The following is a 54250-nucleotide window of genomic DNA, read 5'->3' on the forward strand; positions in this document are numbered from 1 at the left end:
GGAGAACCGGCCCTCCCGGCGGCCGGACCGCCGGCGGCCACGCCGGCGGCGGGGTGATCACGAAGCCGGTCTCACAGTCCCTTGTAGGTGAACTCGACCGCCGGGCCGGTCGGGGACGAGTAGCCGTTCGACAGCACGGTGACGTCGATGGTGCTGGGCTTGCCGATGCCGATGGTCGGGGCGGGCACGGTGGCGACGAGCTCGCTGGGCGCGCCGGTGCGCATGACCTGGACGGACGGGGAGGGGTTCGTACCGAAGAAGACCTTCGCGTCGGAGCCGAAGTTGACGCCGGTGATGGTGACGGAGTCGCCCTTGCGGCCGCTGTCCGCGCTCAGGCCGGTGACGATCACCGGGGCGGGGCCGCCGTAGGCGAACTGGCCGAAGGGGACGGCCGGCGAGGTCCCGAGGTCGTTGGTGACCCGGACGTCGACCACGCCGACACCGGGAGGTGCGGGGACGCTGACCGCGGTGCCGTCGCTGCTGACGACCGGGTCCTGGCACGGGACCGTGCCGAAGTCGACCGCCGTGCCCGGGCCGAACCCGGTACCGGCGACGACGACCGCGCTGCCGCCCTCGCCGACATTGGCGGAGATGGCCCGCACCACCGGGCCCGGCAGCACGTCGGGGGCACCGAGCAGACCCAGGTAGGTGGAGTTGGCGTGCTGGAAGGCGACCTGGCCCATGAAGTCCTGGAGCGACTTCTTGACCATGACCGGGTCGTAGTCGCTCTGGTAGTCCGGGTGCAGCGGGTTGGCGTTGCCCGGCTGGGCGTAGCCGTGGGGGCCGGGCAGGGAGGCGATCGCCGTGATGACGGCGTCGACGTCGTCGTTCGCCGCCGGGCCGGGCGGATCCGGGTACCACTTCTTGGCGGCGTCAAGGTTCGTCCAGGCCTGCGGCACCAGGTCCCAGGTGTTGTAGTAGCGCTCGTTGGCGACCCAGCTCAGGGAGTCGACGTACGTCGCGAAGTCGGAACCCCCGGCGGTCGGGGCGGCGAAGGTGTAGAGACCGAACCGCGGGGTGACGTTCTGCCAGGTCTGCGCCTGCAGGTAGGGCGCGACCATGGTGGCGATGCAGCCGCCCAGACTGTGGCCGATCACGTAGACGGAGGGGGTCTGTGCGGCCGCCGCGATGGCCTCGGCGAGCGCCTCCACCAGGGTGTTGCCCGCCGAGGTCATGGTGACGACCTGGTTGAACGCCTCCATCGCGCCCTTGGAGACGGACACCGGGGAGTGTGGCGAGCCGACGGCGGTGAACGGCACCACCGTGCCCACGTCGAGGTCCTCCAGCAGGTCGGTGACGTTGGCGACCGTGCCGCGCAGCACCACGGCGAACGCATTGGCGGAACGGCTCGCGGCCAGGTACGCCATGTTCGCGTTGTCCGGGCTCAGTGCCAGCCACTGCAGGCTCCAGTCGCCCCCCGTCGCGAGCGAAGGCTCGGCCAACTGCCGGCCGACGCCCTGGAAGGCCCTGCTCTGCTGCTCCGCCGTCGTCTCGCCCGACGGACGCGGGGTGGCCGCGGTCGCCGCGATCGCCGCCAGTGTCATGGCCACTTGGGGCATGGTTGCCGTGCTCTGTTCCGTCGGCATGCGTACTCCCTGGGAATGGAATGCCCCACCGGTCGGGGAGGCTCCATCTGGTTTCCGCCGCGAGCGCCTGACGATGTGCCCGGACACGGGACGTCATTCCACCGGGCGCGCAGCGTCGCCCGGATCGAGGCGCGGGAGCGCACGCCGATCACCACCCGATCACCAGCCGCGACATCCGGATGCCGCACCGCGCCCCTCGGGCTCGCAGGCCGGGCACCGGGGTCGTGTCAGTCCGTGGTCGGCCAGTCCCAGCCGAGCTGGATGAACATGCCGAGGCGGTCGCTCACGGCGCGGATCTCGACGATCCGGCCGGCGCGCACGGTGAAGATCCAGATCTGCTCGACGTCGCAGCGGCGGTGGGTCGGCTCGGGCATCCGGGCGTGGTGGCCCGTGTGCACACCGGCCACCCGCAGCCGGGCGACGACCTCGTCGTCCTCGGCGATGAGCTGCTCGATGTGGAAGCCGTCGCCCTCGGCCTCGGTGCTGAAGGCGGCCAGCTGGAGGCGGAAGCCCTCGATGGCGGCGCCGGGGGCGTCCTCCTCACCAAAGATGATCTTGTTGTGGTCGATGACCGACGGGGAGAGCAGCTGCACCCAGCCCTCGCCGGAGCGGTCGTTGAGCGCGGCGACGAAGTCGCGGATGACCTGCTTGTTGGTGGTGGTAGTGGTGGTCGACATCGTGGTTCCCCCTGCGGCAGCTTGTTTCTTACGTCGTAAGTTTCGGTGGGGACGAGTGTTCTCTTATGCTGTAAGAAAGTCAAGCCCGTGCGGGGAGGCGGAGGAGCGGATGACGGAGACGGCGGAGATGGCAGAGATCGCGGAACGTCAGACGCCCAGGCGCGGCCGGGGCGAGCGGGTCGGGCTGAGCAGGCAGCAGATCCTCGACGCGGCGCTCGGCCTGGTCGACCGGGACGGGCTCAAGGGCCTGACGATGCGTTCGCTCGGCCAGGAGCTGGGCGTGGAGGCGATGACCCTCTACCACTACGTGCCCAACAAGGACGCCCTGCTGGACGGCCTGGTGGAGCAGGTGTTCACGGCGGCGACCCCCGCCCTGGACGGCTCGGCCGACTGGCGCACGGCGCTGCACGCGTACGCCACCGCCCTGCGCGAGGGCCTGCTACGGCACCCGGCCGTGCTCCCGCTGGCCACCTCCCGGCCCGCCGTCACCCCGGCCACCCTCGACGACCTCGAAGCCCTTCTACACCTGCTCACGGCCGGCGGCTTCCCGCTCGGCCGCGCCCTGCACGCTCTCAACTCCCTTGCCGTGTTCGTGATCGGCCACGCGACAGCGGAGGCCCGGATCGTGGTCGGAGCCGACGAGGCCGGTGGCGCCGACTGGCTGGCCGCGCTCGACGCGGAGCGGTACCCGCTGCTGATCCGCGCCGCGACCGAGGGGACCGGCACGGACGACGCCGAACGGTTCGCCTTCGCACTCGACGCCCTGCTGCTCGGCTTCGACGCGCTGCGCTCGGACTGAGGCTCGGGCTGAGGCACGGCCGGCGCCACCGGAGCGCCGCCCGGGCCGTCCATTCCTCCGGGCGGGTCGGGGACACCAGGGGCCGGTGCGGGTCATCGGCCGGGGCGCAGCTCCCGTTCGGCGACCTGCCGGAAGCCGTGCGGCGGGCGGCCGGTGACGCGTCGGACGGTGTCGGTGGTCCGGTCCTCGGCCCCCTCCGCGATGGCCCGGTCCATGTCGGCGAGCAACCCGGCGAACTCCGCCGGCATCAGGGCGGCGAGGCGGTCGCGCAGTTCCTCGTGCGTCAGGCTGCGGTGGACCACCGGACGGCCGGTGACCTCCGCGGCGATCGCGGCGATGTCGTCGTGGGTGAGTGCGTCCGGGCCCGTCAGGATGAGGTCCGCGTTGGGCGCGGGGTCGCCGGTGAGGGCGTGCACGGCGACGGCGGCGATGTCGTCGGCATCGACGAAGCCGATCCGGCCGGCCCCGGCCGCGGTGAGGATCGTGCCGTCCTCGCGGATGCTGCGGGCGTGCAGGTGCTCGCCGGTGAAGTTCTGCATGAACCAGGAGGGGCGCAGCACCGCCCACTCGTCGAACAGCCCCGGCAGGGCCCGGTGGACGACGCCCACGGCCGGCCCGCCCTCGGGCACGGCCGAGGAGCTGAGGAGCACTGCGCGGCGCACCCCGGCGGTGCGGGCGCGGCGCAGGAAGGGCAGCATGACCGCGGCCGGGTCGGGCTCGCCGACGGGCGGGACGAGGTACACGCGCTCGGCTCCGGCCAGGGCCTCGTCGAAGGTGACGGGGTCGTACCAGTCGAAGCGCACCGGCTCCGCACCGGCGGGTTCGGTCGCGGACGCCCCGGAGGGTTCAGCGACCCGCCGGCTGGCCGCCCTGACGCGGTGTCCGGCGGCGAGCAGCCGCGCGGCCGTCCGGCTGCCGGTCGTGCCGGTGGCGCCGGTGACCAGGACGGTCCCGACGGCCGGGGCTGCGCCGGTGGTGCCGGTGGCCGGGGCGGTCGTGGTGTCCGTCATCAGGCGGCGCTCCCGGTGAAGTCCAGGCCCGGCTGCCGGACGGCGAGGGGGTTCCAGTAGTCGCGGTAGGAGGTGAACCGCCCGTCCCGGACGGTCACGACGGCGATGTAGGACATGTCGAAGGGGTCTCCGGTCCGGACGAGCCGACCCACCCCGCGCATCTCCACGACGACGGTCGCGGGGTCGGTCGTCCGGTGGACCTGCACCTCCGGGAAGTCGTGCAGTTCGATGTGGTCGGGGTAGTCGCGCATGTAGGCGGCGACGGCCTCCCGCCCGTCCAACCGCCGCGGCCACCCGGGCGGGGCGAACGGGAACTCCATGACGCCGTCCTCGGCCCACAGGCCGACCCAGCCGGGGGCGTCCCCGGCCAACAGCAGCCGAAGGCCGTGGCGGAACAACTGTACGGGCGAGGGATTCTCGGGCATGGGCGCCTCGGGCGAGGGATTCTCCGGCATGGGTGTCTCGGGCATACGTGTCTCCGTCCCGTACGATACGGACCAGTGGTCCGCTTCAATGAAAGATACGGACCGCCGGTCCGTATTGCAATCGGAGGTAGCCCGCCCATGCCCGAATCCGCGCCTGCACCTGCGTCCGCACCGGATCCCGCCGCGCCCGAAGCCGCGGGTGCACCCGGCACTCCGGGCGAACGGAAGCCCCGGAAGGACGCGGTCCGCAACCGGGCAGCCGCCCTCGCGGCCGCCGACAGGCTCTTCACCGCCTCCCGCAGCCCCGAGGAGGTCACCATGTCCGACATCGCCGCCGAGGCCGGCGTCGGAAAGGGCACGCTCTTCCGCGCCTTCGGCGACCGCACGGGCCTGATCCGGGCGCTCTACGGGACGCGCCTGGCGCCGCTCATGGAGGCCGTCGAGCACGGCCCGCCGCCGCTGGGGCCCGCCGCCCCGCCCCTGGAGCGCGTCCCGGCCCTGCTCGACGCCCTCCTGTGCTTCAAGTTCGACAACCGCCACCTCGCGCTGGCACTGGAGGGCACCGGAGCCGACAGCCCCTACCGGACGGAGCACTACGACCGGTGGCACGCCATGCTCCGGGACCTGCTGCTGCGGACCCCCGCCGCGGCCGGGAGCGACTTCACCGCCCACGCCCTCCTGGCGGCCACCCGCGCCGACCTGGTCGAGCACCTGGCCGGCGAGAAGCACACCTCCCGGGACGAACTCCGCTCCCGGCTCGCGGAGTTCACCGGCCGCCTGCTCGGCACCGGCTCGCAGCCGGGGTACGGGCCGGTGGGTGAGTGAGTGAGTGAGTGAGTGGCTCATCCGTGCCAAGCGCGTGACAGCGAAACCCGTCGTTCAGGCGTCCGCGTCAGTGGTCCTGATCGCTCGTCGGCCCGATGCCCTTGGTCCCCGCCGGAGTTCCGTCCGGGGCGAACGGGTGGTGGAAGGTGAAGGCGTGCGGCGCGGGGCTGTGGTCGTGGAGGTGCTCCAGCCTGGAAACCCCGTCCCGCCAGGTGGGTATCGCGCCGTCGGAGACCCACCAGAAGACGTATTTCGGGTGCCCCGACCGCTCGAACCAGTCGTAACGCCTGTTCAGCGCCTCGCGGTGCAGGCCGGTGTAGACGGCGTCGAGGGCGGAGCGCAGGTCGGTCCAGACCGAGAGGGTCGTGGCCAGGGCGGTGGTGTCCGCCGTACGGCCCTTGTCGTACCAGGCCGGTACGGCAAACTCTCCCCAGGCACCCCAGTCCGCCTCGAAGAACTCTCCCGGGGCGCCGTCCGTCGCTTCGGCGTGCCCGAGGTATCCGGGGTGCTGGGCGATCTTCCGGTAGACGACCCCGCCGATGTCGTAGAACTCGCGCGTGAGAGGTGCGGGATCGGCAAGGGGTGACTTCAGGACGCCGAACGTGTACAGAGCAAGACGGGACATGCATCTCTCCTTGGTTGGGGCTGCCTGGTGCGGACCCGATTCGGTGGCTTCTGCACGGAGCGAGGGTTCGTGGAGGCAGGCATGACGAACTCCGCCCGTCGCGGGCGACCCGGCCTGGAGGAACCCCCTGTGCGCCGTGGGCGGCCACCGACGGAGAGGCGAAGGTAGCCGCCCCGGCGGCTTCCTGTCGAAGTTGCGTTTTCCTTGCCCGAGTGGCTTCTTGCGCAGGCCCATGACGGGAACCGACACGGTGGCGCCGCCCCTCGCCCCGGGGCCCCGGGAACCACCGTGAACATCCGTCAGGTGCCACCGGTCGCCGGGGATCGACCATGTAATTGATAATCGATTATCCATCTGATCATCTATCATGCAGCCATGACCCAGACGACCCACAGCTCGCCCCCGGCGGGCAAGCAGATGCTCTCCGAGCAGGTCTACGCACACCTGCGGGACGCGATCATGCGCGGGGACCACGCCCCCGGTGACGCCCTCAGACCCCAGGAGCTCGCCAAGGAGCAGGGCGTGAGCCTGGCCGTCGTACGTGAGGCGCTCGTGCGGGTGGTCGGCGAGGGCCTCGCCGACCGGCTGCCCAACCGCGGCTTCGCCGTCCCGGCCTTCTCCGACCGCCGCTGGCAGGAGATCACGGAAGCCCGCCGGGCCATCGAACCGGTCATGCTGCGCATGTCCGTCGAACGCGGCGACGTGGACTGGGAAGCCCGCGTACGGGCCGCCCACCACCGCCTGGCCCGCACCCCGGCGTACGTGCCGGAGGAGGGCAAGCACTACAGCAGCGCCTGGGCCGAGGCCCACCGCCTCTTCCACCGCACCCTGCTGGAAGGGTGCGGCAACCTCGTCCTGCTGGAGACCTTCGACCGGCTGTGGACCGCGAGCGAACTGGCCCGCCGCTGGTCGGCGCACCGCAACCCCGACCGGGACGGCCTCCTGGAACACCGCCGCCTGGAGGAGGCCGCCCTCGCCCGAGACGCCGACACCGCAGCCGAGGTCCTGACCCGGCACCTCACCCGGACCGCGGCCGGACTGACCGACTGCCCCCACCACGAGCCCGCGGACGAAGCCTGATGCGCCTCGCCCACCCGGCCGCACCACCGCACCCGATCCACCGACACCGGAGCCACCGCATGACTTCCTTCGAGGCGGGCACGGGCCGCCGCTGCCACAACGCCGTCAACCCCCTGCACGCATCGGTCTACTTCGCACCCGAGCCGCAGGACGAACTCGCCGCACTCGGGCTGGAACGCGGAGCCATGGTCTACCTCGCGAGCCGTGCGGCACCGCTCGGGGCCGTCGACGCGGGCACCGTCACCGCGACGTTCTACAACTTCAACCACGAGCACGTGCAGCGGCACATCCCCGCTGCGTGGACGGTGACCACACCGGCGGAGGTGCTCGCGGCACGGCTGCGCGGCGCGGGCCGGACGCTGCAGCGGTTACTCGGGAAGGACGCCCTCACGTCCGCGGAGATGACCGAGACGGCCGAACTGGCGCTGCACGCCACCGAAGCCTGCCGCCGGGAGGCCAGGCCGCTGTACGCCGCCAACGCCGGCCTCCCCGTACCCGAGGAGCCGCACCTGGCCCTGTGGCACGCCGCGACGCTGCTGCGCGAGCACCGGGGTGACGGTCACCTCGCCGCCCTGGCGGTCGCCGGCCTGTCCGGCATCGAGGCGCTGGTGCTGCACAACGCCACCGGCACGGCGCCGACTTCGGCACTGTTCATGCGGACCCGCGGGTGGTCCGCGCAGCAGTGGGACGCCGCCCGGGACCGGTTGCGCGAGCGCGGCCTGCTGGACGAGGAAGGCGACCTCACGCGGGCCGGCGCGGCCCTGCGCGAGGAGACCGAGGCACTCACCGACCGCCTCGACGCCGCCCCGTACGACCACCTCGGCCCGGCCGCCACGGCACGCCTCACCGAACTGGCCGGTGGATTCTCCGGGGCCCTCAGGGCAGCGGGCGCCTTCCCCGCGGTGCACTTCGGCAGGGGCTGAGAACGGGGGCCGGGAGCCGGGGGCCCTCGCGCCAGCCACGGCCCCCGGCCCGGCCCGGCCCCGGTTGCGTCGTGAGCGGTCGGGGCGAGGTGGCAGTCCCGGCTACTCGCTCGGGCGCTTTCCGTCGTAGGCGCTCACGGTCCTGGCCAGTTTCCGTTGGACCGTCCTGAGAGCCTTGAGGGTGTCCTCGTCGCTGAGCCCGTTGGTCGTTCGCCACTCGACGCCCGAGCCGACGAGGTCGCTGACGAAGACGAGTCGAGCAGGTCCCGAGCGTCCGCGAAGCCCATGCCGAAGGCGAGTTGGTCGTACCTTCACTTCGAGCGCCCGGTCCAGCGACAACGCGGCACCGTGGCGGCGCGCGCCGAGGGACGGCTCAGGCGGGTGTGCGTTCCGCGAGCACGTTCCACAGTTCCTGCGTCGAGGCCCGGAGCACGCCCGGCAGGGCCGACTGGTCCGGCCCGTCGATCCAGCGCGCGAAGGCGACCTTGAACAGGGCGATCCCGGTCTCGGCGGCCAGGCGCGCGGCCGGCTCGGGGGTGCCGCGCTCGCGCAGTGCGTCGGTCATCGCGTCGGCGAGACCGGCAAGCTTGATCAGTTCGCGTTCCCTCAGTTCCGCGTTGGCCGACACGATCGCGTCCCGCAGCCTGACCTGCTCGGAGTTCTCCTGGAGCCGGGCCGCCAGGGCTTCGAGCGCGGCGCCCACCGCATCCATCGCGGTCGCCTCGGCCGGCGCGTCGGCGACGGACCGGGCGAGGAGCTCCTTCACCGTCTCCGTGCCGAAGAACAGCACTTCGCGCTTGTCCGTGTAGTGCCGGTAGAAGGTGCGCTCGGTCAGTCCGGCCCGTGCGGTGATCTCCCCGACGGTGGTCCGCTCGTATCCCTGCTCGGCGTAGAGCTCCAGTGCTGCCTGTGCCAGCCGGCCTCGCGCGTTCGGCTCCCATCGACCCATGCCGCGATCCTACGTGATGACAGGCCCTGTCATCACATGTAGGGTGATGACAGAACCTGTCATCACACATCTGGAGGCACCGCCATGCGGGTTTTCGTCACGGGCGCGTCAGGCTGGATCGGCTCGGCCGTCGTCCCCGAACTCATCGGCGCAGGCCATGAGGTCCTCGGGCTCGCCAGGTCCGACAGGTCCGCCGCCGCCATCACCGCCGCCGGAGCCGAGGTGCTCCGCGGTGACCTGGAGGACCTGGACGCCCTCAAGGCCGGGGCGACCGACTGCGACGCAGTCATCCACCTCGCGTTCATCCACGACTTCAGCCGGTTCGACGCCTCCGTGCAGACCGACGCCCGCGCCATCGAGACGCTGGCCGCCGCGCTGGAAGGCTCCGGCAAGCCCCTGGTCGTCACCGGCGGCACCACCGCGGTGCCCGGACGGGTCGCGACCGAGCACGACACCTCCGCCCCGGGCTCACCCGGCGCCGGCCGGGACGCGAACGCCAAGGCCGCCCTCGACTCGGCGACCCGCGGCGTCCGCCCGTCCGTCGTGCGACTGCCGCGGACCGTGCACGGCGAGGGCGACGGCGGTTTCATCGCCCAACTGGTCACGGCGGCCCGGGAGAAGGGCGTCTCCGGCTACGTCGGCGACGGGACCAGCCGCTGGCCTGCCGTGCACGTACGGGACGCCGCCCGCCTGTACCGGCTCGCACTGGAGCAGGCCCCGGCCGGCTCGGTGCTGCACGCCGTCGCCGACGAGGGCGTACCGGTCCGGGAGATCGCCGAGACGATCGGCCGACACCTGGGCCTGCCGACGGCCTCCGTCCCCGCCGAGGACTTCGGCTTCCTGGGCCGGATCCTGGCCGTCGACCAGCCCGCCTCCAGCGCCCTCACCCGCGAACTGCTCGACTGGCGCCCGTCCGGGCCGGGCCTCGTCGAGGACCTCGGCAAGGGCCACTACTTCCGCTGACCACGGCCGCCCCGCGCCGGGAACTCGGCGGCGCGGGGCCGACGAGCCCCTGCAGTACGTCGTGTGGCTCGACAAGGACAACAAGCCCTCCGCCCGGAAGGCCAGTTGACCCGGCCCCGGGCGGATCCTGATCAGCAGTACTCAGCCGATGGTCGAGTACATCCGCCCATGAGTCCGTGCCGGCTGCTTCCTATCGTCACCTGCATGGACACGGACACGAACTCGACCGCCACGACTCCTCCGGCCACGGCAGAGCAGCGGTGGGCGACCGGCTGCGGGATCGCGGCGGTCGTCCTCACCGCCCTCGCCGTCCTGGGAGCCGTGGCAGTGGGCCGGTTGGAGAAGAGCCTGACCGGCTACGGGCACCTCGAAGGCACTTCCGGAAGCGCGGCCGAGCCCCTCCGCCCCGGTGAGACCGTCCGCTACGACGACGACCTGACGGTCACCGTGAGCCCGGCGCACCGGGAACCCGACGACGCCTACAGCTTCACCATCACCTACGACAACGACACGGACGGGGAGCTGCGCCCGGGCGGTACGCCCCCGGACACCGGCATCGGCACCGGCAAGAGCAGCTACGCCCCCGTCGTGGTCCACGGGGGGACGCCCCTATCCCCCGACATCCCCGGCTGGGGCGTGACCGTGCTGGACCAGGCCGGCACCGCGGCCGTCCTGATGCCTCCCGTTCCCCCGGACGGCAAGCGCACCGTGCCGGTGCGGGTCAAGCCCGACAAGGCGGGGAGCTTCGTCACGGTGCAGGTCAACCCGGAACCCGGCGGGAACCGCGACACCGCGTACTGGCAGTTCACCCTGGGCTGACCGCAGGGGCAGAGGCGCCGGCACCGCCCCCGGCACTGGCACTGGCACTGGCACAGACGGGACGGGTGCGGGCGGCGTAGGAGCGGGCGGCCACGACGAGGCCGATGCCCAGACCGCCGAAGGCCAGGCCGCCGAACTCGACGAACCAGGTGACCCCCGAGCTGGAGGTGAACGGCGGGGACGGCTTGATCGCGGGCAGTGCGCCGACGGCGATGAGCGGGGCCGTGATCGTGAGGAAGACCCCGTACATCGCCAGTGGGACACCGGTCAGCCAGGCCGGAATCAGGGGCAGCAGGCGCGGCACCCGTCGTCCGGCCAGGAACAGCGTCCAGCGGGGGAACACCTGCCCCCACACGTACAGCAGCCCCAGCAGCAGGAAGATCCCGACCATCGCGGCCAGCACGGTCACGTCGATCCCCGCCGACGCGGTGGCCTTCGCCGGGCCCGAGGCGTCGGCGCTCGTCGTCCTCCGCCAGTCCTCGCCCGCGATGCCGAGCGCGTTGCCGCCCAGCGTCCAGACGGTCTTGGTTCCCGCCCACGGCAGGAGCCCGCACATGAGCAGGTACACCGTGACGCGGGTCCGCCTCGGGGCTCGGGAGGCGGCCGGACGGGCGAGCGGGCCGTCGGCTGCGCCGGTGTGCGGCCGCCCGCACCGCGGGCAGTCCCCACGCAGCCGTCGGCGGTACGACAGGCCGACGAGGAGCAGGAGGGCGGCGCCGGCCGTGTTCAGCAGCACCTGGGCCAGCCCGGTCGCGCTCTCGACGCCCGAGAGCGTCACGAGCGTCACGAAGTAGATCGGCAGCCCGTTCGTCCCCACGACGAACACCGGTAGCGCGATGCCCAGCGCCGTCGCCACCACGACCCGGCCGGACCTGGCGAGGGTTCGGGTGCCGGCCAGGCAGGCGGCGCCGGCCAGCAGCGCGAGGGCGGCCAGGAAGAGCTGGACCGCCGGCGCGTACGCGGAGTGCTCCTTCCACTGCACGGTGGTGCCCGCCGCCGCCCAGGTGACCTCGACGGCGGCGTACGACACGCCCCACACCGCGGCGGCCGCGGGCACCCACGCGGGCCACCGCCGCCACCACGACCTCCGCCCCGAGCCCGTGGTCGGCGGGGCGGGAACGCCGATCGCCTTCGAGTGCGCAGGAACAGCCACGGTGACCCCCGTACGTCCGGATTGCTGACTCTCCGAGACTCGCCGTCGCCCGCGCCGGTCACATCCGCCCCACGGATCATCCGACTCCCCCGCGCGGGGGAAGGCCGCCGGGTCGCCGCCCGGTCGGGCCGGTCGGGCCGGTCGACGATGTGACCCGGATAACTTGTGTCGCGACACATGTGTCGCGTAACGTAATTGCTGTGAACGCGAACGATGCAGAGAAGAATCCGACCCTCGTCTTCATCCCCTGCTTCTCCGGCGCTCCGTGGAGCGCCGAGCAGCTCGCCCCCTACGGCGAGGCGCCCACGCGCACGCTGCGCCTGCCCGAGGGCGTCAACGACATCGAGCGCTACGCCGACCACGTCGAGAACGCGATCGCGGACCTGGACGACTACGTGCTGGTCGGCGACTCGTTCGGCGCGAACATCGCGCTCGCACTCGCCACCCGCCGCCCGCGGGGCCTGCGTGCCCTGGTCGTGTCCGGCGGATTCGCGTCCAACCCGGTCGAGTCGAAGCCGTGGAAGGCGCTGATGCGGACGATCGGCAAGGCCCGCGGCCCGGTCTACCGGCAGCTGACGCTGCGGGCCCACGCCCACCGCCTCGCCTCCCCGTTCGACGGCGAAGGGCAGGTGCCCTGGAGCGAGGCGCGCAGCCGCGACCTGTTCGTCGCCAACACCCCGGCCGCCTCCTTCGACGCCCGCCTGCAGGCCGTGCTCACCGCCGACTACGTCGACGTGCTCGGCCGGGTCGAGGTCCCCACCTTGATCCTGACCCCCTCGCACGACGTGCTGATCGGCGAGAACGCCTCCAAGACCATGCTCGCGGGCATCCCCGACGCCCGGGAGGTCGTGCTGCCGGGCACCGGCCACATGTTCCGCTTCTCCCACCCGGCCACCTACGCCGCCGCGGTCAAGGACTTCCTCGCCACCCAGCCGACCACCCGACAGGACGCCGATGCGTAAGGCCGAACACCTGCGGTTCGCGATCCTGGCAGCCCAACGCGAAGGCAACCGGCTGCTGATCCAGGCCCTCAAGCCCCACGGCATCACCCCGTCGCAGGCCGAGGTGCTGCGCCTGCTCCAGCAACGCGGCACCCTGACCCTCAACGGGCTCGGGCAGCTCCTGGTGTGCGAGAGCGGCACCAACCCCAGCCGGCTGGTCGAACGCGTCGTCGCGGCCGGGCTGGTCGAGCGCCGCACCGACGCCGCGGACCGCCGATACCTCCGGCTCAGCCTCACCCCCGAGGGCGAACGGCTGGCCACGGCGGTCGCCGAGATCGAGGACTACCTCTACAGCGCGATGGACGCCGCCTGCGAGGGCCTGGACACCGACGACATGCTCCGGTTCCTGCACAACTTCATCGACACCCTGCCCTCGGGCGAGGCCCTCAACAAGCGCCTCACTCTCGACTGACGCCACGCCCCGCACGGACTTGCGGACGGCGACTTCGGCCCGCTCACCGGAACGACCAGCTGCCGGCTGACCCCTCTCGACCAGCGCACCACCGAAGCCCGATGAGACCGGGACCGGGGGCTCACTGCCCCTGCCCGGTGGCCAGCCAGACGGTCACGGCCGCGGTCACGGTGAGCCCGGCGTTCAGGGCGATCCGGCGGTCCCCGCCCGTCAGGTGGACGGCGATCGCCCCGGCCTGCAGGAGGACGAAGCCGATGGCCGCGGCCGGCGCCAGCGGGACGGCGATGCCCGTCAGCGGAGGCAGGATCAGACCGGCCGCGCCGAGTATCTCGACCGTCCCGAGCGCCCTGACGGCGGGCGGGGGCACGCGGTCGACCCAGGCCATCATCGGCCGGAGGTCGTCGCGGCTGCGGATCACCTTCAGCGAGCCCGAGTACAGGTAGAAGAGCGCGAGCAGTCCCGCGACGACCCAATAGGCGAGGTTCATGGTTTCCGTTTCACGGGCTGCGTAGATGTGGTCGATGCCGTCGAGGACCGGGCCGGGCCGCACCGTCGGCTTCAGGCGGAGCCGGTGTCGGGGTCGGTGGCGGGCTCGGCGGCGGGCTCGGTCGCGTAGCGGCTCATCGCGTCGACATTGGCCTGCGGCGTCAGCGGCCGGCCGGCGGCGAGCACGTCCTGGAGGTCCCGGAAGTACTGGACGTACAGGTCGGGGGTGAAGGTGCTGAGCATGACGGCGGGTTGGTCGGTCGGGTTGGCGAAGGTGTGCGGAGTGCCGGGCGGCACCATCACCAGCGTGCCCGCGACGGCGTCGTGGTCCTCGTCGCCGACGGTGAACCGCACGGTGCCGGAGAGGATGTAGAAGCCCTCGTCGTGCCGGGCGTGGCGGTGCTGCGGCGGCCCCTGGGTGTGCGGCGCGAGGACGGACTCGGCGATCGCGAGGCGGTGCCCGGTGTGGCTGCCGTCCTCCAGGACGCGCATGCGCGTGGTGCCCAGGGCGATCGTCTCGCCGTCGCCGGGCCCCACGACCGACACGGCGGGGACGGTCTGCGGCTCGCCGGGCTTCGGTTCGCCGGGCTTCGGTTCGCTGGACTTCAGTTCTTCGGTCATGCGCACCAGTGCACCGCCGGGGTCCTGCCGGCGTCCAAGACCCGTTCCGGGGAGCCGATACCCCGTGGGTATCGTTGCAGCGTGGAGCTACGCACCTTGCGCTACTTCGTGGCGGTCGCCGAGGAACTCCACTTCGGCCGGGCCGCCACCCGACTGCACATGAGCCAACCGCCGCTGAGCCGGGCCATCAAGCAGTTGGAGGCCGATGTCGGGGCCCTGCTGTTCACCCGCTCGCCCACCGGGGTCACGCTCACCGCGGTGGGTTCGGTACTGCTCGACGAGGCGCGGGCCCTGCTCGACCACGCCGACCGCGTCCGGGTGCGCGTGAGCGCGGCGGCCGGCGCCGCGACCCTCACCGTCGGCATCCTCGGCGACGGCACCGACCCGGGAGTGGCCCGGCTGGCCGCCGCCTACCGTCGAAGCCACCCCGGCATCGACATCCGCGTCCGCGACACCGACCTGACCGATCCCACCTGCGGGCTGCGCGCCGGGCTGGTCGACGTCGCGCTGACCCGGGCGCCGTTCGACGAGACAGCCCTGACGGTCCGTCAACTACGGTCCGACCCGGTCGGCGTGGTCCTGCGCGCCGACGACCCGCTGGCCCGCCGCGAACGGCTGCGCCTGGCCGAGCTGGACGACCGCCGCTGGTTCCAGTTCCCGCAGGGCACCGACCCCGCCTGGCAGTCGTACTGGAACGGCGGCAGGCCCCGCCGGGGCCCCGTGGTGCGCGCCGTCCAGGAATGCCTGCAGGCCGTGCTGTGGAACGGTACGGTCGGCCTGGCCCCGCTCGGACACGACCTGCCCGCGGAGCTGGCCGTCGTGCCGCTGATCGACATGCCGCCGAGCCGAGTGGTGGCGGTGTGGAACGAGAGCGACACCAACCCGTTGATCCGGTCCTTCATCGAGACCGCGACCGCCGCGTACCGCCGCTGAGCACCGTCGCGGACCGCCGCCGAACACCGCCGAACACCGCCGCGTACCGCCGCTGAGCACCGCCGAACACCGCCGCGTACCGCCGCTGAGCACCGCCGCGCACCCGTGACGCGGCTCACACGGAACTCCGCACGGCCGGCGGACAGGGAAGGACATGGAACTGTCACAACGGGCGCGCCTGCGCGCCGGGGACCAGGAAGCACTCGGCGAGGTCTTCGACGCGCACGCCCAGGCCGTGTACGCGTACGCGATGCGCTCCCTGGGGGACTGGGCGGCCGCCGAGGACGTGGTGTCGCTGACCTTCCTGGAGGCCTGGCGCCTGCGCGCCAAACTGCACGAGGGCGACGACGACCTGCGCCCCTGGGTCTTCGGGATCGCCACCAACGTGCTGCGCAACACCGCGCGGGCGGCCCGGCGCCACCGGGCGGCGATGTCGCGCCTGGACGAGCGCGAGGCCGTACCGGACTTCGCCGACGAGCTGGTCTCCCGGATCGACGACAGCGCCCGACTGGCCGCCGCGCGCCGCGCACTGTCCGCGCTGCGCCGTTCCGAGCGCGAGGTGTTCCGGCTCTGCGTGTGGGTGGGGCTCGACTACGCGTCGGCGGCGGAGGCGCTCGGCGTCCCGGTGGGCACGGTGCGCTCGCGCCTGTCCCGGGCACGGGCCCGGCTGCGCGCGCTCGCCGAGAACGAGCTGCACGAACCCGCGAAACGCCGGGAACCCGCTCCCACCACCGGACAGGTACGGGGTGGCGGCTTCGAAGCCGCCCGGTCGTTGCAGGAGGAGACCCGATGAACAACTCGCCCGAGATGCTCCCCGCCGGCCGCCAACGGTTCCTGAAGGAGCACCTGATGAGTGAGATCGCCGCCGAGACGAACGCAGCGCGCCCGCGGCGCAGGCGGGTGTGGCTGGTCGCCGCCCCGCTGGCGGTCGGCGCGCTGGCGGCCGTCACCGTGGTGGCCGTCCCGGACCGCCACCCCGGCGACGCCACCCCGGCGGCGCCGACCCTGTCGGCCTCGCCCGCCACCCCCACCCCGTCCGCGTCGACCGCTCCGTCGTCGACCCCGTCGACCTCGTCCACCCCGTCGACCACGCCCGCGCCCGGGCCGACCGACGCCGCCGACGTGCTCGCCCGCGCCGCGAAGGCCGCCGCGAGCAGCCCCGACCCCGGGGCCAGGGCCGCCCAGTTCGTCTACCGGAAGGAGATCCAGGACGGCGCCCGCGAGACCAAGCACGAACGCAGGTCGTGGTTCCCGGTCGACGGCAAGTCCGGCGGCCTGATCCTGGACCCGACCATGGGCAACGGTCGCAGCCCGTGGCCCGCCAGGCTGTCGGACACCGTCCCCGGCGCCCCGCGGACGGCGAGCTTCGACGCCCCGACCTACGAGTTCGTGGCCTCCCTGCCCACCGAGCCGCAGCAACTCCTGCAGCAGCTGCTCTCCTTCGACCGCGCCAAGCGGGTGTCGGGGATGACGATGACGCCGAAGCTGTACAACCAGTTCGCCTTCGCGGACGTCCAGATGATCTTCCAGAACATCGCGGCGCCGCCCGCCGTCGCGGGAGCGCTCATGGAGGCGGCCGCGAAGATCCCGGGCACGGCCGTCGTCGCCGACGAGACGGACGCGGCCGGCCGGCACGGCGTCGCGGTGGTCGGCACCAACGGCACCATGCGCGTGGCCCTGATCTTCGACAGGACCACCGGCGCCTTCCTCGGCGTGCGCGAGGTCCTCCTCTCCGACCTCCCGGCCGCCGGCCCCGACGGCCTCCCGCCCGCGGGCAACCCGTCCCCGGGCGTCGGCAACGGCAAGGGCTACGAGTACGCCACGGCCATCCTCACCTCGACCGTCGTCGACAAACTGGAGGCGGAACCCGCCAACTGACCGACCACGGGCGGCAGGAGACCCGGGGCGCCGAAGCCCCCGACGAACTCCCGTCCCGCCCGACAAGCCGGCGAGGCTCGGAGGCAGCCACGGGGGTGTTGCCTCCGAGCCTCGCCGAACCACCAGCCCCTCCCCGCTGCCCACGCGTCCAGGGGCACTACATTGCCGACATGTGCATCTCGACCAGTGAGGCCGCGTTCTCCGGCACGATCGTCTACTGCGGCCGGCAGCACCACCCCGTGCACGGCCTCATCCACGTCCTGGGCTACCAGAACACCGCCGTCAACCTCGCGGGCGGTCCGAACGCCATGCTGCTGCACGTACCCACCAGCCGGCTCGGCCCCGGGCAGTTCCTCCCCGTCGGACGCAGCGGCGACGTCCTTGAGCGCATGGTTTCCGCCGTTCGCCCCGTCCCCGTGGCGACCGACCGGATCGACTGGATGTGCGGTGACCCGGAGGCCGTCCAGGTCTTCGAGCACGACGTCTACACGGTGCTCCTGGCCGACGACCCCACCGCGATCCCGGCCGCACTGCAGCAGGTGCCGTCACACCGGCGGCCGGACCTCGACCCGGACCTCCTGGGCTTCTACGCCGACCACTTCCCCGACCACACCATCGTCCTCTGCTGCTTCGACAACGCCGACGCGCAGCGCGCCAAGCCGCTGCTGCTGTGGTACCAGCCGCTCGACCCCGACCGGCTGACCGTGCCCGCGCTGGACAGCCACACCGGGGCGGTCCCGGACCTCGACTCCGTTGTCCCGGTGGACCATTGGGTCCTGCTGTCCACCGACCAGGCTCCCCTCGGCTGGGGCGAACCCGTCGACCACCCCAGGAGCATGCGCCACAGCCTGCGGTCCTTTCTTCCCGACGCCGTCGTGGGCCGGTACTACGGCGGAGGAGAAGCCCTGCCCAACGGAGACTTCGGCATCAGCCACAGCGACCTCCTCACCGGCGACCTCGACCTCGTCGAGCGCCGTCAGCCCACTCGCCGCTGATCCCCCTGCGCGGCTCAGCCGAAGTCCTGGATCACGACGCTGCAGGCCAGGCCGCACATCACGCTCACGGCGGAGGCGACGAAGCGCCACAGGGCCCACCGGATCCGTGGCGGCAGGACCGAGGCAGCCACCACGAGCACCAGCTGTGCGCCCATCAGGCCGTGGGCGACGTCGTACTGCAAGCCCCAGTCCCGCCCGCAGGCGCCCCGGGGCGTGCACTGGTCGACCGCGACCGCGCGGACCAGTGCGAAGTAGCAGTAGAGGATCTGGCAGAGCGGCAGCAGTAGCGCCGCGACGAGCGGGTACTTCCACGCGTCGCGGTCGTGGCGGTCCGGCGCGGATCCGGCGGGGATGTCGTCCATGGACCGATTCCACCGGGCCGCGCCGGACCGCACATGAGCTCCACTACCCGGTCGGAACGGTCCGGGTACTCAGGCTCCCCTGTCAGAACGGGGGCTCGTCGTGCCAGGTGCCGGTCCGTCGGGCGGGCGGCCGGGGGTCGTGCTGGCGGAGGAGGGCCACGGCGTCGTCGATGCGGCCGAGGTCGATGAGGTGGCCAGCCAGGTCGCGGCGGTGGGCCGGCTCGTTCCGGTCGAGGACGGCGACGGCCTCCTCGGTGCGCCCCGAGCCGGCCAGGAGCCAGGCGACGTGCGAGACCGCGTACCAGGTGCCGCCCTCGGGATGGGCCCGGGCCTGCGCGACCGCTTCGTCGACCCCTGCGTCGGCGGCGATCAGCGCCAGCCGCATCCAGAACAGTTCCCACTCCTCCTCGCCGCCACGGCGGGCCTTGAGGTCGTCGAGGTGGGCCAGGCCGTCCTGCGCGCGGCCCTGCTCCCGGCACAGCTCGGCGAAGGTGTGGAGGATCCAGTCCTCGCCGGGGCGGGCGTCGGCCTGGGCACGCATCACCTCGATCGCCTCGTCGCCCCGGCCGTGCCGGACCAGGAACTGCGCGAGCGCGTACGCCGCGTTCGGGTCCTCGGCTGCCGGATCGGCGGCCTGCCGGTACACCGCGACCGCGCCCTCGACGTCGCCGCGCTCCTCCAACAGCTCCGCCAGCCGCTGCGTCGCGTGCCCGTGGTGGTCGGTCACCGCGTACGCGCGCAGTTCCTCGATCCGACCGTGCCGGGCCAGCAGGTCGGCCAGCAGGTCGCGGTTGTTGACCGAGGTGCTCTCCCGGGTACGGAGCAGGGCCACCGCGTCGTCGACCCGGCCCTGGCGTTCGCGGATCGTCGCGAGCAGGCCGACGGCGTTGAACGGCTCGACCCTGCGTCGGCCGTCGCACGACGGGGAGTCACAGCAGCGTGGGGCGTCCTCGATCCGGCGGACCAGCAGCTCCGCGGCCTCCTCGTCACGGCCGGTGTTCCCGGCGATGTCGACGAACGGCTCCGCGAGGCACCAGTCCTCGATGTGCGGGCGCAGCAGCGTGAACGCCTCCTCCGCGCGGCCGTGCCGGGAGAGCAGACGCGCGAGGAATCCCAGGGCGGGCCGTTCGCCGTCCTGCGCGTGCGGCCGCACCACCGCGATCGCCTCGTCGGAGCGGCCGCTCGCTTCCAGCAGCTCGGCCGTGGCCTCGGCGGCCGGCCACCAGCCCGCCGTCGGGTACGGGGCGAGGGCCGCCAGCGCCTCCGCGTGCCGGCCGTCGCCAGCGAGCAGCCACGCCCACTCCCGCGCGCAGAACCACTCCCCACGCCCGGCCCAGGACTCCACCACGTCGGAGCGCCCGAGTTCCAGGAGCCGGGCGACCAGCTGAGGGGGGATGCAACCGGACTGGGCCCGGACCCGGTAGTCGAGATCGTCGATGTCCACGGCGCAGCACCGTAGGCCGTGCCTCTGACACCACCGCGTCCCGGCAGCGACCCGGGGCGCGCCGACGGCTACGGCCGACGCTCCGGTGGCGTCATCCCCGGCGTCATGCGTCCGTCGCACCGGGGCCGACGGACAGGATGATCTTCCCGCGGGTGTGGCCCGACTCGCTGTCGCGGTGGGCCTCGGCGGCCTGCTCCAGGGGAAGGGTGCGGGCCACGGAGGCCCGCAGCAGGGATCGGTCGACGAGGGAGGCGAGGGAGGCCAGGTCCGCGCCGGACGGGGTGAAGGCCAACTCGACCAGTCCGCGGCCGTCGTGGGCGGCGCGGGCGCGCAGGGCGGTGCGGTCCGGGCCGGTGCCGCGCACGTCGACCAGGACGCCGCCGGGCCGGAGCACTTCCAGTGACCGCAGGCCGTGGTCGCCGCCGATCGGATCGATCACGGCGTCCACCCGGCGGTCCGCGGCGGTGAGCGCGGCGGCGAAGTCGGTGGTGGTGTAGTCCAGGACCTCGTCGGCACCGAGTGCGCGCAGGAACGCGTGGTTGGCGCTGCGGGCGGTGGCGGTGACGTGGGCACCGCGCGCCTTGGCCAGTTGGACGGCCAGGTGGCCGACGCCGCCCGCCGCCGCGTGGATCAGCACCCGGCCGCCCTCCCGCTCCACCCCGGCCCGCTCCAGTGCCTGCCACGCCGTCAGGCCGGCCACCGGGAGGGCCGCGGCGTGCCCCAGGCCGCCGAGCCGAGGGGCGGCGGCCAGCTGGGACTCGGGGACGGCCGCGTAGCGGGCGTAGGAGCCCCGGGGCGGGATCGTCACCCCGAACACCCGGTCGCCGGGGCGGAACCGGTCGGCACCCTGGCCGATCGCCTCGACGGTGCCGGCGAGGTCGAGGCCGATCGTGAACGGCGGGGTCCCGAACCGGCGCACCTCTCCCGAGCGGATCCGCCAGTCGGCGGGATTGACGCCGGCGTACGCGATCCGGACCAGGACCTCGCCGACGGCCGGCTCCGGCACCGGCAGCCGGGTCGGACGGAGTACCCGGGGGCCTCCGTACTCGCGGACGACGACCGCACGCATACCGCTGTCCATGGGGACCTCCCGGGGTCTGTGGCGGCGGGCGCCGGGCCGGTCCCGGCACCTCGCGGCGTGTCCATCCTGGCCACCGGCGGTATCTGTTGTGAAGTAGGTACCTGAATGGTATTCAGGTACCTCATGGATACCGTCTCGCGCCGCGACCCGGCCGACCTCCTCGCGACGTACCGCCGCGACTGCCCCTCGCGCACCGTCGTGGAGGTGCTGGCCAACAAGTGGTCCCTGTACGTCCTCGCCGCGCTGCGCCGCTCCGGCGCTCCGCTGCGGTTCGGCCGACTGCGCCGCCAACTCGACGGGGTGACGCAGAAGATGCTCACCCAGACCCTGCGGTCCCTGGAGCGGGACGGCCTGGTCGAGCGGACCGTCTACCCCACCGTCCCCCCACGGGTCGAGTACTCCCTCACCGGGATGGGGCACGCGATCGGTCGGCTGACCACCGCCGTCGCCGACTGGGCCGTCGACCACGCCGCCCTCATCCACAGCGCCCGCGCCGCGTTCGACGCCCGCCCCGAACAGCCCGAGCCCGCACGCTGAGCCGCATCGGGGGCTGGGCCGGTGCGGAGCAGGTACGGGCCGGGGTCGGACAGGCGGGTTCAGCGGTTCAGCGGTTCACCGCCCGCATCCCGTCCTCGTCGTAGCGCTCGCCCGCCACCTCGGGCAGCTCGGCCTCGATGCGGGCCAGGTCCTCGTCGGTCAGCTCGACGTCGACCGCGCCCGCGTTCTGCTCCAGGTAGGTGCGGCGCTTGGTGCCCGGGATCGGCACGAGGTCCTCGCCGCGGGCCAGGACCCAGGCGATCGCCAGCTGGGCCGGGGTGACCTCCTTCTCCGCGGCGATCTGCTTGACCTTCTCCGCGAGCCGGAGGTTGGCCGCCAGATTGGCGTCGGTGAAGCGCGGGTTGGTGCGGCGGAAGTCGTCCCGGTCGAGCTCGTCCGGGGAGCTGAAGCGGCCCGCGAGGAAGCCGCGGCCGAGCGGAGAGTACGGCACGAAGCCGATCCCGAGCTCCCGGCACGTCGGGAGCACCTCGGCTTCCACGTCCCGCGTCCAGAGCGAGTACTCGCTCTGGACGGCGGTGACCGGGTGGACGGCGTGGGCGCGACGGATGGTCTCCGCGCTCGCCTCGCTCAGCCCGATGTGCCGCACCTTGCCCTCGGCGACGAGTTCGCCGAGCGCGCCCACGGTCTCCTCGATGGGCACGGCCGGGTCGACCCGGTGCTGGTAGTACAGGTCGATGCGGTCGGTGCCGAGCCGTGCGAGCGAACCGTGGACGGAGCTGCGGACGTGCGCGGCGGAACCGTCCTGGGGGCCCACCGTGGACATGTCGCCCGGAACGGCGCCGTCCATCCGGTAGTTGAACTTCGTGGCGATCACGTACTCGTCGCGGTGCCCCCGGACGGCCTCGCCGACCAGGGACTCGTTGGTGAGCGGTCCGTAGACCTGCGCGGTGTCGAGGAAGTCGACGCCGAGCTCCAGGGCGCGCCGGATGGTCGCGATGCCCTCGTCCTGGTCGGCCGTGCCGTAGAAGGCGGACATCCCCATGCAGCCGAGGCCGATGGCCGACACCCGGAGGTCCCGCAGACTGCGCTGTTTCATGTGACGTCCCTGCCCTTCTCTCGTCCTTCCCCGGCCGGCCGGGGCTTCTCCGACGACGCCTGCTCCGCGACACGTGGTCCGAGACGCCTGCTCCTCGTGTCCTCGGTGAGGACCTTACGGTGCGGGTGCCCTCCGACGGCGGACCGGCACGTCCGGGCGCGAAGGCCGTATCGCCCTGTCCAATCCGCCTCATCACCCGGCTCCGAACTTCCCGTGACCGTACGGCGGCACGGGAGGAGGACCGATGGCACACCACGCAGTGCGGGCTCCGGCCGGGGCAGCGGAGGTCGTCGTGGTGGGGGCGGGCCTGGCAGGGCTGGCCTGCGCGCTCGACCTGACGGCGGCCGGTCGGGACGTCCTGGTCGTGGAAGCCGGCGACGACGTGGGCGGACGGATGCGCACCGACGTGGTCCGGGGCTTTCGGCTCGACCGCGGCTTCCAGGTGTTCAACACCGCCTACCCGCAGGTCAGGCGGCGTCTGGAGCTCGCCGCGCTGGGGCTGCGCCCGTTCACGCCCGGGTTCCTGCTGGCCGACGGGCGGGGCGCGCGCCGTGTGGTCGATCCGACCAGGTGCCCGGGCGCGGCCGGTGATCTGCTGCCCGCCGGACGGTTGCGCGACGGACGGTTGCGCGGCGGACTTCTGCCGCTGCGCGACCTGACCGCGCTGGGGCTGCTGTGCGCGGGTGACGCGGTGCTGCCGGCCGCCCTGCTCAAGCGCCTGCCGGAGACGAGCACCGCTCGTGCGCTGCGGCGGGCCGGGGTGTCGCGGCGCACCGTCGACGGGGTGCTCCGCCCGTTCCTGGCCGGGGTGTTCCTGGAGGAGGGGCTGGAGACCTCCAGCCGGCTGTTCCACCTGGTGTGGCGCAGCATGCTGCGCGGCAGCCTGTGCCTGCCGCGGGACGGCATCGGGGCCGTGCCGCGGCAGTTGGCGGCCCGGTTGCCGACGGACCGGCTGGTGCGCGGCACCCGGGTGGAGCGGGTGACGGCGGACGGCGTGGTGCTCGCGGACGGCTCGGTGCTGCGGGCCCGCACGGTCGTGGTGGCGACCGGGACGGCACAGGCCGCCCTGCTGCTGCCGGGCCTGGAGGTCCCGGCGGTACGGGCGGTGACGACCTTCTACCACGCGGCACCGGTCAGCCCGCTGCGCGAGCCGACCCTGGTCGTGGACGCGGGCCGGCAGGTGCTGAACACCGTGGTGCTGTCGGAGGTCGTCCCCGGCTGCTCACCGGACGGGCGGGCGCTGGTGTCGACCTCGGTCCTGGGGACGGACGCGGACGAGCGGGTGGCTCGGGCCCGGGCCGGCGTGCTGTACGGGGCGGACACCTCGGCCTGGGAGCCGCTGGCGGAGTACCGGATCGCCGAGGCGCTGCCGGCCGGGCCGGCGCCGCTCCCGCTCAGCCGCGCCACGCGGTTCGCGCCGGGGCGTTACGTGTGCGGGGACCACCGGGCCACCGGCTCGGTGCAGGGGGCGCTCGCCTCGGGCGCGCGGGCCGCCCGGGAGGTGCTGGCCGATCTGGCCGGTGGCGCGGTGGCCGCCCGCTCACGGCGGTGACTGGCCGCGCCCCCGTTCGGCGGCCAGCAGTTCGGGCAGGCCGTCCAGTCGGCGCAGGCCGGCGGCGGCCTGCGCGGTGCGGTGGTTGGCCGCGAGCAGGTCGTGGTGGCGGTGGACGAAGGCCCAGTAGCCGGCGGTGAACGGGCAGGCGCGGTCGCCGAGGCGTTCGGTGGGCCGGTAGCGGCAGGGACGGCAGTGGTCGCTCATCCGGTTCAGGTAGGCGCCGCCCGCCGCGTAGGGCTTGGTGGTGATCAGTCCGCCGTCGGCGAACTGGGACATGCCGACGACGTTGGCGGTCATCACCCAGTCGTAGCCGTCCACGAAGCAGCGGTGGAACCAGTCGGTGAGTTCCCGAGGGTCCCAGCCGTGCTGCAGGGCCCAGTTGCCGAGCACCATCAGCCGGGGGATGTGGTGCACCCAGCCGTGGTCGCGGACCTCCGCGAGGACGCGGGCCAGGCAGCGGGCGGTGACCGCCCCGGCGTCCAGGTCGCGGAACCACGCGGGCAGCGGTTCGCGGTGGCCGAGCCGGTTGGCGTCGCGGTACTCCTCCCCGAGGTGCCAGTACAGCTGCCAGACGTACTCGCGCCAGCCGGCAACCTGCCGTACGAAGCCCTCGGCGCTGTTGAGCGGCACCTTCCCGGCCCGGTGGGCGGCCTCGGCGGCGCGCACGCACTCGCCCGGGTCGAGCAGGCCGAGGTTGAGCGGGACGGACAGGGCGCTGTGGGCCATCCAGGGGTCGGCGTGGAGCATGGCGTCCTCGTACCGGCCGAAGTCCCCGAGCCGGTGGGCCACGAAGTGCGCGAGCGCCCGCTCGGCCTCCGCGCGGGTAGCGGCGAAGCGGCGCGGGCCGTCCCGGCCCACGAAGGCGACCTCGCCGGCGCGCTCCCAGCGGTCCAGGTCGGCCCGGACCCGCTCGTCGATCGCGTCCTCCTCGGGTTCGAAGGGGGGCGGCAGCGGCAGGGTGGCGACTCCCCGGGGCGGTGGTTCGCGGTTGTCCCGGTCCAGGTTCCAGCGGCCGCCCGCCGGGCTGCCGTCCGGTTCCAGCAGCAGGTGCTCGGCACGCCGCACCCGGTGGTAGAAGTCCTCCAGCAGCAGGCGCCGTCGGCCCGGTTCGCCGGCCCAGCGGCGGAAGTCGGCGAACGGGACGAGGAAGCCCCGCGGCGGCAGCACCGTCACCTGGGCGAGGTCGTCCACGAGGCCGAGGGCCGCGCGCGAGGTCGGGTGGCACACGGTGACCCGGCGGCGGCCGACCGCCCGTGCCAGGCCCTCCCGGTAGGTGTCGGCCTGTACGTAGCGCACCCGCTCGCCGAGGGCGTCCGCGGCGTGGCGCATCGCGGACAGCACCAGGTGGGCCTTGGCCCGGTGGAAGCGCCGCCGGCGCAGCACCGAGCGGGCCTCGATCATGACCACCGGGGCGTCCGGGTCCGGGCCGCCGTCCCCCGGGGCGAGGAAGTGCGGCCCGAGCTGGTCGCCGAACAGCCAGTGCGGGCGCGGTCCGCTCATTCCGGTCCTCTCGTTCCGGCCCTCCGGGGGCCTCGGAACCCTGGTGCGTGGCCGCCGCCGGGCGCGGCCCGTCGTACGGCTCGTGGTGCCGCTTCGTGGTCCGCTCCGTTCCTCTCCTCGACGACCGGACGGGCGCGGGGTACGCCGCGTCCTCTGCAGGATCGGCCGTCGACGTCGGCGGGCACAGGTGCAGCGGTGCCGCAGCGTCTGCGCTCCCGGTTCCTCGCCGAAACGATGCACAAACGGTCCGACTCGGCTCGTGGTGTCGAATCGCTGCAGCGTGGGGGCGTGACCTCGCTCGTACTGACTCGTACCGACCCGGATCCCAGCGGCAGGCAAGTGCCGGCGGCTGCCGATCTGCGGCGTCTCCTGGAGCTGTCGGCGCACGGCGACGACCGCGCGTTCGAGGTGCTGTACCGCGCGGTCGCCGCACCGGTGTACGGCGTCGCCCTGCGGACGCTGCGCAGCCCCGCGCACGCCGAGGAGGTCGCCCAGGAGGTCCTGCTGGAGGTGTGGCGCACCGCGGCGGCCTACCGGCCCGAGCGCGGGTCGGTGCTGGCCTGGGTGCTGACGATCACGCACCACCGCGCGGTGGACCGTGTGCGCTCCGCCCGCGCCGCTGCCGAGCGCGACCACCGGGTGGCGGCCCGGGAGCCGGTTCGGAGCGATCCGCCGGAGGAGGAGGCGGTCCGCTCGCTGGACCGGCTGCGGGTCAGGTCCGCTCTGGCGGATCTGAGCTCGGTGCAGCGCGAGGCCGTGGTGCTGGCCTACTTCGGCGGGTACTCGCACCGCGAGATCGCGCACCGGATCGGCGTGCCGTTGGGCACCGTCAAGACCCGGATCCGCGACGGCCTCATCCGGCTCCGGGCCGCCTTCGCCGGGGAGTGCGACCGCCCTTGCGCGGAGGAAGGTCCGGCCGGACGGTCGCCCCGGCCCGGCCGAGTCGTGGGGGCGGGGCGATGACCGCGGCGGCTCCCGGCACGGAGCCGGTGCGGGAGCGCCGGAGGCAGCGCGCGGTCCGGCCCGCTGCGTCCGGGACGACCCGCGGCCTCCGGCGGTCCGGCCCACCGGCGCGTCCGGGAGCGGTGCGGAAACGCTGCAACTGGGAGCGGGGAGCCGCCGGATGCAGCATGGAGATGTCGGGATCCACCGAGGACCGGACCCACCGCCGACCGCGGGAGGACGTCATGACCGTCGACCAGCAGCTCCCCACGCAGGAGCGCCCCGTGCCCGCGAGCCCCCCTACCGAGACGCCGGAGTGCGAGGCGTCGACGTGCGCGGGCATCTCCACCCCGGAGTCGGTCGAACTGCACACGGCCTGGCCGGGCTGGATTCCCCTGCTGGTCATCGCCGTCATGGTGGTGTGCTGCGTGGGTTTCGCCGTGGGGAGGATCGCAGGATGGTGACCTCCTCGGCCGCCCTCGATGCCGGACGCCGGAGCGGGGAGCGGGCCGGAGGGCCGGACTCGCTGTCCGGCCCGCTCTCCGGCCCTCCGACCGGACCGCCGGCCGGCCCGGCGGAGGACGTGGGGCTCCCGACGGGCGGCGTGGCCCGGCGTCTGGGCGTGTCCCCCACCACGGTCCGTTCCTGGGAACGCCGCTACGGCATCGGCCCCGCCCACCGGGAGGCCGGGCATCACCGCCGCTGGAGGCGTCAGGACATCGCCGTCCTGGAGACGATGTGCCGTCTGACGGCACGCGGGGTCCCTCCGGGCGAGGCCGCCCGGGCGGCCCTGGCCGAGCGGGAGGTCCCCGCCCCCGAGGACGGCCTGCGGCCCACGCTCCCCGCGCTCCTCGCGCCGCCCGCGCCGCAAGCGGGCTCCCGGGGCGGCGAACGCACCGGTCCCGGCCCCGGCGGAAGCCGCGCCCTGCACGTCGGGACGGTGCGCCCCGAATGCCGGGGCCTGGCCCGGGCGGCGGTACGGCTCGACGCGCCGGAGGTCGCCAGGATCCTGCGGGAGGCGCTGGAAGCGCTCGGCGTGGTCGACGCGTGGACGGACGTCATGATGCCGGCCCTCCGTGCCGCGGGCCGCAAGTGGGCGGCGGACGGCGAGCAGTACGTCGAGGTCGAGCACCTGCTGTCCTGGCACGTCTCCACCGCCCTGCGGGGCGTGGCCGTCGGTGCCTTCACCGCCCGGCCTGCGCGGCCCGTCCTGCTGACCGCGACGCCCCTCGAACTGCACACCCTCCCGCTCGACGCCACGGCCGCGGCGCTGACCGAACGCGCCGTTCCCTTCCGGATGTTGGGCGCGGCCGTCCCGTCCCGGGCCCTGCTGGACGCCGTCCACCGGATCGGTCCGGGGGCCGTGATGATCTGGTCCCAGGACCGGCACACCGCGGACCGCGAGCTGGTGCGCAGGGTCGGCGACAGCGTGTGGGGTCCACGCGGCTCCCGCGGCGGGGCCGTGGTGGTCGCCGCCGGTCCCGGGTGGGCCCGCAACCGGCCGCCGGCCGGCGCCGCCCGCCCCTTCACCCTCGCGGACGCCGTCGACCTCATCGAGCAGGCCGTCACGGACTGAGGCCCCGCCCCGGCGGCCGCCTGCCGGTGACGTCCCGTCCCCCTGCAGTCCCGTGCGCGCGAAGTCGGGCCAATCCGGGCCGGGCTCCGCTTCCGAAGATCCGGTGCAACGTCCATGCGGGCCGCGTCGCGGCCCCCTCGGGAGGGGCTCTCGTGACCATGTTCGACACCGTCTCCACCACGCGGTCCACCGCCGCGCTCCCCGGCGGGCGTCCGCGCACGGTGGCGGTGGTGGGATCCGGCGTCGCCGGACTCACCGCGGCCCACGAGCTCTGCCGGGCCGGGGTGGAGGTCGTGTTGTTCGAGGCCGACGGCCGCCTCGGCGGCCACGCCCACACGCAGCAGGCCACGGACCGGGACGGCCGGACGGTGGCGCTGGACACCGGGTTCCTGGTGCACAACGAGCGCACCTACCCGTACCTGGTGCGCCTCTTCGCCGAACTCGGCATCCGCACCCAGGACAGCGTGATGAGCATGTCCGTGCGCTGCGACGGGTGCGGCCTGGAGTACGCGGGCGCCAAGGGGCCGGCCGGGCTGTTCGCCCGTCCCGACGTCGTGCTGCGCGGCCGGTACCTGCGCATGCTCGCCGAAGTGCCCCGTTTCCACCGGCTCGCCCGCCGCCTGCTCGCCGACCCGGGGGCGGGCGATCCGAGCCTGCGGGACTTCCTCGCCGCCGAGGGTTTCTCGCCCTACTTCGTGAGCCACTTCATGACCCCGGTGGTGTCCGCCGTGTGGTCCTGCGCCCCCGACCTCGCGGGCGACTACCCGGCCCGCTACCTGTTCGCGTTCCTCCGCAACCACGGCATGCTCTCCGTGACCGGATCGCCGACCTGGCGCACCGTCGTCGGCGGCTCGCGCACCTACGTCGACCGGATCGCGGCGCGGCTCACCGCCGTCCACCGGTCCGCCCCCGTTCGTGCGGTCCGCCGGCACCCGGACGGTGTCACCGTGGTCTGCGCGGACGGGCGACGCACCGAAGCCGACGCGGTGGTGGTCGCCACCCATGCCGACCAGGCGCTGCGGCTGCTCGCCGACCCGAGCGACGCCGAGCGAGCCGTCCTCGGTGCCTTCACCTACTCGGTCAACCCGACGGTGCTGCACCGCGACCGGACGGTCCTCCCCTCCGCGCGCCCGGCGCGCGGTTCGTGGAACTACCGGATGCCCCACTGCACCGCGGCGTCCGACCGGGTGCGGGTCAGCTACCACCTCAACCGGCTGCTGCGGCTGGACACCGACACCGACTACCTGGTCACGCTGAACGAGGACCGGCAGCAGCCGATCCCCGAGGAACTGGTGGTCTCCCGCACCGTCTACGAGCACCCGGTCCACACCGCGCGCACGGTCGCCGCCCAGCGCCGGCGGCCCGAACTCGCCCGCGCCCGAACCGTGTTCGCCGGCGCCTACCACGGCTGGGGCTTCCACGAGGACGGCTGCCGTTCCGGCGTCGAGGCCGCCCACGCACTGCTCGGGGTGAGCGTGCCGTGACCGCCGCCCTGCCCGGACCGTGGGGGGCGGTCCTCTACGACACCGTCACGACGCACGTGCGCACCGCACCCCGCAGGCGCCCGTTCCGGCACCGCGGCTACCTGTGGCTGGTGGACCTCGACCGCCTGCCCGCCCTGCCGCGGCCGCTGCGGCCGCTGGCCCGGTTCCTGCCTCGCGACCACGCCCTCGACCCGGCCGGCGGGCCGCCGACGCTCCGCCAGGACCTGGAGCGCTTCCTCGCGGGCCGCGGCGTCCGGCTCGGCGACGGGACGGTGCTGATGCTCACGCAGGCCCGCTCGCTGGGGCACGTGTTCAACCCGCTGACCGTCTACTGGTGCCGCGACCGGTCCGGCCGTCCGCTCTGCACGGTCGCCGAGGTCCACAACACCTACGGCGGCCGGCACCGCTACCTGCTGGCGCCCGGTCCCGACGGCCGCGGCGAGAGCGACAAGGACTTCTACGTCTCACCGTTCTTCCCCGTCGACGGCCGCTACACGATGGTGCTGCCCGAACCGGCGGAGCGGCTCCACCTGACGGTCCACCTGGAGCGCCGGGGCCGCCGGGCCTTCACCGCCACCGTCCGCGGCACCGCACGGCCGGCGGGCCCCGCGGCCCTGCTGCGCGCCGTCCTCACCCACCCGTTCGCCACCTGGGCCGTCAGCCTGCACATCCGCTACCAGGGCGTCCGCCTGTGGCTCGGCGGCCTGCCCGTCCACCCCCGCCCGCCCGCCGGCCCGCCCCGGCCCGCCGACGGACCCACCGCTCCCACCACGGAAGAGGTGCCCACCCCATGACGACCACGCTTCCCCCGACAGCGACGCCGACGACCCCCGTCGACCCCGCGCGCTGGCCGGACGTCGCCCGGGTCCCGCACGCGCCGCTGCGCGCGGCCGTCGCCGCCCGCCTGATGCGCCGGGTGGCCTCGCAGCGCGGCCTGCGCGTCGAGCTCCCCGGCGGCCGCACCCCGCGGCCGGCCCCGCCCGGGGCTCCGGTGCTGCGCCTGCACCGCCCGCGGGCCTTCCTCCACCGGGTCGGCGCGAGCGGCCTGATCGGCTTCGGGGAGTCCTATCAGGCCGGCGACTGGGACAGCCCCGACCTGGTCGCGCTGCTCACCGGACTCGCCGCCGCGCCGCAGACCCTCGTGCCGGCCGGCACACAGTGGCTGCGCCGCCTCTACGTACAGAAGCCGCCGGACGAGGAACTGTCCACCCCGGGGAACGCACGGCGCAACATCCACCGGCACTACGACCTGTCCAACGACCTGTTCGCGCTGTTCCTCGACCCGACGATGACCTACTCCTCGGCCCTCTTCCCGACCGGCCGCGGCCACGAACCGCTCGCCACCCGGGACGGCCTGCCCGCGGCCCAGCACCGCAAGATCGACCGGCTGCTCGACCTGGCCCGCGTCGGCCCCGGCACCCGGCTGCTGGAGATCGGCACCGGGTGGGGCGAACTCGCCCTGCGCGCAGCCGCCCGCGGCGCCCGCGTCGTCAGCCTGACCCTCTCCGGGGAACAACTCGCCCTCGCCCGGCGCCGGATCGCCGACGCCGGGCAGGCGGACCGGGCGCAGGTCCGGCTGTGCGACTACCGCGCCGCCGAAGGCCGGTACGACGCCGTCGTCAGCGTCGAGATGATCGAGGCCGTGGGCCGGCCGTTCTGGCCGGACTACTTCGCCACCCTCGACCGGGTCCTGGCGCCCGGCGGACGCGTCGCCCTCCAGGCGATCACCATGTCCCACGACCGGATGCTCGCCGCCAGCCGCACCTACACCTGGATCCTCAAGTACGTCTTCCCCGGCGGCCTCATCCCGTCCCTGCGGGCGATCGAGGAGACCGCCACCCGGCACACCCGGCTGCGGACGGTACGGTCCGACGCGTACGGGCCGCACTACGCCGAGACCCTGCGGCTGTGGCGCGAACGCTTCACCGAACGGTCGCCGCAGGTCGCGGCCCTCGGCTTCGACGAGGTCTTCCGGCGCACCTGGGAGCTCTACCTCGCGTACTCCGAGGCCGGGTTCCGCACCGGCTACCTCGACGTCCACCAGATCCTCCTCACCCGCGACGGGGTGGCGGCGTGAGGGCGTCGGCCCCCACCGGCACCGCCGCCGTCGTCGTCATCCGGGCCTGCCGGCCCGGTGGCCGCTCGTCCGCGCTCCGGCCGGTCGACCGGTGCCGGAGCCTGCCGTGAACGCCGCCGCCTTCGCGCTCAACCTCGCCGTCACCGCCGCCGTCGCCCTCGCCGTCATGCTCACCGCGTTCGTGGCGGGGGTGCGCACCGGGCGTCACCGCGGGGTGGACGTCGCCTGGGGGCTCGCCTTCACCGCCGTGGCGCTGAGCGGCTTCGCGCTCTCGGACGGTCACGGGAACCCCGAGCGGCGCCTGCTGGCCACCGTCCTGGTCACCGCGTGGGGCCTGCGGCTGTCCGGGCACATCTGGTGGCGCGCCCGCGGCGCCCCCGAGGACCCGCGCTACGCCCGGATGCTCGCCCGCGCCCCCGAGGGGCCGGCCCGCACCCGGTACGCCCTGCGGACGGTCTACCTGCTCCAGGCCGCCCTCGTCTGGTTCGTCTCCCTGCCCGTCCAGGCCGCCCAGTACCTGCCCCACCCGCCCGGTGCGCTCGCCTGGGCGGGCACCGCACTGTGGGCGGTCGGCCTGTTCTTCGAGGCGGTCGGGGACCGGCAACTCGCCCGCTTCAAGGCCGACCCGGCCAACCGCGGCCGGATCATGGACGGCGGTCTGTGGCGGTACACCCGCCACCCGAACTACTTCGGCGACGCCTGCGTGTGGTGGGGCCTGTTCCTGCTCGCCGCCGACGCGCCCGTCGGCTGGGCCTTCGTCCTCAGCCCGGTGCTCATGACCTGGCTGCTCGCCTTCGGCAGCGGCAAACCGCTGCTGGAACGGCAGATGGGCGCGCAGCGGCCCGGCTGGGCCGAATACACCGCCCGCACCAGCGGTTTCGTGCCCCTGCCCCCGCGCCGAACCCGGACGGCCCCGGCCGCACCCCCGGCGAGGCCCCGCCCGTGACCGTCTCCAGGGCGGTGTCCCGGCCTTCGGAGCGGTGTCCCGGCCTTCGGAGCGGTGTCCCGGCCTTCGGAGCTGTCGGACGCCCGGATCAGGCCGACGCCACGGTGGACCAGGCGTCCGCATCCGTTCCGCGTCAGCCCGGGGATGTAAACCCGTGGGCCCATGCGAGGTGACGGACGGTCAATCCCTGGGCCGATGTCCCCCATCGGCCCCGCGTGACAGCCTTCCGGGCATGGACACCACGCCGATGGACACCATTCCGACGGACGCCGCGCCGAGGAACACCGTGCCGGTCGTACGCCGTACCGCACCGACCCGCCGCCGCGTGCTGGGCGCAGCCCTCGCCCTGGGCGCCGTCGCACCGCTGGGCCTCGCCCGCGCCGCCTCAGCCGCTCCCGGATCCGCAGCCACCGGCACCGTCCCCGCCGCCCCCGCACGGCTCACCCTGCCCGCTCCCACCGGCCCCTTCCCGGTGGGCATGGTGCCGCTGCACCTGCGCGACGAGTCCCGGCTCGACCCGAACGCCAGACCCGGACGGTTCCGCGAGCTGATGGCCACCGTCTGGTACCCGGCCCGGGTAGCGCACGCCGACGCGTACCCGATCGCCCCCTGGATGACCGCGGGCGCCCTGAAGGCCTTCCTCGACGACGTCGGCTTCCCGCTCGACCCCTCCCTCGCCCCGCTCACGTCCGGCCACCAGGGCGCGCCCGTCCACCGGACCGGCCGGCCGTTGCCCGTCGTGCTCTACTCGCACGGCGCGGGCAGCCACCGCGCCGACCACACCGTCGTGGTCCAGGAGTTGGCCAGCCACGGCTTCGCCGTGGTCACCGTCGACCACACCCATGACGGCATCACCGAGTTCCCGGACGGGACCGTCGTCACCCGGGACGGCGTCGCCCCGGGGCTGTACCCGAAGGACTACGCCGCCGACCTGCTCTTCCTCCTCGAACGCGTCGTCGACATGGCCAACGGACGCAACCCCGACGTCGACGGCCGCACCCTGCCGACCGGCCTGCTCGGCGGCCTGGACGCGCGGAACATCGGTGTCTCCGGCTGGTCCAAGGGCGGCACCGCCGCCGCCCTCGCCATGGTCGCCGACCCGCGCATCCGCGCCGGCCTCACCATGGACGGCCGGATGGAGTCGAACCCCGCCATCACCACCGACATCGACCGGCCGTTCATGCTGATGACCGCCGCCTACACCCGGGCGGCCAGCCCGTACGTCGAGACCTTCTGGGGCCACCTGCGCGGCTGGCGCCTCGACGTCCAGGCCACCGGCGCCCTGCACACCTCGTACGGCGACGACATGACGCTGATCCCCCAGGCGGGCAAGCTCCTCGGCATGACCGAGCAGCAGATCCAGTCCCAGGTCGGCACCCTCGACCCCGACCGCGGCATCCTCATCCAACAGGCCTACCCGCGCGCCTTCTTCGACCTCCACCTGCGCAACCGGCACTGCGGCGACCTGCTCGACGGACCGTCGAAGGCCTTCCCGGAGGTCGTCTACCACCCGTAGGTCCGGCACGACGGCGGGCGGCCGCGACGGGGGTGCGGCCGCCTCCCGGACCGACAGGGCTCCTGCCGGATCGTCCGGCAGGAGCCCGTCGCGGTCAGGAGACCGTCACCGAGATGGTCTCCGGGCTGCCGCTCTGGTAGACGGAGTCGCCGCTGCAGACGGCCGTGACGACGTGCACCCCGGGGTCCGGAAGAAGACGGACCCGCCCCGCGGCGGCGCACCTCCTGACGTCGAGGACCAGGCGTGCCGTGCCCGGGTCCGCCGGTGCCGGCACCGCCGTTGCCGCCGGTTCCGAGCGTGCCGGGCGCGCCGTCCGTACCGCCGGTGGCCACGCCGCCGGCCCCGCCCGGGCCGGCCGTTCCCGCCCCGCCGCCGGCTCCCCCGTTGCACGTTCCGTTCGCGCCCGGCCGGCCTGCGTCCCCGCCCTGGCTTCCCGGGCATGACGAGCCGAAGACCTCACCGGCCCCGCCGCCGCCCGCGGCCACGACGAGGCGGGAGTCGGTGGTGGTGGGGCCCTGGACCGTGCGGGTTCCCTGCGCGTGGGCAGCCCCGGGCAGCGCCAGCGGGGCGATGCCCGCCGTGCAGAACAGGCCGGCCGCGATGGCCGACGCCCGGCCCCGGCGGGCTGCCGGACCGCTGCGGAGCGCGCCTGCCCCTACGCCCGCACTCGGCACACAGTCGGTAGGCGGCAGTGTGGATGTCACCATCTGCTCCCTGAAGGGAAGGGGGTTGCTGTCGGCAGGAGGTTGCCGTCCTCGCCCTGAGCCAGGCGGCGAGCGCCGCGAGTGGCACGTGGCCTGACACACCGCCGACGTCACCCCGGCGGGTCCGGGCCCGCCCCACCGGGAGAGTTGTCCCCGACCGGCGTCATCGACCCTCACCGGAGACCCCATGAGCACCCCCACGCCCGAACCGTCCCGCCGGGACACCACCGACTTCAGCACCGCCCGCCTGGAGGCCTTCAGCGACGGCGTCTTCGCCATCGCCATCACCCTGCTCGTCCTGGACCTGAACGTCCCCGAACCCGACGGCCTCCACGGCCAGAGCCTCGCCGGGGCCCTGGCCCACCAGTGGCCCTCCTACTTCGCCTACCTCGTCAGCTTCCTCGTCATCGGCATCATCTGGATCAACCACCACGCCATGTGCGCACTGGCGCGCCGCGTCGACCGGCGGACCCTCTTCGCCAACCTCTTCCTCCTCCTCACCGTCTCCGTCATCCCGTTCCCCACCCGCCTGCTCGCCACCTACCTCACGGCGGAGGACACCGACGCCCACACCGCGGCCGCCGTCTACGCGGCCACCATGGTCGCCATGGGCCTCGCCTTCACCCTGCTGTTCCTCTCCTTCACCCGCGACGCCCGCGCCCTGCGCACCCCCGTCCCCCGGGCCGACGTGAACGCCGCGATGCGCCGTTTCAGCCTCGGCGGCCTGGCCTACCTGGCCACGGTCGGGATCGCCTACCTCAGCCCCGTCGCCATGCTCGCCACCCATGCCGTCCTCGCCGTCTACTACTGCTTCGACCAGCTGGCACCCGTCCGACGGACACCCGTGACGCCACGCTGACACCGGTCGCGCGGACCACCGTCCGCGACCGGACCGCCCGACGGAACGACCGATATGCTCCGACGTTCGCGCACCTCGTCCGCTCGTTCGAACGGACGACGGTCCCGCCGTCGTCACACTGCTTCAGGAGTTCCATGGTGATCGGTCGTCAACAGGAGCGGGCGGTCATCGCCGACGTGCTCTCCCCTCGGTCGGCGTCCCCCGCAGTCCTGCTGCTCGGGGAGGCGGGGGTGGGCAAGACCCTGCTGCTGGACGACGCGGTCGAGGAGGCCGAACGCGAACACACCCGCGTCCTGCGGGTGCGGGGCAGCGTCGCCGAGAGCGAACTCGCCTTCGCCGGCCTCCACCAGTTGCTGCTGCCCGTCCTCGGAGACGGGGTCGACGGCCTGCCGGCCCGCCAGCGGGCCGCCCTGCTCGGCGCCTTCGGGCTCGGCGAGGACCTCGCCCCACCGGACCCCATGATGGTGAGCCTGGCCGTGCTGACGCTCGTCTCCCAGATCGCGTCCACGGGCCGCCTGCTGCTCGCCGTCGACGACGCCCAGTGGCTCGACCAGGGAAGCTGCCAGGTCCTGGGCTTCCTCGCCCGCCGGCTCGCGGGCGAGTCGATCGGGCTGCTCGTCGCGGCCCGCGGCACCCACCGGCCCGACTGGCTGGACTCGACGGTGCCGCAGGTGGTGGTGGCTCCCCTGTCCCCGGCCGAGGCGGAGGAGCTGCTCGGTGCGCAGCCCGAGCCGCCGGTCGGCCCGGCCCGCCGCCAGGTGCTGGCCACCGCCGCCGGCAACCCCCTCGCCCTCATCGAGCTGTCCCGGCAGGCGGCGCGGGACGGCCTGCTCCCGCCGATGGGACCGGTGCCGGTCACCGACCTGCTGGAGAGCACCTTCGCCGCCCAGGCGGACGGCCTGCCCCAGGCCACCCGCGAGGCGCTGCTGATCGCGGCCGCGGCGGAGGGCGCGGCCCTGTCGGACGTCCTGGCCGCCCTGCCGCCGGGCTCGGACATGGAGGTGTGGCTGCCCGCCGAGCGGGCGGGGCTGGTTCACGTGCGGGCGGACCGGATCGAGTTCCGTCACCCGCTGGTGCGTTCCGCCGTCTACGGCGCCGTCCCCTTCGCCGAGCGGCGGCGCGCGCACCTGGCACTGGCCGCCGCGCTCGGTGCAGACCCCGACCGGCGGGCCTGGCAGCTGTCGGCGGCGACGGTGTCCCCCGACGCCGAGGTCGCCGCGGCCCTGGAGGCCACCGCCATGCGCACGTTCGGCCGGGGCGCCGTCGCCGAAGCCCTGGCCGGCATGGAACGGGCCGCCCAGCTCCACCCGGACGCGGGCGAACGGACCAGGCTCCTGTCGACCGCGGCCTACACCGCCATCCTGGTCGGGGACCTGGAGCGGGCCGAGGCCCTCGGCTCCCAGGCCTCGCAGCTCGCTGCCGGTCCGGCCGCGACCAGCTGGATCAGCGCCATGAACGGGCTGGTCGCCATGCTGATGCTGCGCCTGGAACGGGCCTTCGCCCTCGTCGTCGGCGAGGAGGACTCGACCACGGGGCTCTCCGAGGACGTGTCCACCATCGCAACCGGGATCGTCTACCACTCGGGCATCGCCGCCCAGCGGGAGCGGATCCGGCCGATGCTGGCGGCCCGCGCGGCGGAGGACGCCGACGCGGCAGGCCGGACGTACCGCCTGTGGGACATCGGCGTCACCGACCCCTTCACCCACGGGAACGCCGTACGGGCCCTGCTTCCCTCGGCCGCTGCCGCACCCGGCCTCATCCCGACCGAAACCCACACCCTCGGTGTCCTGAGCATGCTGCTGGACGAGACCGAGACGGCGGTGAGCCTGCTCGGCGACACGGTCAATCCGCAGTGGGAGGACGCGGCCGACTTCCACGCGGGAATGACCGCCGCGGACCTGGCCTGGGCCAACGTCGACTGCGGCCGGTGGGCCGACGCACGCCTCGGCGTCGAACGGCTCGCGGAACGCTTCCTGGCCGGACACCGCAACCTCGGCTCGGCGCGGGCGCTCACCGCCCTCGCCACCGTGTGCGCCGTGACCGGCGAGCCCGAAGCGGCGCTGCGCCACGCCTCGGCGGCGCTCGCCGTCACCGAGCCGGCCCGGGCGCTCGCCACCGTGGTCCGGGCCCGCCGGGCGGCCGGTCTCGCGGCCACCGCCCTCGGCGACCACCACGCCGCCCACCTGCACCTGAGCTCCGTCTTCGACGGCTCGGGCGCACCGGTGCACTACCACCTGTCGTGCTACGCGGTCGCCGACCACGCGGCGGCCGCCGTCCTCACCGGTCACGCCGGGCAGGCACGGGCCGCCCTGCAGGCGGTGAACGCCGTGGTCGGCGAGGGCGCCTCGGCGCGGCTGCGGCAGATCCTGCTCCGGGCCGCCGCGCTCCTGGCCGAACCGGACGCGGCCGGGGCGCACTTCCGCGAAGCACTGGAGGACCCGGCCGGACAGCGCTGGCCGTTCGAACGGGGCCAGGTCTGGCTGGAGTACGGCGAGTGGCTGCGGCGGCAGCGGCAGATCGCGGAGGCCCGGACGGCCCTGACGAAGGCCCGCGAGATCTTCGACGGTCTGGGCGCCGGCCACTGGGCGGCGCGTGCCGAGGCGGAACTGCGGGCGGCGGGCATCACCGTCGACACGGCCCGGCACAGCGCACTGCGCTCCCTGACCCCGCAGCGGCAGCGGATCGTACGGCTCGCGGCGCAGGGCCTGACGAACCGGCAGATCGGCGAGCGGCTGTTCCTGTCGCCCAGGACCGTCGGGACCCACCTCTACCAGGTCTTTCCGGCTCTCGGCGTGACCTCGCGCAGCCAGCTGCGCGACGTCGTGGAGCGGGAGGCCGGCCCCGGGCCCGGCCTGTGACGCCCGGCCTGTGACGACGCAAGTCATGTGACGGATGGCCGGGGCGCCGATCGGCTTGAGAGTGGGTGGGAGAACCACCCGCACTGCACACGGAGCCCTCATGTCCGTCACCCTCGTCACCCTGCCCCCGCACACGTCCCCCGCGATGTCACCCCGCGACCGCGCCGGACACTGGCACGCGCTGGTGTCCGGCACGTTCGTCCCGCTCGACCTCATCGCGCACGAGGACGCCTGCCCGGTCGGGACGATCACCAGCCGGCGCCTCGGCCCGCTCCGGATATCCGAGGTCGAGGCCGGCCCGCAGACCGTGTCACGCAACAGGCGCCGCATCTCCCAGGGCGGTGCGGAGTTCCTGACGGTCACCCTCCAGCACCGGGGCACCGCCCGGCTCACCCAGGACGACCGGCAGGTGCTGGTGGAACCGGGAGCCTTCACCTGCTCGGACGCGGGCCGCCCGTACCGGCGGGAGCATCCCGAACCCTTCCGCATCACCGCGTTCCGGCTGCCCAAGGCGGCCCTCGGGGTGACGGACGACGAACTGCGGGCCGTCACGGGGACGGTGTTCAACGGCAGTTCGGGAACCTCCGGGCTGATCGCCGGCTACCTGAACCGGCTAGCGGCCCAGGCGGCCGACTTCGACCCCGGCACCGGCCACCGGCTCGCCCTGACCACCGCCGACCTGCTGGCGGTGCTGGTCCGCGAGCATCAGGGCCTGCCGGTCCGGCAGCCTCCGGAGGCCGCTCGGGGCATGCTCGCCCGGATCGAGGACTACATCCTGCGTCACCTGGGTGAGCCCGACCTCTCCCCCGCCCGGATCGCCGAAGCGCATCACATCTCGGTGCGCTACCTGCACAAGCTGTTCAGCACCGAGGGGACGACGGTCGGCCGCTGGGTACAGCGCGAACGGCTGGACCGCTGCCGACGCGAGCTGTCCCGTCCGGCCAGGACGATGCCGGCCATATCGGCGGTGGCCCACCGCTGGGGCTTCGTGAGCCCCTCCCACTTCAGCCGGTCCTTCCGGACGACGTACGGCATGTCCCCGCGCGAGTGGCAGGCCACCACCCGGCTCCGGCCCACGGCCCCCGGCGAAGCGGCGCCCTCCGGGGCCGTCGCCTGATGCCGTGCCGGGCGATCGCCGCGGCCGGCGGCCGGCACGCGGTTCCGCCGTCCGCGGCGCACGCTGGAGGTAGCGGCCGCTCCGCCCTCGTGATCGACCTCGACCGCCGGATCCTCCGGGCCACGTCCCGCGCCACGCCGACGACCGATGAGCACCCGCCCTCCGGGCTCGGCACGGGCGGCTCCGACCCGGCCGGACGGACGGCGGCGGACAGGCGCGGACAGGCGGGAGGCAGCGATGGACACGGCGGGCCCCGTACCGGGGACGACCGAGGGCTGGGTGGTGGAACATCCCGGGCCGGTCGGCCCGGCACACCCGGCGCCGCTGGTGTGGGAGCGGCGGCCGCTGGTCGCCCCCGGGCCGCACGACATCATGCTGGAGGTGGAGGCCTGCGGCGTGTGCCGCACCGACCTGCACCTCGCCGAGGGGGACCTCGCCCCTCGGACGGCCCGGTGCACGCCGGGGCACGAGGTGGTCGGGCGCGTACGGGCGGCCGGCCCGGCGGTCGAGGGCTTCGCCGTCGGGGACCGGGCCGGGGTGGCCTGGCTGGCCGGGACCTGCGGCAGCTGCACCTACTGCCGGAGCGGGCGGGAGAACCTCTGCCCCGGTTCGCGCTACACCGGCTGGGACCGGCACGGCGGCTACGCCGGACACGTCACCGCGGACGCCCGGTTCGCCTACCGGCTGCCCGAGGACCCGCCGGCCGAGGAACTGGCTCCGCTGCTGTGCGCCGGGATCATCGGCTACCGCGCCCTGGAGCGGGCACAGCTGCCGGCGGGCGGGCTCCTGGGCATCTACGGATTCGGCGCCTCCGCGCACCTGACCGCCCAGGTCGCCCTCGCCCGGGGCGCCCGCGTGCACGTGTTCACCCGCGGCGCGAACGCACGGCGCCTGGCCCTGGAGCTCGGCGCCGGTTTCGCCGGTGACTCCTTCGACCCGCCACCGGAGCCGTTGGACGCCGCCATCCTCTTCGCGCCGGTCGGCGAACTCGTGCCGGTCGCCCTCGCGGCCCTGGACCGCGGCGGCACGCTCTCCGTCGCCGGCATCCACCTCAGCGACATCCCGGCCCTGAACTACCAGCGGCACCTCTTCCAGGAACGGACGCTGCGCAGCGTCACCGCCAACACCCGGGCCGACGGCCTGGCGTTCCTCGCCGAGGCGGCCCGCACCCGCCCGGCGGTCCACGTGACCCGCTACCCCCTGCGCCAGGCGGACACGGCACTCGCGGACCTCGCCGCCGACCGCGTGACCGGCGTCGCGGTGCTCGTCGCACCGTAGGCGTCGGCCGCCCGCCCCCGTGGGGAACTCGGCGAAACCGGGCGCCGTGTGCTCCTCCTGTGGGAGCATGCCGCCCAGCGGCGCCGACCAGATGGGGGAACGGGCGTGGTGGACCGCAAGGTGGACAACAGTTTTTCGGGGAACGCCGAGGTCGTCGTCCAGGCGGGCGAGGTCGGTGACGTCCACATCACCCACGTCCACGTGGAACCCGACGACCACGTGACCCGAGCAGCCCGTCGACTGGCCCGCGCGGTCGACGCACAGTGGCGGGCGGAGGCGGCCATACGCGGTCTGTTCGGCGGCGAGCCGATACCCGTCGACTGGGACACCGAGAACGGCGGGGCCACCGGAACCGTCCGGGCCGAACCGGCCCGAGGAGCCGAACTCCCCGGTCACTTCCGCCGGTTGGCGGGCCCCGGTCGCCTGGTGATCCTCGGCCCGGCGGGTGCGGGCAAGACCAGTACGGCCGTGCTCCTGCTCCTCGGCCTGCTCACCGACCGCCGGCCCGACCAGCCGGTCCCCGTCCTGTTGGCCCTGGACAGTTGGGACCCGGCCATCGAGCACGTGACCACCTGGATGCACCGCCGGCTCACCGAGGACTACCCCACGCTCGGGCGTGGGCGCCGTGGCGTGGAGAGGGCATCGCAGCTGCTCGACTCCCACCTGATCCTGCCGGTGCTCGACGGTCTGGACGAGCTGCCGGCCGCGCGGCGCGCCGCAGCGCTCAGCGGGATCAACCGGATCCTCGACGACCGCACCCCGCTGGTGCTGACCTGCCGCACCGCCGAGTACCGCGCGCTCGACCGCGAGGGCTTCGCCGTTCCCGGCGCCACCGTGATCCAGGCCCGCCCCGTCGGCCCCGAGGCGGTACGCCGCTACCTCACGGCGCCGGGCGGCACCGAGCAGCAGGCACGCTGGCGGCACGTGCTCGACCTCCTGCAGGACGAGCCGCAGGGGCCCCTCGCGCAGACGCTGGCCAACCCCGCGCTGCTCGCACTGGCCCGAACCGTGTACCGCGCCGGAAGCGGCCGCGAGCCCGCCGCTCTGGCCGAACTCGCCCGGACCGCCACGGCCGACCGGCTTGCCGACCACCTCCTCTCGAACCTGGTGCCCACCGTCTTCGACACCGGCCCCGTGGCTCGCAACGCCCCGGCCTGGTGGCGGCGGCGGTGGGCCCCCGATCGGAGCCGGCGGTGGCTCGCCTTCCTGGCCCGCGAGTCGATCAGGCTCGGCGGCAACGACCTCGCCTGGTGGCGCCTGGAGAGTTACCGGCCGCCGGGCGTCACCGGCGTGGACATCGGACTGACGGTCACCGCCGGGTTCGCGCTGGTCGTCACGGCCACCCGGCTGATCGGCGGCTCGGGCGTGCCCTGGGGATTCCTGTGGGGATCGATCGGGACGGTCGGCATGTCGTGCGGCGTGATCGCCAGACTGGGCGCTTCGAACAGGCAGCGGTTCGGCGGCATCGGGATGGATCCCCGGGGCGTGGTGCTCGGCTCGCTGTTGGGCTCCGTGGCCTTGCTGCTGTTGGGGTGGGCCGGTCACGGATTCGGCAGAATGCCGCTGCCGCTGCTGGCCCTCGGCGGCCTGGCGAACCTGACCGTGCTGCCCCTCCAGGTCGTCCAGCTGGTCCAGAGCCGCCACGAGGTGGACGCCGAGGCGATGGACCCGCACCGTCTGCTGCGCCGGCAACGCCGGTCCTCACTCGCCCTGCTCGCGGCCACGTTCGCCGGGATCCTGGCCGTCAACCACGTCCTGGCCACTGCGGCCGTGCACCTCGGCGTCGGGTTCGCCGACACCGGCCTACCCGTCGCCTACTCCCAGGCCGCGCCCGTGGTGTCACTCCCGCTGGGCGTCCTCTTCGCCTCCCGTTGGGGCGCGTACAGCGTCGTCCGTGTCCGCCACGCCCTGTGGGGCCGCCTTCCGTGGCGCCTGATGCGCTTCCTCCGGGACGCCCACCAGCGCGGCGTCCTGCAGCAGGTGGGGGCCGTGTACCAGTTCAGGCACGTGCGGCTGCGGGACACCCTGGCCAGGGGATAGGCCGTACCGGCCTGAGCCCGGCTTCCCGCCTCCGGCCTGGGCGGCTGACGTCGACCCGGCAGCGGACGATCTCCTGCGGTTCCCGCACCGCCTCGGCGAGCGCGGGCCGGCGCCACCGGGTGGTTGCCGACCGTCACCGCGATGTGAGCTGGATCCCCTCCGGCCGGGTCTCGGACCGGGGTGGCCCGTGACGGTTGTCACGCGCTCCACGCATCTCCTACCCTTCCTAGTGGGTCGCTCCCTCCGTCCCCCCGCCGGTGTCGGACCGGCCGGCCACGGCCCTTGCCGTGCTGCCGTGCCTGTGCCCGGAGCCCCAGCATTTCCCGGCACAAACCGGCGAAGACTGACGTAAATGTCCGAATATATCCAGGTTTGCCTGCCTGGATGGCGGGTAGCGAGCCGGCCGCCCCCGGACACATCCACCCGGCTCGGCTACGACGCCGCGTCGTAGCGGGCACCCCTTGGACCCGGCCGCCGAGCCCGCTAACAATGGCTGAGTCGCCAGCTGCGGCGGTGGTCCGATCCACTGCCGCAACTTCCGCCGGCGGTCACCATCCGTGACCGCCCCGGTGTCGACTCCCGCCCGCCGGCCCTGCCGGGCCGGCCGAGCCGCGGGACGAGGCACCCCCATGATTGAGGTCGAACTCCCACATGCCCGTGATCGCCACCCGCATGCGCAAGTCCGCCGCCCTGCTCACCGCCGCCGCCGGCATCGCCGTCATCGGCGCCGCCGTCGTCCCGACCGCCGCCTCGGCCACCACGCCGCAGGAGCTGGCCGCGAGCATCGTCCCCGCCGACCAGCTCGCCTCCTTCAGCCAGATCATCTCCCACGAGAGCGGCTGGAACGTCACCGCGACCAACCCCTCCTCGGGCGCCTACGGCCTGGGCCAGGCACTGCCCGGCAACAAGATGGCCTCCGCCGGCGCCGACTGGAAGACCAGCGCCTCCACCCAGATCAAGTGGGCCTACGACTACATGAACAGCCGCTACGGCAGCCCCAACCAGGCCTGGGCCTACTGGCAGATCCACCACAACTACTGACCGGCCCCACACCCGCCGGTCACCCGCCCGCCCCGCGACGGACGCCACAAGCCGAATCCGGGGCCGACCGGGACCACCTCCGAGGGGCCCGGTGCGCACACCACGCGCACCGGGCCCCTCGGTGCGTCCACAACGCCGCACCCACCCGGGCCCGGCCACGCGGTCGCGCGACCCGCCATCGATCAACGCACGGCGCGCGGCCGCCTCGTGGCGCCGAACCCGACGCTGCCCGGCCGGCCCGCCCGCAGGGGCAGCGGATCGCGCAGCCTGGCCACGTACCGCCGGTACGCCCGCGCCTCGGCCGTGACGCCCGCGCCTCGGCCGTGACGCCCTCGACGTCGGTGAGGCGGTCGGGAAACAGCACGCCGCCGCGTGCAGTCGGGCATCCGCCCCGAACCGGTTGCCGTGCAGACGGCCCGTCGTCAGCCGGCCTCGGACCCGCCGGGCGGAACCGGGCTCTCATCCGGGAGGGCCCAGCCCGGCCTTCGGTCGGGCTGGGGACCGGCGAGGACCTGGACGTCGAACGGGCTCAGGTCGTTGCCGTGGTTCCGGGCGGTGAATCCGGCCGCCGACAGGATCGCGATCATCGCGTGGGCCATGGCGGCCTCGACCTCTCCGCATTGCCGGATCGCCGCGGTGACCCCTCGTTGATGCCTGGCGTCGTCGATGACATTGCTCCGCAGCTGGGGGCCGACCCTCCAGGTCACGACGACTTCCGGATCCCCCTCGTCGCAGAAGAGGTGGTCCGCCATGTCGACGATGACCTCCGCACCGACGGCCACCTCGACGGCCAGACCGGGCGCGACCACCGGCAGCCCGGCCGCGGCGAGTTCGTTACGGACCCGCTGGGCCAGCCGCTCGTAGTCGGCCCGCACGCTCTCCACACCCGTCTCCACCATGCCCGCAACCTATCCCGGCCGCTCCGGCACGAAGGGCTGCGGCGGCGTCACGGCTGCTCGGCAGTGCGGTGGGGTGCGAGCGCGAGGTGGGTGAGGACCGCGCCGAGCGTTGACAGGGCCGCCAGGACGAGGCCGAGCGTGTGGAAGGCGCTGGTCAAGCCTTCTGCCAGCGCTGCGTGATGCGCGCCGGCCACCTGTCCCTGGACGGCTCGCCCGGCGATCCGGGTTGCCGAGGCGGAGGGGAGGCCGCCGCCGTGGAGCCGGGTGGCGGTGAGCGTGGTGAGCAGGGCCGCGGCGCCCGCTACGGCGACGGACTCGCCGGTGATGCGCATCGTGTTGAAGATGCCTGCCGCGGCTCCGGCGTTCCGGACCGGGACGGTGCTCACGGCGGCGTTGTCCATGACCCCGAACGCCAGTCCCACGCCGGCGCCGAAGGGCAGCAGGGGAAGCGCCAGTTCCGCCCATGTTCCGTTGCTGTGCAGGGTCACCAGGAGCAGGGATCCGACCGCGATCAGTGCGGAGGCACAGGTCAGCACCGTTCGCACGGAGGTACGTGCGGCCAGGTGACCGGCGGCGAGCGGCAGGAGCAGGACCGGGGCGGTCATCGGCAGCAGGAGCAGGCCGCCGGCCACGGCGGTGCGGTCGGCGACGCCCTGGAGGTAGGCGGGCAGGTAGACCAGCAGGATGACGAAGCCCAGGGTGACCGTGAAGGGCTGGCAGACCACCGCGACGAATCCGGGCCTGCGGAACAGGCGGACGTCGAACATCGCGCGCTCCCCCAGCCGGGCCTCGACCGCAGCGAACAGCGCGACCAGCGCCACGGCCGCCGCGAGCAGCAGCAGGGTGCTCGGCGCGCTCCAACCGGCGGATCCGGCCCGGACGAAGGCGAAGGACAGGCAGGCCAGCCCGGCCGTGAAGGCGACCGGCCCGGCCACGTCGAGGGCGGGCCGGACGGGGTTGCGGGATTCCGGGGCCCGGGTGGCGCACAGCCAGGCGGGGACGGACATCGCCGCGACCAGGACGAACACCGACCGCCAGCCGGCCGACTCGACCAGCGCTCCGGCGAACAGCGGCCCGGTCGCCAGGCCCGTACCGAAGGAGGAGCCGAGGATGCCGAAGGCCAGCTGCCGGCGCCGCCCGGACGTGGAGTGGGCCAGCACCGCTGCTCCCGAGGCCAGCACGGCCGCGGCCCCGCACCCCTGGACGGCCCTGGCCGCGTCGGCCACGGCCATGGAGGGTGCCAGTGCGACCAGCAGGGACACCGCTCCGACCAGGGCGATGCCGGTCAGCAGGACGCGGCGCCTGCCGAGCCGGTCGGCGAGGCTGCCGGCCGCGAGCGGCAGCGCGGCGAAGGTGATGTTGAAGGCGTTCAGCATCCACTGTGCGGCACCGACCGAGGAGCCCAGGTCGGCGGCCATGCTCGGCAGGGCCACGGCGGCCCCGGTCACGGAGAACGGCAGCATCATGCTGGCGGAACCGACCGCGACCACCGTGGGCCAGTAGCCGCGCCCGTGATCATCGAGAGAGGAAGGTGTGGACATGCCCTCGATCGTTCGCAACCGGCATCGGCGGATGAAGAGACCGCCGTTCCCTGGGAATGACAGGGCCACCTTCCGGCCGGTGCACCCCAGCCGGCGCCCCCCATACTGGGGCGCATGGCCGACCCGATCATGATCGCCGGCAGCCTCGGCGACTACCTCCGCGCCCGGCGAGCCCTGGTGTCACCCGCCGACGCGGGCCTGCCGGCGACCGGCCGGCGCCGGGTGCCCGGCCTGCGCCGCGAAGAGGTCGCGGAGCTCGTCGGGCTGAGCACCGACTACTACGTCCGCCTGGAGCAGGGGCGCGCCGACCGGCCCTCCGACGCGGTCCTGGACGCGCTCGGCAGGGCGCTGCGGCTCGGGCCGGCCGAGCGCGCCCATCTGTACGACCTGGCCCGGCCGCCCCGCCGTGCCGCGGCGAGGTCAGCGGCCGGTGGACGGGGGGACGGGCTGCGGTCCACCCTGCGGCAGGTGGTCGAGGCCGTCCCGACCGTCCCCGCCATGATCATGAACGACCGCAACGACGTCCTGGCCTGGAACCGACCGGCAGCCGCGCTGATCGCCGACTTCCCCAACCTCCCGCCGCGCGAACGGAACATGGCCCGCCGGATCTTCCTGGACCCCGACGCGCGCGAGATCCACCTGGACTGGAACGAAGCCGCGCGCACCACGGTCGGCATCCTGCGCATGGCCGCCGGACGTCACCCGCACGACCCCGAACTCGTGCGCCTGGTCGGCGAGCTGTCGCTGGGCAGCGAGACCTTCCGCAAGCTGTGGGCCACCCACCACGTCCACGAGAAGACCCACGGTCCCAAGCGCTTCCGGCACCCCGCCGTCGGAGAGCTGACGCTCGGTTACGAGTCCTTCCAGGTCCCCGGCGCCGCCCACCACCTCCTCGTGATCTACACGGCCCCGCCCGGAAGTCCGGCGGAGGAGGCGCTGAACCTCCTCGGCAGCCTCACCGCCTCCGGGGCCGCCTCCCGGACGGCCCCCGTCATCACTCCCCGGGCGGGGAGCGCGACGAGCTGACCGTCCGGGTCCTTGTGGCGGACCGCCGGAAGGCCCGTGGCGGACCGCCGGAAGGCCCGTGGCGGACCGCCGGCGGGCCCGTCGCGGACCGCCGGCGGAAACCGGGTTGCCCGGGCGGCGGCCCGTCGACGATCATCCTGGGGTCCTGACACCCCGACCCCGGAGACACATGGCCACCGAACTGTCCGAAGCCCGGAAGCTCTTCGAGTCCGGTGACTCGCAGGGATCGATGCGGGTGCTGCGCTCCGCCGCGGACCGCCTCCCGCCCGCCGAGACCGCAGCGCTGGTGGCCGAGTTGGCCAGGGGTGCCGGCTTCGAGGACCTGGCCGAGGCTTCGACAGCGCTGGCGGCCGGGCCCGGGCAGGCCGACCGGCTCTACGCCTACGGCTACGCCTGCGTCGAGCGCGGCATCGACGCGGTGGCCGTCCCCGCGCTGCGGCAGGCGCTGCGCCTGGTCCAGGCACCGCCCGCCCCCGCGGCGCGCACCGGCCTGTTCCGCCGCAAGCCCGAGGAGCAGAGCAGCCGACAGCCCGGTCTGCGCAAGGTGCTGCTGGAGCTGGTCTCCGCCCTGGAGGGCTGCGAGCGGCACACCGAGGCACTGGCCGTGCTGCGCGAGCACGACGCCCGGCTCGGCGACTGGCCCGACCGGTACCTGACGGTCTACAACGCGCTGATGGCCGGCCGGATATCCCTGGCCCGCGAGGTGTACGAGGCGCTGTCGGCTCCCGAGGGCGTCTGGGTCGGCCCGGGGCAGCGGGTCGGGCGGATGCTGGAGCGGGCCGCGGCCCTGCCTCCCGCCGACGACCGGGACCTGCGCGGCTGGCACCACGTGCTCACCGGTGGCCTGCTCACCACCCTCTCCCCGCACGGCTACGACCAGGGCATGACCGGCCGCTGGGCCTACCTGCAGGACGACTTCGACCAGTGCCGCCACGGTCTGGAACGCCTGCGCACCGTGCTGGCCGCGACCGGCCGCAAGCCCGCGTCGGTCGCCCTGCTGACCGATCGGGGCAGCCGGGCACTCGGACTGGCCGCGGCGCAGCTGCTCGGCGTGCTGGCGGCGCCGTTCCGGCCGGGGCAGCCGGACGTGCTGGTGGTCGCGTACGACCTGAACGAGTGCGATCCCGCCGAGGTGGCTCAGCTGCACGAACGGGCGGAGGGCCAGCTGCTCTTCGAGCACGCCACCTGCTGGACCGACCCGCCCGCGGTCACGGCCGACGTGTCCACCCTGCTGGGGCAGATCGTGAACGCCCCGTGGGAGCCCGGCCTGCAGTTCGGCGAGGACGGCGAACCGGAGGAGGCCGGGCCCGACCGGCGCTCGGCCGAGGAACTCGCCGAGGCGATCCTGGCCGCCGCTCCGACCGCCCCGGAGGGGGACGGTCAGACCCCGCCCGACGGTGACGACGTCCTCACGGCCTTCGTCACCCACGCCACCGGCTGGCCCGCCGCGGGCCCGCGCGACCGCATCGGCTCGGCCGGCCCGGTCCGGAGCTCGCGCTTCGCGTGACGGCCCGACGCGACCGTTCCGGTCCGCGGACAGGTCACCGCCCTGTCCGCGGGCCGGACCGGTGGGTCCGGTGCCTCACCCCGTCCCGCCCTGCCGCCGCTGCTCGCGCTCCTCGAACCAGCGCTCCAGGTCCTCGTCCGCGCGAGCCGCGTTGCTGCCGTCCAGCTGCCCGGCGAAGGCCCGGTAGGCGGCCGGCACCAGCGCCTCGCGGTCGGCGGGCTCCGCCGAGGCGATCGCCCAGAGCGCCTCGGCGGTGTCATCGTCCAGCCCGGTGCAGGATCGCGGTCCACCGCCCGCGAGCACGCGTTCCAGTTCCTCGTGGAAGATCTGCCGCAACTCCTGGTCGGTCGGCCACCCGTGACGCATCCCAGCCCCCTCGACATCGGCCTCGGACTCACTGTCCCCCGGAGACGACACGATCGCCCGGGCATGCGGTTGCACCCGCCGGTGCCGTGGTGGCCGCCGGGGGCCCGCGGCGCGGAAGGACCGGTTCCCCGACCCTCCGCAGGATCAGCGCCGCTGTGCTCCGGCTCGCGCTGCCACGGCTTCGGTGAGGCGTCCCAGGCCTTCCGCGCCGGTCCGGAGGAACAGGTTCGGTTCGATGAGTTCCAGTTCCAGGACGACCGGTTCCCCGGCGTTGTCCAGCACCAGGTCCACCCTGGCGAACAGCAGCGCGCCGGGTGACGGGACCGCGGCCAGTGCCGCCGACGCGGTGCGGAGTTCCGCCTCGGTCGGCCGGTACGGTGCGACGCCGAGGTGCGGCACCCGGTCGTTGTCGATCACACCGGGCTCGGTCAGCAGGGGGTCCTTGCGGATCGCGTGGCTGAAGGCGCCGCCGATGAAGATCAGCGCGCGTTCTCCCTCGGCCACCCGGGGCAGGTACGGCTGGACCATCACGCTGCGGCCCTGCTCCAGCAGCATCCGGGCGTGACGGGCGGCTTCCGCGTGCCGGCCGGGCTCGTAGCGCGCGGTGTCCACGGCGCCCGCGGAGACCGCCGGCTTGACCACCACACCGTCCGCCCCGCCGAAGTCCGCCGGGGTGCAGGCGCTTCCGGGTTCGAGGAACCGGGTCGGCACGACGGCGACCCCGCTCCGGGCGAGCTCCCCCAGGTAGTGCTTGTCGCTGTTCCAGCGGACCACGGGCGCGGGGTTCCACAGCCGGGTGGCGCCCGCCGTGGTGTCCGCCCAGGCCAGGAACTCGTCGAGCCGTTCCACGTAGTCCCAGGTCGATCGGATGACCGCCAGGTCGAACCGGCCCCAGGCCCCGGGGTCCGCGTTCACGTCCGCGTCCCACACCACCGGCTCCGCCGACAGCCCACCGGAGCGCAGCGCGTCCACGATCAGCGGGAGATCCACGTCGTATTCGAGGCCGACCCCACTGGTGACGACAGCAACCCGTGCAGCACTCATGCAACTCTCCCGCCGAAGACCCCGGCCGCACCGGGAAGGGGCGGCACCCGCACAACGGCTGCGATCATGCCATCACCACCCGGGGGCGGCCCGCCCGCACCGCCCGCACCGCACCACGCGTCGGGACGGCTCCGCTTCTGGACGGCTCCGCTTCAGGACAGCTTCGCTTCAGGACAGCTTCGCCTCCGGGGCGAACGCGGGCAGCTTGGCAAGACTGCTGCGCACGGCCTCGCCGCCGTACTCGAACATCTGCCGCTCGTAGTCGCCGACGGCGTCGAGCAGGTCCCGGCGGCCTTCGTCGGCCTCGATCAGGCGGCGGCGCAGCAGGTCGGCGTCGCGCAGCGCGGTGTTCGCGCCGTTGCCGCCGGTCGGGGAGGTGGCGTGGATCGCGTCGCCGAGCAGCGTGACCGGGCCGGACGCCCAGCGCTCACCGGGCTCGACCACCCGGATGGACAGCAGCGTGCTGTTGTCCGGGTCGGCCTGCTCGATCAGCGCGCGCAGCTGCGGGTGCCAGCCCTCCGTCCTGGCCAGCACGGCGTCCTGCGCGGTCAGACCGCCGAGCGAGCCGTTCGGCGGCAGGATCATGGCCCAGCGCACGTAGTCGCCGATGTCGGGCAGCGTGACGTCGGGGGCCAGGTACTCGGCGGCCTGCTTCGGCGGGGTACGGAAGCGCATCGCGCCGAGCAGCAGGCTGACGCCGCCGCCCGTGATCTTCGAGCCGTAGGCCCGGGACAGGTCGGCGAACTCGTCGGTCAGCGGGGTGCGGCCGATGACGAACCGGACGCCGGTGTCGGTCGGGGTGGTCTGCGGCGACAGCACCCCGCGGACCGCGGAGGTGACGCCGTCGGCGCCGACGAGCAGGTCGGCGGTGGCCGGGTCGCGGCGGGCGAACCGGGCTCGGACCGTGCCGTCGGCCGCCGGGTCGTAGCCGGTGAGCGCGGCATCGGTGTGCACGGTGAGGCCGGTCAGCAACAGGTGTCGCAGCACCTGCCGGTCGACGACGATGCCGGTCCGGCCGGCGCCGAGCCTGCCGATCTCCTTCAGCTGCGGGTCCAGGACCAGCTGGTCGGCGGAGGCGTCCGTGACGATCTCGTCCAGCAGCGCGTGCCAGCGGGCCGGCAGGCAGTCGCGCACCGCCTGGAAGCCGATCGGGTCCAGCACGAGCCGGTAGCCCTGGAACCGCGCGACGATCCCCGGGTCGCGCTCGAACACCTCGGCCTCGATCCCGGCTCCGCGCAGACCCTGCGCGAGCGCCAGGCCTCCCAGACCGGCTCCGACAACGGAAACTCGCATCACACACCTCCGGGACATCGGGCGAACTTTGTTCGTCCTGACGAACTAAGTTCTACTCAACGAACTTAGTTCGCGTCAAGGTATAGTGGTCGGCATGTCCCCCGACCCCCGCCAGAGCCGCGCGGCTCGCCACGCCCGACCTGCAGCGGAGCCCGCGTCGGCACCGCGCAGGAAGCCGATCACCGTCGAACGGATCACCGACGCCGCCCTGGAGGTCGTCGCCACCGAGGGGTACGACGCGCTGACCATCCGCCGGGTCGCCGCCGTGCTCGGCACCGGCCCGTCGTCGTTGTACGCGCACATCGTCAACAAGGACGACATCGACGACCTGCTGATCGGCAGGCTCTACTCCCAGGTCGTGCTCCCCGCACCCGACCGGACCGCCTGGCGCGAGCAGCTGCTCGGGGTGTACGCACAGATCCGCGACCTGTACCTGGAGTACCCCGGGATCTCCCGCGCCGCGCTGGCCTCGGTGCCGACCAACCTGGAAACGCTGCGGGTCGGCGAGGGAATCCTGGCGATCCTGCTCGCGGGCGGCATCGGACCGAGGACCGCCGGATGGGCCCGCGACGCGCTGTCCCTCTACGTCAGCGCCTACGCGCTGGAGCAGTCGCTGGTGCGGCAACGGCGCCGGCAGCAGCACCAGGAATGGGTGCTCAGCCACGAGGAGTTGCTGGACCGCTTCACCGCACTGCCCGCCGAGGAGTTCCCGCAGACCCGACGCCACGCCGCCGAGCTGATCTCCGGCACCGGCCACGACCGATTCGACTTCGCCCTCGGCCTGATCGTCGACAACCTGCGGCCCGCGTCCGGCTGACCGGCGGAGTGCCGGGCACGGCGGTCCGCTTGGCACAGCGGTCCGCTTGGCACGGCGGTCCGCGGGTGCCCGGCCGAGGCCGCCCTGGGGGCCGTGGTGGGCAGGTGCGGAAACCGGATGCCCGAGCAGCGATGAGTTTCGTCGCCCGGGCCGGTCTACATCCCGACCGGAACCACCCACTCATCGGGAGTACAGACATGGGCCAGATCCACATCGAGCTGTTCACCACCCTCGACCTCGTCGGTCAGGCACCCGGCGGCCCCGACGAGGACCCGGTGGAGTTCCCGTTCGGCGGCTGGCAGGTGCCACTGCTGAACGAGGTCACCGGGGCGCAGATCCTCGCCGCGTACGAGGGCACGGACGCCCTGCTGCTCGGGCGGCGGACGTACGACATCTTCGCCGCGCACTGGCCGCACCAGAAGGACGGCGAGATCGCCGAACTGTTCAACCGGGTGCCGAAGTACGTGGCCTCCCGCAGCACGCCCGACCTCCCGTGGGCCGACTCCACCCTCCTCGGCCCGGACCTGCCCGCCGCGGTGCGCGGGATGCGGGACCGGCACGAGCAGGTGAAGGTCGTCGGAAGCCTCGACCTCGTCCAGACCCTCCTGCGCGAGAAGCTCTTCGACCGCCTCGACCTCTGGGTGCACCCGATCGTGCTCGGCGTCGGGAAGAAGGTGTTCGACGGCGGCGCGGTGCCCACCAACCTCACCCTCCTTGAGCCCCCGGCAGCCGGCCCCCGGGGCACCCTGTACCTGCGCTACGGGCTCGCCGACGGCACCCCCCGGACCGGCGACATGAACGCACCCGACCGAGGCCTCGGGCACGAAGGAAGCCGGTGATCCCGATGACCACCGTCAACACCCGCGGGATCGCCCTGGGCATCGAGTCGTTCGGTGACCGGGACGCGCCACTGGTCCTGCTCGCGGGCGGGCCGACGATGCTCTCCTGGCCCGACGCGCTCTGCGAGCGCCTCGCCGCCGGCGGACACCGTGTGGTGCGCTACGACCTGCGCGACAGCGGGCAGTCCACGACGGAGGATCCGCAGGCACCCGCCTACTCCCTGCGCGACCTCGCCGCCGACGCCGCGGCCCTCGCCGACGCGCTCGGCGGGGCGCCCGCGCACCTCGCGGGGATCGGCGTCGGCGGCATGGTCGCCCAGGTGGCCGCGCTCGACCATCCGGACGCGTTCCGCGCGCTGACCCTGGTCGGCACCCGCCCGGTCGCCCCCGGCCCGCCCGACGACGACCTCCCCGACCACGACCGGGCGGTGATGAGCCGGCTGTTCGCGCGTCCGATGCCGGACTGGGCCGACCGCGAGGCGGTCGCCGCGTTCGCCGCGGCCGGCGCGGAGATCCTCGGCGACGACCCCGAGGCCGCTCGCGCCACCGCCGCACGCATCTGGGACCGCACCCCCGGCACCGCGCCCCCGGTCCAACTGGCCAACCAGCTGGGCCTGGTGTTCTCCGGCCTCGACTGCACACCCCGCTGGCGCGAACGCCTGCCCGGAATCGGCGTCCCCACGCTCGTCGTCCACGGCCGCCGCAACCGGTTCTTCCCTGTCGGCAACGGCGAGGCGATCGCCCGCGCGATCCCGGGGGCACGGCTGCTCGTCCTCGACGAGGC

The 54250-nt window shown here is 74.0% G+C and carries 52 protein-coding genes (1 of these 52 running past the window's edge); 33 read left to right on the forward strand and 19 right to left on the reverse strand.

Features of this window, described 5'->3' with window-relative positions:
* Nucleotides 1-71: 71 nt before the first annotated feature.
* Together ACZ7KX_RS26225 and ACZ7KX_RS26230 are read right to left on the reverse strand one after the other, a co-directional pair.
* The gene (locus ACZ7KX_RS26225; protein ID WP_470328663.1) at nucleotides 72-1544 is read right to left on the reverse strand and encodes a lipase family protein; all 1473 of its coding nucleotides are present in this window, start codon (nucleotides 1542-1544) and stop codon (nucleotides 72-74) included.
* A gap of 269 nt (nucleotides 1545-1813) precedes the next feature.
* Entirely contained in the window at nucleotides 1814-2263 is a 450-nt protein-coding gene (locus ACZ7KX_RS26230; RefSeq protein ID WP_470328601.1) for an ester cyclase, read from the reverse strand.
* 127 nt (nucleotides 2264-2390) lie between these two features.
* Here ACZ7KX_RS26230 and ACZ7KX_RS26235 point away from each other — a divergent pair, with 127 nt between their 5' ends.
* Nucleotides 2391-3062 (forward strand): TetR/AcrR family transcriptional regulator C-terminal domain-containing protein, encoded by a 672-nt coding sequence (locus tag ACZ7KX_RS26235; protein WP_470328602.1) that lies wholly within the window; start codon nucleotides 2391-2393, stop codon nucleotides 3060-3062.
* 92 nt (nucleotides 3063-3154) lie between these two features.
* On the opposite strand, the gene ACZ7KX_RS26240 is transcribed toward ACZ7KX_RS26235, so the two are convergent.
* Together ACZ7KX_RS26240 and ACZ7KX_RS26245 are read right to left on the reverse strand one after the other, a co-directional pair.
* Nucleotides 3155-4072, reverse strand: a complete 918-nt coding sequence (locus tag ACZ7KX_RS26240; RefSeq protein ID WP_470328603.1) for an NmrA family NAD(P)-binding protein — start codon at nucleotides 4070-4072, stop codon at nucleotides 3155-3157.
* Complete coding sequence (locus ACZ7KX_RS26245) at nucleotides 4072-4497, reverse strand: nuclear transport factor 2 family protein (protein WP_470328664.1); 426 nt, start codon at nucleotides 4495-4497, stop codon at nucleotides 4072-4074. The genes ACZ7KX_RS26240 and ACZ7KX_RS26245 overlap by 1 nt, the downstream gene beginning before the upstream one ends.
* A 138-nt stretch (nucleotides 4498-4635) precedes the next feature.
* Between ACZ7KX_RS26245 and ACZ7KX_RS26250 the strand changes: the two genes are divergently transcribed.
* Nucleotides 4636-5322, forward strand: coding sequence for a TetR/AcrR family transcriptional regulator (locus tag ACZ7KX_RS26250; RefSeq protein ID WP_470328604.1), 687 nt, complete (start codon nucleotides 4636-4638; stop codon nucleotides 5320-5322).
* 67 nt (nucleotides 5323-5389) lie between these two features.
* Here the strand turns inward: ACZ7KX_RS26250 and ACZ7KX_RS26255 are convergent, their stop codons facing one another.
* Nucleotides 5390-5947 carry a DUF3291 domain-containing protein gene (locus ACZ7KX_RS26255; RefSeq protein WP_470328605.1) on the reverse strand — a complete coding sequence of 186 codons (558 nt, stop codon included), beginning with the start codon at nucleotides 5945-5947 and terminating at the stop codon, nucleotides 5390-5392.
* A 375-nt stretch (nucleotides 5948-6322) separates the two neighbouring features.
* On the opposite strand from ACZ7KX_RS26255, the gene ACZ7KX_RS26260 reads away from it, so the two are divergent.
* On the forward strand, nucleotides 6323-7027 hold the full coding sequence (locus tag ACZ7KX_RS26260) for a GntR family transcriptional regulator (RefSeq protein WP_470328606.1): 705 nt from the start codon (nucleotides 6323-6325) through the stop codon (nucleotides 7025-7027).
* Between the two features lie 59 nt (nucleotides 7028-7086).
* Nucleotides 7087-7950, forward strand: coding sequence for an SCO6745 family protein (locus tag ACZ7KX_RS26265; RefSeq protein ID WP_470328607.1), 864 nt, complete (start codon nucleotides 7087-7089; stop codon nucleotides 7948-7950).
* Nucleotides 7951-8323: 373 nt separating this feature from the next.
* Here ACZ7KX_RS26265 and ACZ7KX_RS26270 read toward each other — a convergent pair whose 3' ends face one another.
* Nucleotides 8324-8899: a TetR/AcrR family transcriptional regulator gene (locus tag ACZ7KX_RS26270; protein WP_470328608.1), complete on the reverse strand. Its 576-nt coding sequence runs from the start codon at nucleotides 8897-8899 to the stop codon at nucleotides 8324-8326.
* A gap of 84 nt (nucleotides 8900-8983) precedes the next feature.
* Here ACZ7KX_RS26270 and ACZ7KX_RS26275 point away from each other — a divergent pair, with 84 nt between their 5' ends.
* A complete protein-coding gene (locus tag ACZ7KX_RS26275) occupies nucleotides 8984-9862 on the forward strand; it encodes an SDR family oxidoreductase (protein ID WP_470328609.1) in 879 nt (292 codons plus the stop codon).
* A 204-nt stretch (nucleotides 9863-10066) separates the two neighbouring features.
* Complete coding sequence (locus tag ACZ7KX_RS26280) at nucleotides 10067-10681, forward strand: hypothetical protein (protein WP_470328610.1); 615 nt, start codon at nucleotides 10067-10069, stop codon at nucleotides 10679-10681.
* Here ACZ7KX_RS26280 and ACZ7KX_RS26285 read toward each other — a convergent pair.
* Complete coding sequence (locus tag ACZ7KX_RS26285; RefSeq protein WP_470328611.1) at nucleotides 10668-11738, reverse strand: hypothetical protein; 1071 nt, start codon at nucleotides 11736-11738, stop codon at nucleotides 10668-10670. The two genes, ACZ7KX_RS26280 and ACZ7KX_RS26285, sit on opposite strands and share 14 nt — an antisense overlap.
* Before the next feature lie 296 nt (nucleotides 11739-12034).
* Between ACZ7KX_RS26285 and ACZ7KX_RS26290 the strand changes: the two genes are divergently transcribed.
* Nucleotides 12035-12796 carry an alpha/beta fold hydrolase gene (locus tag ACZ7KX_RS26290; RefSeq protein ID WP_470328612.1) on the forward strand — a complete coding sequence of 254 codons (762 nt, stop codon included), beginning with the start codon at nucleotides 12035-12037 and terminating at the stop codon, nucleotides 12794-12796.
* Nucleotides 12789-13247: a MarR family winged helix-turn-helix transcriptional regulator gene (locus ACZ7KX_RS26295; RefSeq protein WP_470328613.1), complete on the forward strand. Its 459-nt coding sequence runs from the start codon at nucleotides 12789-12791 to the stop codon at nucleotides 13245-13247. Before ACZ7KX_RS26290 ends, ACZ7KX_RS26295 begins: the two co-directional genes overlap by 8 nt.
* A 121-nt stretch (nucleotides 13248-13368) precedes the next feature.
* On the opposite strand, the gene ACZ7KX_RS26300 is transcribed toward ACZ7KX_RS26295, so the two are convergent.
* Entirely contained in the window at nucleotides 13369-13734 is a 366-nt protein-coding gene (locus tag ACZ7KX_RS26300) for a DoxX family protein (protein ID WP_470328614.1), read from the reverse strand.
* 71 nt (nucleotides 13735-13805) lie between these two features.
* On the reverse strand, nucleotides 13806-14354 hold the full coding sequence (locus ACZ7KX_RS26305; protein ID WP_470328615.1) for a cupin domain-containing protein: 549 nt from the start codon (nucleotides 14352-14354) through the stop codon (nucleotides 13806-13808).
* Between the two features lie 81 nt (nucleotides 14355-14435).
* Here ACZ7KX_RS26305 and ACZ7KX_RS26310 point away from each other — a divergent pair, with 81 nt between their 5' ends.
* The 4 genes from ACZ7KX_RS26310 to ACZ7KX_RS26325 all read left to right on the forward strand — a co-directional run bounded on the left by ACZ7KX_RS26310 (nucleotide 14436) and on the right by ACZ7KX_RS26325 (nucleotide 18160).
* Complete coding sequence (locus ACZ7KX_RS26310) at nucleotides 14436-15287, forward strand: LysR family transcriptional regulator (protein ID WP_470328616.1); 852 nt, start codon at nucleotides 14436-14438, stop codon at nucleotides 15285-15287.
* Between the two features lie 154 nt (nucleotides 15288-15441).
* Nucleotides 15442-16080, forward strand: coding sequence for an RNA polymerase sigma factor (locus tag ACZ7KX_RS26315; RefSeq protein ID WP_470328617.1), 639 nt, complete (start codon nucleotides 15442-15444; stop codon nucleotides 16078-16080).
* Nucleotides 16077-17165 (forward strand): CU044_5270 family protein, encoded by a 1089-nt coding sequence (locus ACZ7KX_RS26320; protein ID WP_470328618.1) that lies wholly within the window; start codon nucleotides 16077-16079, stop codon nucleotides 17163-17165. Before ACZ7KX_RS26315 ends, ACZ7KX_RS26320 begins: the two co-directional genes overlap by 4 nt.
* 170 nt (nucleotides 17166-17335) lie before the next feature.
* On the forward strand, nucleotides 17336-18160 hold the full coding sequence (locus tag ACZ7KX_RS26325; protein ID WP_470328619.1) for a hypothetical protein: 825 nt from the start codon (nucleotides 17336-17338) through the stop codon (nucleotides 18158-18160).
* 14 nt (nucleotides 18161-18174) lie between these two features.
* On the opposite strand, the gene ACZ7KX_RS26330 is transcribed toward ACZ7KX_RS26325, so the two are convergent.
* The 3 genes from ACZ7KX_RS26330 to ACZ7KX_RS26340 form a co-directional block, all read right to left on the reverse strand.
* Entirely contained in the window at nucleotides 18175-18522 is a 348-nt protein-coding gene (locus ACZ7KX_RS26330) for a hypothetical protein (protein WP_470328620.1), read from the reverse strand.
* Nucleotides 18523-18604: 82 nt separating this feature from the next.
* Nucleotides 18605-19966 carry a tetratricopeptide repeat protein gene (locus ACZ7KX_RS26335; RefSeq protein WP_470328621.1) on the reverse strand — a complete coding sequence of 454 codons (1362 nt, stop codon included), beginning with the start codon at nucleotides 19964-19966 and terminating at the stop codon, nucleotides 18605-18607.
* A gap of 103 nt (nucleotides 19967-20069) precedes the next feature.
* On the reverse strand, nucleotides 20070-21047 hold the full coding sequence (locus ACZ7KX_RS26340) for an NADP-dependent oxidoreductase (RefSeq protein WP_470328622.1): 978 nt from the start codon (nucleotides 21045-21047) through the stop codon (nucleotides 20070-20072).
* A gap of 123 nt (nucleotides 21048-21170) precedes the next feature.
* Here ACZ7KX_RS26340 and ACZ7KX_RS26345 point away from each other — a divergent pair, with 123 nt between their 5' ends.
* Nucleotides 21171-21584 (forward strand): winged helix-turn-helix transcriptional regulator, encoded by a 414-nt coding sequence (locus tag ACZ7KX_RS26345; protein ID WP_470328623.1) that lies wholly within the window; start codon nucleotides 21171-21173, stop codon nucleotides 21582-21584.
* Nucleotides 21585-21651: 67 nt separating this feature from the next.
* Here ACZ7KX_RS26345 and ACZ7KX_RS26350 read toward each other — a convergent pair whose 3' ends face one another.
* Nucleotides 21652-22641, reverse strand: coding sequence for an aldo/keto reductase (locus ACZ7KX_RS26350; RefSeq protein WP_470328624.1), 990 nt, complete (start codon nucleotides 22639-22641; stop codon nucleotides 21652-21654).
* Between the two features lie 244 nt (nucleotides 22642-22885).
* On the opposite strand from ACZ7KX_RS26350, the gene ACZ7KX_RS26355 reads away from it, so the two are divergent.
* On the forward strand, nucleotides 22886-24193 hold the full coding sequence (locus tag ACZ7KX_RS26355) for an NAD(P)/FAD-dependent oxidoreductase (protein WP_470328625.1): 1308 nt from the start codon (nucleotides 22886-22888) through the stop codon (nucleotides 24191-24193).
* On the opposite strand, the gene ACZ7KX_RS26360 is transcribed toward ACZ7KX_RS26355, so the two are convergent.
* Nucleotides 24182-25696, reverse strand: coding sequence for a cryptochrome/photolyase family protein (locus ACZ7KX_RS26360; RefSeq protein ID WP_470328626.1), 1515 nt, complete (start codon nucleotides 25694-25696; stop codon nucleotides 24182-24184). The two genes, ACZ7KX_RS26355 and ACZ7KX_RS26360, sit on opposite strands and share 12 nt — an antisense overlap.
* A 339-nt stretch (nucleotides 25697-26035) precedes the next feature.
* Here ACZ7KX_RS26360 and ACZ7KX_RS26365 point away from each other — a divergent pair, with 339 nt between their 5' ends.
* The 14 genes from ACZ7KX_RS26365 (at nucleotide 26036) to ACZ7KX_RS26430 (ending at nucleotide 44134) form a co-directional block, all read left to right on the forward strand.
* Nucleotides 26036-26659: a sigma-70 family RNA polymerase sigma factor gene (locus tag ACZ7KX_RS26365; RefSeq protein WP_470328665.1), complete on the forward strand. Its 624-nt coding sequence runs from the start codon at nucleotides 26036-26038 to the stop codon at nucleotides 26657-26659.
* Between the two features lie 167 nt (nucleotides 26660-26826).
* Nucleotides 26827-27102 carry a hypothetical protein gene (locus ACZ7KX_RS26370; RefSeq protein WP_350524113.1) on the forward strand — a complete coding sequence of 92 codons (276 nt, stop codon included), beginning with the start codon at nucleotides 26827-26829 and terminating at the stop codon, nucleotides 27100-27102.
* Nucleotides 27096-28214, forward strand: coding sequence for a MerR family transcriptional regulator (locus tag ACZ7KX_RS26375; protein ID WP_470328627.1), 1119 nt, complete (start codon nucleotides 27096-27098; stop codon nucleotides 28212-28214). The genes ACZ7KX_RS26370 and ACZ7KX_RS26375 overlap by 7 nt, the downstream gene beginning before the upstream one ends.
* Nucleotides 28215-28372: 158 nt before the next feature.
* On the forward strand, nucleotides 28373-29698 hold the full coding sequence (locus tag ACZ7KX_RS26380; RefSeq protein WP_470328666.1) for an NAD(P)/FAD-dependent oxidoreductase: 1326 nt from the start codon (nucleotides 28373-28375) through the stop codon (nucleotides 29696-29698).
* Complete coding sequence (locus tag ACZ7KX_RS26385; protein ID WP_470328628.1) at nucleotides 29695-30492, forward strand: DUF1365 domain-containing protein; 798 nt, start codon at nucleotides 29695-29697, stop codon at nucleotides 30490-30492. The genes ACZ7KX_RS26380 and ACZ7KX_RS26385 overlap by 4 nt, the downstream gene beginning before the upstream one ends.
* A complete protein-coding gene (locus ACZ7KX_RS26390; RefSeq protein ID WP_470328629.1) occupies nucleotides 30489-31775 on the forward strand; it encodes a class I SAM-dependent methyltransferase in 1287 nt (428 codons plus the stop codon). Before ACZ7KX_RS26385 ends, ACZ7KX_RS26390 begins: the two co-directional genes overlap by 4 nt.
* Nucleotides 31776-31941: 166 nt before the next feature.
* Nucleotides 31942-32721, forward strand: a complete 780-nt coding sequence (locus ACZ7KX_RS26395) for a DUF1295 domain-containing protein (RefSeq protein ID WP_470328667.1) — start codon at nucleotides 31942-31944, stop codon at nucleotides 32719-32721.
* A 232-nt stretch (nucleotides 32722-32953) separates the two neighbouring features.
* Nucleotides 32954-34237, forward strand: coding sequence for an alpha/beta hydrolase family protein (locus tag ACZ7KX_RS26400; protein ID WP_470328630.1), 1284 nt, complete (start codon nucleotides 32954-32956; stop codon nucleotides 34235-34237).
* A gap of 891 nt (nucleotides 34238-35128) precedes the next feature.
* Nucleotides 35129-35800 carry a TMEM175 family protein gene (locus ACZ7KX_RS26405; protein WP_470328631.1) on the forward strand — a complete coding sequence of 224 codons (672 nt, stop codon included), beginning with the start codon at nucleotides 35129-35131 and terminating at the stop codon, nucleotides 35798-35800.
* A 134-nt stretch (nucleotides 35801-35934) separates the two neighbouring features.
* Nucleotides 35935-38658, forward strand: coding sequence for a helix-turn-helix transcriptional regulator (locus ACZ7KX_RS26410; RefSeq protein WP_470328632.1), 2724 nt, complete (start codon nucleotides 35935-35937; stop codon nucleotides 38656-38658).
* Nucleotides 38659-38758: 100 nt separating this feature from the next.
* On the forward strand, nucleotides 38759-39775 hold the full coding sequence (locus tag ACZ7KX_RS26415; protein ID WP_470328633.1) for an AraC-like ligand-binding domain-containing protein: 1017 nt from the start codon (nucleotides 38759-38761) through the stop codon (nucleotides 39773-39775).
* Between the two features lie 237 nt (nucleotides 39776-40012).
* Nucleotides 40013-41053: a zinc-dependent alcohol dehydrogenase family protein gene (locus tag ACZ7KX_RS26420; protein ID WP_470328634.1), complete on the forward strand. Its 1041-nt coding sequence runs from the start codon at nucleotides 40013-40015 to the stop codon at nucleotides 41051-41053.
* A gap of 105 nt (nucleotides 41054-41158) precedes the next feature.
* Nucleotides 41159-43093: a hypothetical protein gene (locus tag ACZ7KX_RS26425; RefSeq protein WP_470328635.1), complete on the forward strand. Its 1935-nt coding sequence runs from the start codon at nucleotides 41159-41161 to the stop codon at nucleotides 43091-43093.
* Between the two features lie 651 nt (nucleotides 43094-43744).
* Complete coding sequence (locus ACZ7KX_RS26430; protein ID WP_470328636.1) at nucleotides 43745-44134, forward strand: aggregation-promoting factor C-terminal-like domain-containing protein; 390 nt, start codon at nucleotides 43745-43747, stop codon at nucleotides 44132-44134.
* A 422-nt stretch (nucleotides 44135-44556) separates the two neighbouring features.
* Here ACZ7KX_RS26430 and ACZ7KX_RS26435 read toward each other — a convergent pair whose 3' ends face one another.
* Nucleotides 44557-45033 carry a hypothetical protein gene (locus ACZ7KX_RS26435; RefSeq protein WP_470328637.1) on the reverse strand — a complete coding sequence of 159 codons (477 nt, stop codon included), beginning with the start codon at nucleotides 45031-45033 and terminating at the stop codon, nucleotides 44557-44559.
* A 47-nt stretch (nucleotides 45034-45080) separates the two neighbouring features.
* A complete protein-coding gene (locus ACZ7KX_RS26440; protein WP_470328638.1) occupies nucleotides 45081-46574 on the reverse strand; it encodes an MFS transporter in 1494 nt (497 codons plus the stop codon).
* Between the two features lie 114 nt (nucleotides 46575-46688).
* Here ACZ7KX_RS26440 and ACZ7KX_RS26445 point away from each other — a divergent pair, with 114 nt between their 5' ends.
* On the forward strand, nucleotides 46689-47600 hold the full coding sequence (locus ACZ7KX_RS26445; protein WP_470328639.1) for a helix-turn-helix transcriptional regulator: 912 nt from the start codon (nucleotides 46689-46691) through the stop codon (nucleotides 47598-47600).
* 169 nt (nucleotides 47601-47769) lie between these two features.
* Nucleotides 47770-49107 carry a hypothetical protein gene (locus ACZ7KX_RS26450; RefSeq protein WP_470328640.1) on the forward strand — a complete coding sequence of 446 codons (1338 nt, stop codon included), beginning with the start codon at nucleotides 47770-47772 and terminating at the stop codon, nucleotides 49105-49107.
* Nucleotides 49108-49182: 75 nt separating this feature from the next.
* Here the strand turns inward: ACZ7KX_RS26450 and ACZ7KX_RS26455 are convergent, their stop codons facing one another.
* The 3 genes from ACZ7KX_RS26455 to ACZ7KX_RS26465 all read right to left on the reverse strand — a co-directional run bounded on the left by ACZ7KX_RS26455 (nucleotide 49183) and on the right by ACZ7KX_RS26465 (nucleotide 51810).
* Nucleotides 49183-49473, reverse strand: a complete 291-nt coding sequence (locus ACZ7KX_RS26455; protein WP_470328641.1) for a hypothetical protein — start codon at nucleotides 49471-49473, stop codon at nucleotides 49183-49185.
* A gap of 144 nt (nucleotides 49474-49617) precedes the next feature.
* Nucleotides 49618-50517, reverse strand: coding sequence for an ATP-grasp domain-containing protein (locus ACZ7KX_RS26460; RefSeq protein ID WP_470328642.1), 900 nt, complete (start codon nucleotides 50515-50517; stop codon nucleotides 49618-49620).
* A 168-nt stretch (nucleotides 50518-50685) separates the two neighbouring features.
* Complete coding sequence (locus ACZ7KX_RS26465) at nucleotides 50686-51810, reverse strand: FAD-dependent oxidoreductase (protein ID WP_470328643.1); 1125 nt, start codon at nucleotides 51808-51810, stop codon at nucleotides 50686-50688.
* Nucleotides 51811-51904: 94 nt separating this feature from the next.
* Between ACZ7KX_RS26465 and ACZ7KX_RS26470 the strand changes: the two genes are divergently transcribed.
* From ACZ7KX_RS26470 to ACZ7KX_RS26480, 3 genes are all read left to right on the forward strand, one after another.
* Nucleotides 51905-52627, forward strand: coding sequence for a TetR/AcrR family transcriptional regulator (locus tag ACZ7KX_RS26470; protein WP_470328644.1), 723 nt, complete (start codon nucleotides 51905-51907; stop codon nucleotides 52625-52627).
* A 197-nt stretch (nucleotides 52628-52824) separates the two neighbouring features.
* Nucleotides 52825-53466 (forward strand): dihydrofolate reductase family protein, encoded by a 642-nt coding sequence (locus tag ACZ7KX_RS26475; protein ID WP_470328645.1) that lies wholly within the window; start codon nucleotides 52825-52827, stop codon nucleotides 53464-53466.
* 5 nt (nucleotides 53467-53471) lie between these two features.
* Nucleotides 53472-54250: the 5' portion of an alpha/beta fold hydrolase gene (locus tag ACZ7KX_RS26480; RefSeq protein WP_470328646.1), read on the forward strand. It continues 64 nt past the right edge of the window; only the first 779 of its 843 coding nucleotides appear in the window; it begins with the start codon at nucleotides 53472-53474; its stop codon lies off the right edge, out of view.

The sequence above is a fragment of the Kitasatospora sp. NPDC038210 genome (assembly GCF_055600605.1).

What these genes read in the sequence shown, in the direction of transcription:
- ACZ7KX_RS26225 (WP_470328663.1), bottom strand. Translation starts at nt 1,544, where the DNA reads ATGACACTGGCGGCGATCGCGGCGACCGCGGCCACCCCGCGTCCGTCG.
- ACZ7KX_RS26230 (WP_470328601.1), bottom strand. Translation starts at nt 2,263, where the DNA reads ATGTCGACCACCACTACCACCACCAACAAGCAGGTCATCCGCGACTTC.
- ACZ7KX_RS26235 (WP_470328602.1), top strand. Translation starts at nt 2,391, where the DNA reads ATGGCAGAGATCGCGGAACGTCAGACGCCCAGGCGCGGCCGGGGCGAG.
- ACZ7KX_RS26240 (WP_470328603.1), bottom strand. Translation starts at nt 4,072, where the DNA reads ATGACGGACACCACGACCGCCCCGGCCACCGGCACCACCGGCGCAGCC.
- ACZ7KX_RS26245 (WP_470328664.1), bottom strand. Translation starts at nt 4,497, where the DNA reads ATGCCCGAGAATCCCTCGCCCGTACAGTTGTTCCGCCACGGCCTTCGG.
- ACZ7KX_RS26250 (WP_470328604.1), top strand. Translation starts at nt 4,636, where the DNA reads ATGCCCGAATCCGCGCCTGCACCTGCGTCCGCACCGGATCCCGCCGCG.
- ACZ7KX_RS26255 (WP_470328605.1), bottom strand. Translation starts at nt 5,947, where the DNA reads ATGTCCCGTCTTGCTCTGTACACGTTCGGCGTCCTGAAGTCACCCCTT.
- ACZ7KX_RS26260 (WP_470328606.1), top strand. Translation starts at nt 6,323, where the DNA reads ATGACCCAGACGACCCACAGCTCGCCCCCGGCGGGCAAGCAGATGCTC.
- ACZ7KX_RS26265 (WP_470328607.1), top strand. Translation starts at nt 7,087, where the DNA reads ATGACTTCCTTCGAGGCGGGCACGGGCCGCCGCTGCCACAACGCCGTC.
- ACZ7KX_RS26270 (WP_470328608.1), bottom strand. Translation starts at nt 8,899, where the DNA reads ATGGGTCGATGGGAGCCGAACGCGCGAGGCCGGCTGGCACAGGCAGCA.
- ACZ7KX_RS26275 (WP_470328609.1), top strand. Translation starts at nt 8,984, where the DNA reads ATGCGGGTTTTCGTCACGGGCGCGTCAGGCTGGATCGGCTCGGCCGTC.
- ACZ7KX_RS26280 (WP_470328610.1), top strand. Translation starts at nt 10,067, where the DNA reads ATGGACACGGACACGAACTCGACCGCCACGACTCCTCCGGCCACGGCA.
- ACZ7KX_RS26295 (WP_470328613.1), top strand. Translation starts at nt 12,789, where the DNA reads ATGCGTAAGGCCGAACACCTGCGGTTCGCGATCCTGGCAGCCCAACGC.
- ACZ7KX_RS26300 (WP_470328614.1), bottom strand. Translation starts at nt 13,734, where the DNA reads ATGAACCTCGCCTATTGGGTCGTCGCGGGACTGCTCGCGCTCTTCTAC.
- ACZ7KX_RS26305 (WP_470328615.1), bottom strand. Translation starts at nt 14,354, where the DNA reads ATGACCGAAGAACTGAAGTCCAGCGAACCGAAGCCCGGCGAACCGAAG.
- ACZ7KX_RS26315 (WP_470328617.1), top strand. Translation starts at nt 15,442, where the DNA reads ATGGAACTGTCACAACGGGCGCGCCTGCGCGCCGGGGACCAGGAAGCA.
- ACZ7KX_RS26320 (WP_470328618.1), top strand. Translation starts at nt 16,077, where the DNA reads ATGAACAACTCGCCCGAGATGCTCCCCGCCGGCCGCCAACGGTTCCTG.
- ACZ7KX_RS26325 (WP_470328619.1), top strand. Translation starts at nt 17,336, where the DNA reads ATGTGCATCTCGACCAGTGAGGCCGCGTTCTCCGGCACGATCGTCTAC.
- ACZ7KX_RS26330 (WP_470328620.1), bottom strand. Translation starts at nt 18,522, where the DNA reads ATGGACGACATCCCCGCCGGATCCGCGCCGGACCGCCACGACCGCGAC.
- ACZ7KX_RS26340 (WP_470328622.1), bottom strand. Translation starts at nt 21,047, where the DNA reads ATGGACAGCGGTATGCGTGCGGTCGTCGTCCGCGAGTACGGAGGCCCC.
- ACZ7KX_RS26345 (WP_470328623.1), top strand. Translation starts at nt 21,171, where the DNA reads ATGGATACCGTCTCGCGCCGCGACCCGGCCGACCTCCTCGCGACGTAC.
- ACZ7KX_RS26350 (WP_470328624.1), bottom strand. Translation starts at nt 22,641, where the DNA reads ATGAAACAGCGCAGTCTGCGGGACCTCCGGGTGTCGGCCATCGGCCTC.
- ACZ7KX_RS26355 (WP_470328625.1), top strand. Translation starts at nt 22,886, where the DNA reads ATGGCACACCACGCAGTGCGGGCTCCGGCCGGGGCAGCGGAGGTCGTC.
- ACZ7KX_RS26360 (WP_470328626.1), bottom strand. Translation starts at nt 25,696, where the DNA reads ATGAGCGGACCGCGCCCGCACTGGCTGTTCGGCGACCAGCTCGGGCCG.
- ACZ7KX_RS26370 (WP_350524113.1), top strand. Translation starts at nt 26,827, where the DNA reads ATGGAGATGTCGGGATCCACCGAGGACCGGACCCACCGCCGACCGCGG.
- ACZ7KX_RS26375 (WP_470328627.1), top strand. Translation starts at nt 27,096, where the DNA reads ATGGTGACCTCCTCGGCCGCCCTCGATGCCGGACGCCGGAGCGGGGAG.
- ACZ7KX_RS26380 (WP_470328666.1), top strand. Translation starts at nt 28,373, where the DNA reads ATGTTCGACACCGTCTCCACCACGCGGTCCACCGCCGCGCTCCCCGGC.
- ACZ7KX_RS26390 (WP_470328629.1), top strand. Translation starts at nt 30,489, where the DNA reads ATGACGACCACGCTTCCCCCGACAGCGACGCCGACGACCCCCGTCGAC.
- ACZ7KX_RS26395 (WP_470328667.1), top strand. Translation starts at nt 31,942, where the DNA reads ATGCTCACCGCGTTCGTGGCGGGGGTGCGCACCGGGCGTCACCGCGGG.
- ACZ7KX_RS26400 (WP_470328630.1), top strand. Translation starts at nt 32,954, where the DNA reads ATGGACACCACGCCGATGGACACCATTCCGACGGACGCCGCGCCGAGG.
- ACZ7KX_RS26405 (WP_470328631.1), top strand. Translation starts at nt 35,129, where the DNA reads ATGAGCACCCCCACGCCCGAACCGTCCCGCCGGGACACCACCGACTTC.
- ACZ7KX_RS26410 (WP_470328632.1), top strand. Translation starts at nt 35,935, where the DNA reads ATGGTGATCGGTCGTCAACAGGAGCGGGCGGTCATCGCCGACGTGCTC.
- ACZ7KX_RS26415 (WP_470328633.1), top strand. Translation starts at nt 38,759, where the DNA reads ATGTCCGTCACCCTCGTCACCCTGCCCCCGCACACGTCCCCCGCGATG.
- ACZ7KX_RS26420 (WP_470328634.1), top strand. Translation starts at nt 40,013, where the DNA reads ATGGACACGGCGGGCCCCGTACCGGGGACGACCGAGGGCTGGGTGGTG.
- ACZ7KX_RS26430 (WP_470328636.1), top strand. Translation starts at nt 43,745, where the DNA reads ATGCCCGTGATCGCCACCCGCATGCGCAAGTCCGCCGCCCTGCTCACC.
- ACZ7KX_RS26435 (WP_470328637.1), bottom strand. Translation starts at nt 45,033, where the DNA reads ATGGTGGAGACGGGTGTGGAGAGCGTGCGGGCCGACTACGAGCGGCTG.
- ACZ7KX_RS26440 (WP_470328638.1), bottom strand. Translation starts at nt 46,574, where the DNA reads ATGTCCACACCTTCCTCTCTCGATGATCACGGGCGCGGCTACTGGCCC.
- ACZ7KX_RS26445 (WP_470328639.1), top strand. Translation starts at nt 46,689, where the DNA reads ATGGCCGACCCGATCATGATCGCCGGCAGCCTCGGCGACTACCTCCGC.
- ACZ7KX_RS26450 (WP_470328640.1), top strand. Translation starts at nt 47,770, where the DNA reads ATGGCCACCGAACTGTCCGAAGCCCGGAAGCTCTTCGAGTCCGGTGAC.
- ACZ7KX_RS26455 (WP_470328641.1), bottom strand. Translation starts at nt 49,473, where the DNA reads ATGCGTCACGGGTGGCCGACCGACCAGGAGTTGCGGCAGATCTTCCAC.
- ACZ7KX_RS26460 (WP_470328642.1), bottom strand. Translation starts at nt 50,517, where the DNA reads ATGAGTGCTGCACGGGTTGCTGTCGTCACCAGTGGGGTCGGCCTCGAA.
- ACZ7KX_RS26465 (WP_470328643.1), bottom strand. Translation starts at nt 51,810, where the DNA reads ATGCGAGTTTCCGTTGTCGGAGCCGGTCTGGGAGGCCTGGCGCTCGCG.
- ACZ7KX_RS26470 (WP_470328644.1), top strand. Translation starts at nt 51,905, where the DNA reads ATGTCCCCCGACCCCCGCCAGAGCCGCGCGGCTCGCCACGCCCGACCT.
- ACZ7KX_RS26475 (WP_470328645.1), top strand. Translation starts at nt 52,825, where the DNA reads ATGGGCCAGATCCACATCGAGCTGTTCACCACCCTCGACCTCGTCGGT.